The sequence below is a fragment of the Gramella sp. MAR_2010_147 genome, from assembly GCF_900105135.1.
Classification (GTDB): domain Bacteria; phylum Bacteroidota; class Bacteroidia; order Flavobacteriales; family Flavobacteriaceae; genus Christiangramia.
The window spans coordinates 3,050,910-3,108,580 of the sequence record NZ_LT629741.1 but is presented as its reverse complement, the minus strand read 5'-3'; the positions used below and the strand labels follow the sequence as shown (position 1 = coordinate 3,108,580).

Below are 57,671 nucleotides of genomic sequence, written 5' to 3'. Positions count from 1 at the left end.
GACACTCGATAAGCTTCACTTTACCCATATGCCCAAAGATAGCATTTTAGGGAAAATTGAAAAAGAATATCGATTTATTGATAATAATAAATTTCAACCCGGAATTTCAGAAATAATGATACTGAATCTTTAATTTTTAAAGAAGAATTAGAACAGCGATGAGTATAAAGATCACCACCTGCATCCATTTTAAAAATACTCCAGATCCTGGATGGGATTTTATATAAACTGAAATTTTATCAGCAAGTACTGCTACGCTGCTGAAAATGAGTAGTGCCTGTAGCATAAAAACGGCTCCTAAAATATAGAATTGTATGACCGTGTTCCCGTTCGGCTCCCAAAGAAATCCGGGAAAAAATGCCAAAAAGAATATCCCCACTTTTGGGTTCAGTACGTTCATAATAAATCCCTGTTTAAATAAGCTGAACATACTTTTATCGCTAATTCCTTCCGAAGAAAAAGCAATTTCAGGATCGCTTTTATAGACCTGATAGGCCAGGTAAAACAGATATAAAGCTCCAAGTATTTTTATAAAAAGGAAGACATCTTCAGATTGCTTAATGATTGCTGAAACACCAAAAGCCAGCAAACTGGTATGTATCAAAATTCCGCTTACTAAACCTAGTGCCGTAACAATTCCCTGTCTATAACCGTAGGTGATAGATCTCACCAACACATATATAATATCGGGTCCTGGAGAAAAAGTAAGAAGAATAGAGGCCGTTAAAAAAGGAATAAGCTGATCCAGCATAATATTAAAGTCCTTTCTCTAAAATCTTTTGATTGATCGCCTTGACAAGGGCTGGTCCTTCATAAATAAATCCTGTGTAAAGCTGAATTAAGCTCGCTCCTGCTTCAAGTTTCTCAATAGCATCGGCTGCAGTATGAATTCCTCCTACGCCAATAATTGGAAAAGCTTTGTTACTTTTTTGAGACAGGAATCTTATCACTTCAGTAGACCTTCTGGTAAGAGGTTTTCCACTTAGTCCGCCCGTTTCATTTTTATTTTCAGACTTCAGTCCTTCTCTGGAAATTGTGGTATTTGTCGCGATCACTCCGGCAATCCTGGTTTCCTGAATAATCTCGATGATATCCAGCAATTGATCATCAGTAAGATCCGGGGCGATTTTTAATAATATTGGTTTAGGATTTGGCTTTTGCTCGTTCTTTTTCTGAAGCGTATTCAAAAGATCTTTTAAAGGTTCTTTATCCTGAAGCTCCCTGAGGTTTGGCGTATTTGGTGAACTCACATTTACTACGAAATAATTCACATGATTAAATAAAGCTTCAAAACTGAATAAATAATCATCCTTTGCCTTCTCATTTGGGGTTACCTTATTTTTACCAATATTCCCCCCAATAAGTATATTTTCATTTTTTTTTAGGCGCTCCACCATTTCTTCCACACCGTGATTATTAAAACCCATGCGATTGATAATAGCAGAATCTGCCTTTAGTCTGAATAATCGTCTTTTCTCATTCCCGGCTTGTGGCTTTGGGGTTACCGTTCCCACTTCAATAAATCCGAAACCTAAAGAAGATAATTCATGGTATAATCTGGCATCCTTATCAAAACCTGCGGCAAGCCCAACAGGATTTTTAAATTTCAATCCAAAGACTTCCCTTTCCAGCCTTGGATCTTCCACCTGGAATTTAGATCTCAAGAAAGAAGTTGCCCCCGGAATCTTACAAAACTTTCTTAAAAAATTAAATGTGAAATAATGGATCTCTTCAGGATCAAATTTAAAAAGTGCAGGTCTTATAAGTGATTTATACATTACCAGAGGTTTTCTGCAAAAATAGAATGAATAAGTAAAAAACTATATGAAAACTTAAAAGGTTTTGAAGCAGCACTCTATATATGTATTTTTGACCTAAACCTAACCCAATGACTAATAAACAGCATATAATTGATAGATTCATCAGTTATGTAAAGATCGATACACAAAGTGACGCCAATAGTGATTCCACACCGAGCACAGAAAAGCAATGGAACCTGGCTAATAAATTAGTAGAAGAATTAAAGGAAATAGGTCTTCAGGATGTAAGCATTGATGAACATGCCTACGTAATGGCAGCGCTGCCTGCAAATGTCCCGCACAAGGTTCCGGTAATTGGTTTTGTTTCTCATTTTGATACTACTCCAGATTTTTCGGGAACTAATGTAAATCCTCAAATTATTGAAAATTATGATGGAAAGGATATTGTTCTCAATGCCGAAAAAGATATCGTCCTTTCTCCAGACTATTTTGATGATCTTGAACAATATAAGGGGCAGACGATAATTACGACCGACGGGACTACACTTTTAGGAGCAGATGATAAGGCGGGAATTACAGAGATCATGACTGCAATGGAATATCTGGTAGATAATCCCGAAATCCCTCATGGAAAAATAAGGATCTGTTTTACTCCTGATGAAGAAATTGGACGTGGAGCGCATAAATTTGATGTAGAAAAGTTTGGCGCTGAATGGGCCTATACGATGGATGGCAGCCAGATAGGTGAACTGGAGTATGAAAACTTTAACGCAGCAAGCGCAGTTGTCAAGATTTTTGGAAAAAGCGTACATCCGGGATATGCGAAAGATAAAATGATTAATAGCATGTATATCGCCCAGGACTTTATCAATTCCCTGCCAAGACTGGAAACCCCCGAACATACAGAAGATCGCCAGGGATTCTTTCATTTGAGCAGTATTAAAGGGGATGTTGAAGAAACTGTCCTGGAATATATAATCCGTGATCACGACAAAACACATTTTGAGGCTCGAAAAGAAATGATGCAGCACCTGGTTAGCGATATCTGCTCTCAATATGAAAGAGACTGTATCCACATTGAGATCAGGGATCAGTATTTCAATATGCGTGAAAAAGTAGAGCCCGTGATGCATATTGTAGATCTTGCAAAGGAGGCGATGGAGCAGGTAGACGTAAAACCAATCCTTAAACCAATTAGAGGCGGAACGGATGGTGCACAATTAAGCTTTATGGGACTCCCCTGCCCCAATATTTTTGCGGGCGGACATAATTTTCACGGTAAATATGAATACGTTCCTGTAGAGAGTATGCAAAAAGCCGCAGAAGTTATCGTTAAATTAGCAGAACTAACCGCTAAGAAATACGAGGAATAAATTTTAAACCATGGCCGTAAAAAATGCTGAAGAATATATCGCTGTTCATTCTAAATGGGAAAATGAGCTGAGACAGCTTCATGAACTTATTATGACTACAGATTTAAAATCTGAAATCAAATGGGGTGCCCCTGTCTATACTTTAGAAGGTAAAAATGTGGTTGGATTAGGAGCTTTTAAAAATCACTTCGGGATCTGGTTTTTTAATGGCGCTTTATTGAAAGAGAATACCGCAATGTTGGTAAATGCCCAGGAGGGTAAGACCAAAGCACTTCGACAGATTCGGTTTGAAAAGAAAGAAGAAATTAAAAATTCAGTTCTATTGCCCTATATAAAGGAAGCCATTCAGAATCAGCGAGAAGGAAAAGAAATAAAACCGGTTCCTAAAAAGAAACTGGTAATGCCCCAAGAACTAACTGCAGCTTTTAAAAGCGACAATGATCTTGAAAAAAGTTTTAAAAAACTCACTCCGGGAAAACAGCGGGAATATGCCGATTATATTTCACAGGCTAAGAGAGAGGCCACCAAATTAAGCCGTATATCTAAGATCACACCTATGATTAAGAATGGTGTTGGCTTGCATGATAAATACAAGAATTGTTAAAATAAAAAAAGCAGCTATTTCTAGCTGCTTTTTTTCACTATTTAAAGTATTGTATTACTTCTTTTTTTCCTTGGCAGGTTTTGCCGGTTCATTCAATTTCTGACTCATTTCCATAGAAATCGAAGACCTGTCAAATGTTATTTTTCCTGCGCCGGTTTCAATTATCACCGAATTATTTTTTTCGCTGAAATCAACAATTTTACCATGCATACCACTTTTGGTAATAACCCGATCTCCTTTTTTAAGTTCGGCGGCAAAACTTTTTTCCTGTTTAGCTTTTTTCATTTGCGGGCGTATCATAAAAAAATACACCACCACAAACATTAAAATAATTGGTGCAAACTGCGTTAATTGATCCATATATGCTTTTAGCTAGCGTTTTCGTCAGCTTCTACAAAAGCTTTGATTTTAATTTGTTCTTTTCCTGATTCTGTATTTGCAGATACAGTCACTGTTTTAGTAACCTGCCCGTTACCAGACCCGTTAAACTTAACTAACATTTCGCTGGATTCTCCAGGAGAGATCGTTTCGTTTTTAGGATACGTTGGTACAGTACAACCACAAGAACTGGATGCATTGGTAATTACTAAAGGAGCATCTCCTGTATTTGTAAACTTAAACACATGCTCTACATTAGTACCTTTGGCGATATTTCCAAAATCAAATTCTGTTTCTTCAAAAGTGATTTCCGGATATACCGTTTCTTTAGCATCACGTTCAGCAGATGCTTCAACGTTTTCTGCTTTTACCTTCTCTGAGGCATTATCTTTACATCCGGTGAACAGCATCGCCCCTACTGCTGCAAACATTAAAATTGTTTTTTTCATGGTGAAGTTATTTTGTTTAATTTCTAATTGATAAAAATAATAAAAAATCTTTACTACATAAGACCTCTACCAGTTTTATTTAGCTTGTCTTCCGTTTGGTATTCTTTAGAAAGTTTATCTAAAACACCATTGATAAAAATACTGCTTTTGGGAGTACTATATTCCTTTGCAATCTCCAGGTATTCATTAATGGTAACTTTAACAGGGATGCTGGTAAATTTCAAAAATTCGCAAATCGCCATCTTGATAAGTACCATATCTACTTCTGCAATTCTGTCTTTATCCCAGTTGGGTGTTTTTCCAAGCATTTCTTCGGAAAGATCTTCATCATTCAGATAGGTCTTTCTGAAAAGTTTTATAGCAAACTCTTTATCTTCTTCATTTTTAAAAAGCTGAGTGATCTTTTTATCTCTACCGGTTGATTCTTTTATTTTCTGAAGAAATTTCAGGATAGCCGTATTTACTAAAGGAAGATCATCTACCCAGGTTAGTTTTTTGTCTTCCAGGTACTCGTAAAGCTTATCGTTTGGCGCAATGATTTCTTTAAAAATATGAATAATGAAATCTTTATCTTCTTTAAAACTCGTCTCACGTGTTTCCATGTACTCCTGGTATGCAAGACTATTTCTTAGCTCATTCCAAATGATCGCAACATATTCATCATCCTGTTTCCATTGATTGATCTTATGCTTTTCCAGCGCATTCTGAATACTTTCATTCTCATTGAGAATATGGAAGACCTGATTATCTACAAATTTCCTGTTAGGATCTTTTTCTTCGCTGGTCGCTAAATGTTTTTGCTGTGATTTTTCTAAATAGGTTTCTGCATGTTCTCTTATCTCTGTGATCAAACTAATTTGAAGTAAGAATAGATCATACATCTCCTGCATACTTTTCAGGAGGAATTTTTCTTCGGTGGCAAGGTTGTCATTCTGGCTTTGGTTAAAAGCGTATAGTGATTGCATTACTTTAACCCTGATATGTCTTCTTGTCAACATAATTGTAAAAGAACTTTTAGAAATTAGAAAGGGCGAAAGATTTTCTCTTTCGCCCTGCAAAAATATCAATTAATTAGAACTGACTAATTTAAATTTTGATTTTTTCTGTCCTCAATTCTTTGTTTTGCGATTTGCAAAGCAGCGAAGTGAGTGGTAATATCATCTTTGGAAGCTTTTTCAAGGATTCTCAATGTAGTATTATAGATATTTTCTGTCTTACGCATAATTTCCTGCCTGTCGTAATTTTCAAGCTCTGCATAAACATTTATAATTCCGCCGGCATTAATTAGAAAATCCGGGGCGTATACAATACCTTTTTTCTGAAGGATCTCACCATGAGCAACCTCATCTGCCAACTGATTGTTTGCAGCACCAGCAATGATATCTACTTTAAGTCTTTTTATGGTATCGTCATTTATTGTTGCTCCAAGAGCACATGGTGCATAAATATCCATATCTGCACCGTAAATATCTCCATCTCTAAAAATATGAGATCCATATTTTTTGCTTACCTCTTCAAGACGTTCTTCATTGATATCTGTTAGATAAACGATAGCTCCTTCGCCAGAAAGGTATTCTACAAGTGTTTCGCCAACATGACCAATTCCCTGAACGAGGACTTTCTTACCTTCAAGATCATCAGATCCATATTTGAATTTAGCGGAAGCTTTCAATCCCATAAATACTCCGTAGGCGGTAATTGGGGATGGATTTCCTGCTCCACCTTTAGATTCTGAGATCCCGGTAACATAAGGAGTTACCTCGCGTACCGTATCCATATCTGAAGTTTCCATTCCAACATCTTCCGCAGTGATATATTTGCCTCCTAAAGAATGTACAAATTCACCAAATCTCCTCATGAGTGCCGGAGTTTTTTCTGTTTTGGCATCGCCAATGATTACAGCTTTTCCTCCACCAAGATTTAATCCTGTAATGGCACTTTTAAAAGTCATTCCTCGTGATAAGCGCAAAACATCGTTTACAGCTTCCCATTCACTGGTATAATTCCACATTCTGGTACCACCTAAAGCAGGACCTAAAACCGTGTTATGAATACCAATAATTGCCTTTAAACCTGTATCTTTGTCGTTGCAAAAAACGATTTGCTCGTGTTCATCAAACGACACCTGTCCGAATACCGGAGCAGACTTTTTTAGTTCATTTGCATTTAGAACGTCAACTTGCATAATTTGTTGATTTTTAAATTATTCAGATTTTGAATTTGATCAAAAATCTGCTGCAAAAATAATAATATTTTAAAAAGAGGTGATTTAAAACCTGTTAAATTACAGAATCCTCAAACAAAGCTAAATATCCTGAATGAAAAACCTTCAGCATCTCAATAAATATTTTAACAAATACAAATGGAAATTACTTATTGGCTTAGTGATTACGATCGCCGCCAGGATTTTCGCCATTTATTACATTCCACTAATTGGTAAAAGTACCGTGATCATTGAAAAATATATCAGTGGTGAGATTACAGATATTGCAGTAGTAAAAAGTGAACTGGCCTATAATATTGCACTTATTGTGGGGACTACCTTAATAGCTGCATTTTTCACTTTTTTGATGCGACAAACTTTTATTGTGGTGTCAAGACATATGGAATACGACCTTAAAAATGAAGTTTTTGAACATTACCAGGATCTTTCTCTCAACTTCTATAAAAAGAACAGGACCGGCGACCTGATGAACAGGATTAGTGAAGATGTTTCTAAAGTACGATTATATCTTGGTCCTGCTATCATGTATAGTGTCACCACCTTTACTTCTACTGTAGTTGTACTTATATTCATGATCCAGGCCGCTCCAGAACTTACCCTGTACACGGTTATTCCTTTACCCATCCTTGCATTTTCAATTTATAAATTAAGTGTAGCCATACATAAGAGAAGTACGGTGGTTCAGCAATATTTATCAAAACTAAATACGTTTACACAGGAGAGTTTCAGTGGAATCGCAGTAATTAAATCCTATGGAATCGAACCTCAAACCAATCATAACTTTACCCAGTTATCCAACGGAAGCCGGGATAAGAATATTGATCTTGTAAAAGTGCAGGCCTTCTTTTTTCCTTTAATGATATTGTTGATAGGGATTAGTAATATTATCGTGATCTATATTGGCGGAAGACAACTTATTTCAGGGCAAATAGCCAATATAGATGTACTGGTGGAATTCATTTTGTACGTAAACATGCTTACATGGCCTGTTGCATCTATAGGCTGGGTGACATCCCTGGTTCAGCAGGCAGATGCTTCCCAGGAGCGTATCAATGAATTCTTAAGTGAAAAACCTGAAATAACCAATCCAAAGGCAGAGCCAGATACAATAAAAGGAGATATTGCTTTCAAAAATGTCACTTTTACCTATGACGACACCAATATTACCGCTTTAAAGAACATTTCTTTTGATGTGAAAAAGGGACAAACCCTGGCGATCATTGGTAAAACTGGTTCTGGAAAATCTACGATCCTTGAACTTATTGGCAGACTTTACGATATAGATCAGGGAGAAATCCTAATTGACGGTCGTAATAACCAGGAACTTAACCTTGAGAGTCTACGACAAAGTATTGGTTATGTTCCGCAAGATGCATTCCTGTTTAGCGATAGTATTCGCAATAATATCAAATTTGGAAAAACAGAGGCTACTGAAGACGAGATCATCAAAGCCGCAAAAAATGCTTCCGTTCATAAAAACATTATGGGATTCAGCAAAGGATATGATACTGTTTTGGGTGAGCGCGGAATCACTCTTTCGGGTGGACAGAAACAGCGTGTTTCCATTGCAAGAGCAATTATACATGAACCTGAAATTTTGCTTTTTGACGACTGTCTTTCCGCAGTAGATACCGAAACCGAAGAGGAAATTCTCAACAACCTCTTTCAAATATCAAAAGATAAAACCACCATTATAGTAAGTCATAGAATCTCTTCAGCTAAAAATGCTGATAAAATCATTATTCTTGAAGATGGGCAAATTGTACAGGAGGGCACTCATGAAAAGTTGATGAATACCGACGGTTATTACAAAGAACTGTATGCAAAACAGCTAAATGAAAAAGAAATGTGAAAATTTTTTGTTAGATGTTAAAAATTTTTAGATTTTTGAACTCGACAATAACAAACCTATTAAAGAATCTATTTTATGAGCGACAAGGGAATGATGGAGAAAGAAGAAATATTCTCTAAAGTTTTACGAGCGGGAAGAAGAACTTACTTTTTTGATGTAAGATCCACTCGGGCTGATGATTATTATCTTACAATTACAGAAAGTAAGAAGTTCACTAATGACGATGGCTCTTTCTACTACAAAAAACACAAGATCTACCTTTACAAAGAAGATTTTGATGGTTTTAGAGAGATCCTTGAAGAAATGACAAACTATATCATCAACGAAAAAGGTGAAGAAGTAATTAGCGAACGTCATCAAAAAGATTTCAAAAAAGAATATGAAGATGATAACAGTGAGAAGAATTCTACCGCTACATCTTCTGCAGCTGAGAAATTTACCGATGTAAGTTTTGACGATATCTAAAAAAATTACTTTCAGTTTTATAAAACCGTCCCATTTCAGGACGGTTTTTTTTATCTTAGATTTTTCCAAAACCAAATCCATGCGAATCACTACAAGTTTACTCTTCTTATTTTCATTTTTAATTGTTCAGGCTCAGGATGCAGAAGTCACCCTGGACTACTATCTCCCTTCAGATATTTCATATAATTCAGAAATCCCCACTCCGCAGGAAGTCATTGGTTTTATCCCGGGAGAATGGCATGTGAGTCATGATAGACTTTTAATGTACATGAACAAACTGGCAGAGGTCTCTCCAAGAATTCAAATAGAAAATCGCGGTACTACCTACGAAGGAAGGCCGCTGGTCTTACTTACCATCTCTTCCGAAGAGAACCTGGCGAATATTGAAAACATCAGAAAAAAACACGTTTCCCTTGTTGAAAGGGACTCTGAATCTCTAAATACTGGAGAAATGCCCATCGTGATCAACCAGGGTTTTTCCATTCATGGAAATGAAGCCAGTGGCTCTAACGCCGCCTTATTATATGCTTATTACCTGGCTGCTGCTCAGGGAGATAAAATCGAAGAAGTATTGGAAAATACAGTAATCTTACTTGATCCGTCATTTAACCCGGATGGTTTACAGAGATTCGCTTACTGGGCAAATACCAATAAGAGTGAAAACATAAATCCAGATCCTCAGGATCGTGAATACAGCGAAGTATGGCCGGGAGGAAGAACAAATCACTACTGGTTTGATATGAACCGCGACTGGTTGCCTGTACAATTACCAGAATCTCAGGCGAGAATTGCCACATTTCATAAGTGGTATCCAAACATTCTAACAGATCACCATGAAATGGGATCAAATTCCACATTCTTTTTTCAGCCGGGAATTCCATCAAGAACACACCCATTAACGCCAAAAATGAACCAGGATCTCACCAGAGAAATAGGCACATATCACGCCGAAGCACTTGATGAAATTGGTTCACTTTATTACACCGAAGAAAATTATGACGATTTTTATTATGGAAAAGGTTCTACTTTTCCCGATATCAATGGGAGTGTAGGAATTTTGTTTGAGCAGGGAAGTTCCAGAGGACATGCCCAGGAGACTGAAAATGGCATCCTTACTTTTCCATTCACAATCAGAAATCAATTTACCGCAGCGCTTTCAACGCTGGAAGCTTCTCAACATATGAGAACAGAGCTTCTGGACTACCAGCGTAACTTTTTTAAGGAAGCTCGTGATTCTTCTGAATCTGGAGCTTATGCATTCGGGAATTCCATGGACCCAGTGAGCGCTTACAAGTTAGCAGAGATCCTAAAAAGACATAAAATAGAAGTATATGAGCTTGGTAGTGACTTTAGTCAGGATAATGATGATTTTGAAAAAGGTTCAGCTTATATCGTACCTAAAGATCAACGCCAGCATAGGTTACTAAAGGCTATGTTCGAAAAAAGAACTCAGTTTAGAGACAGTCTTTTCTACGATATTTCTGCCTGGACATTTCCATTGGCCTTCAACCTCGATTTCACCGAAGATGCTTCCATGAAAAATGCAGGCAATAAGATTGAAGAGCTCAATATGCCTTCTCCAGAACTACCAGAAGAAAGTGATTATGCCTATTTACTGAACTGGAAGAATTATATGGCTCCAAAAGCTCTAAATAGCATTTTAGAAAAAGATATTCGAGCAAAAGTAGCTATGGAAGATTTCTGGCTGGAAGGAAAAAATTATGGCTATGGTACCATAATGATCCCGGTTCAGAACCAGAAAATGAAAAAAACTGAACTACACGATTTTCTAAAAGAGATCTCGAAAGAAAGCGGCGTTAAAATTTCAGCTATTCCAACCGGGATGACTAAAGGTATTAATTTAGGTAGCAATCAATTTAGAGCAGTAAAACCACAAAAAGTGGCGATGGTTGTGGGAGAGTCCATTACTTCATATGATGCCGGAGAAATATGGCATTTATTCGATCAGCGATACAACATGAAGATCACAAAACTGGATGTTAGTGACCTTTCCAGAGCAGATCTAAGCAGATATACAGATATTATCCTTCCAAACTCCTGGGGTGGCGGAATTGGTGATGAATTTGTTCCTAAATTAAAAGACTGGATCAAAAATGGTGGAACTATTATCGCCTATAGAAATGCCGTAAACTGGATGAAGAAGCATAAGTTTATAGAATTCAAGACTAAGGAAAATAAGATGACCGCTGAGGATATCAGCTTTGGAGAACGAGGTGATTTTCGAGGCGCTCAGGTGATAGGAGGTGCTATTTTTGAAGTAGAACTGGACAGGAGTCATCCAATCGCTTTTGGATATAAAGACAATAAAATAGCGATTTTCAGAAATACTACCATATTTATGGAGGCAGACGAGCAGAGCTACAATAACCCTATCCAATATACCGAAAAGCCTTTACTAAGCGGGTATATTAGTAAACCAAACCTGGATTCTATAGCCAGAACGGTGCCTTTCAAACATAAAAGTCTGGGACGTGGTGAAGTAATGCTGTTCACAGATAATACAAATTTTAGAGCGTTTTGGTATGGAACCAATAAATTACTGATGAACGCTATTTTCTTTGGGGACGAGATGTAGTATCATCTCATTTCCTGTCTTAGGTTTAATCATTTAAGAGATACTGTAGCAGAAATAGGTTCAGCCACGTAGAGAAATCAAGACAGGGAATCGTAAGAATGAATACCGTATTGTATAAACACCAGATTATGGTTTAGTATCGGCACACTAAAATTTTTGAAATTTTTAGTGTGCCTCATACTTTTAAAGTAGAAATATTTTAAGCTATTTTTGATCCGTTTGGCATTTTTTGATCGGGTGAAAGTAATACCACATCCTTATTTTCGCCAAGCACACCAAGAACCAGACATTCACTTTTAAATCCGGCAATTCGTTTTACAGGAAAATTGATCACTGCAATAATTTGTCTACCGGGCAATTCTTCTCTCGTATATCTTCTTGTGATTTGAGCAGAAGATCGCTTCTCGCCGATTTCCTCTCCAAAATCTATAGTCATTTTATAAGCTGGGTCTCTGGCCTCTGGAAACTCTTCCACCTTAGTAATAGTACCTACCCGCATTCCTACTTTTTCAAAGTCGCTCCAATTAATTTCTTCCATCTTGAAATTTTAAGAAGGTCAAAATAGAGAATATTCATCATTAATAATTAATTTTAAGAAAAAAGATGTCACGTACCGCTTCAAATATGATTAGGCTGGGAACCAAAGCTCCCAATTTTAAATTAATGGATACCATTACAGATCATCTTATGACGCTGGATGAAGTAAAAGGTGAACGCGGAACTTTAATCATGTTTATTTGCAATCACTGTCCCTTTGTAAAACATGTGAACGAAGAAATTGTACGTATTGCCAATGAGTACCGGCAATTAGGCTTTGGCTTTGCAGGAATTATGAGTAATGACATTAAAAATTATCCGCAGGATAGCCCCGAAAAGATGAAAGAGCATGCTGCAAAACATCAATACTCTTTCCCATACCTGTTTGATGGTACCCAGGAAATTGCCAAAGCTTACGACGCAGCATGTACGCCCGATTTTTACCTTTTTGATGATGAATTAAAATTAATTTACCGAGGACAGTTGGATGACAGTAGGCCTGGAAACGGAATTCATCCTAATGGCCGTGATCTTAGAGAAGCTATGGATGCTATTTTAAATAACCGAAAGGTGGCTGAAGATCAAAAACCCAGTATCGGGTGTAATATAAAATGGAAGGAATAATTTAACTGTATCTTTCATTTTTGGGAATTTATTTTCTTTGATTTTATAAACCTATAGATTTAATAGGTTATTAATACGAAACAAAAACATATTGATTATGAGTGATTTGAAATTAGGAGACAAAGCCCCGAACTTTGATGCCGAAACTTCGGAAGGAAAAATCAATTTCCATGATTATCTTGGTGGTAGCTGGGGAATTCTTTTCTCCCATCCGGCCGATTATACGCCTGTGTGCACGACCGAATTAGGGACCGTAGCCAATTATAAAGCTAAATTTGATAAACGTGATGTAAAAGTGATGGCGCTAAGTGTGGATGGATTGAAATCTCACGAAGGTTGGATAAAGGACATTAATGAGACTCAAAATACCACGGTTAATTTCCCCATTATTGCAGATGAGGACCGAAAAGTATCTGATCTTTATGGGATGATTCATCCCAATGCAGACGACACCCTTACTGTAAGATCTGTATTTGTCATAGCACCTGATAAAAGCATTAAAATGACCCTTACCTATCCTGCAAGCACAGGTAGAAATTTTGATGAATTATTACGGGTAATAGATTCGCTTCAGCTAACTGCGTATAATAAAGTTGCGACTCCTGCAAACTGGAAACATGGCGAAGATGTGGTTATAAGTCCCTCGGTAAGCAATGAAGAGGCAGATAAGATGTTCCCGAAAGGTTATAAAGTTGTAAAGCCTTATTTAAGAACCACTGCGCAACCTGAACTTAATAAATAATATTTCGGGGAATTGTTTGTGCAGAGCTATATCGATCACAATTAAAAGATCTTTGAATATCTTTTGACTTGCACTCCAAATGACTATATGAATAAAAAAGGCTGGTAGGTTACCAGCCTTTTTTTATTATTAGATTATTTAGATGAGCATAATGGTGTCTGCTATGCCAGGAATAATTTCCCAGACTTTCTTTTAAAGTATATCTATGGCCTGTAGCAGGATGAACAAAAGTCTTTTCAAAATCTGAAACACTCATATTTTCCAGTAAGATCGTCCATTTTCCGTGCAGCGCAGTTATAAAGTCCAGTGAGATTTCCACCGGCGCTAAACGAGAGTCATATAACTGAGCGAAGCCTTTTTCATCATATGCCTTAATCGTGGGTTCATCTTCGGTCATTGCCCATTTAAAGCGAAGCAAAGCGTTCATATGGCTATCGGCAATATGATGCACTAATTGTTTCACCGTCCAGCCTTCTGGCCTATATGGCGTATCTAATTGTTCTTTCGAAAGCGGTCTTACTTTTTTATTCAGTTTTTCCGGCAATTCACTAATATCTGTGATCCATCTTTGAATATCCTCTGAAGAAATACTCTGAGGATTATCAAATTTCCCTATAGGATATTTCAGCAATTCCAGCTCTTCCAAATCTTTTGTAGTCATTCTTAAAAATAAAAAAACGCGGTGAAAGTTCAGCGCGTTTTATCATTATATTATAAATATGTTTAGCTCTTAGACGACAGTCAAATTTACTTCACAGCCATCAATTCCACATCAAAAATAAGTACAGCATTTGGAGGGATCACTCCGCCTGCACCTCTTTCTCCATAAGCGAGATGAGAAGGAATTACCAATCTTGCTTTATCCCCAACATTAAGAAGCTGTATACCTTCATCCCATCCCGGGATCACATGCCCTACTCCTATTGGAAATTCCAGAGGTTTGTTTCTTTTATATGAAGAATCAAAGACAGTCCCGTCAGCCAGCTGACCTTTGTAATGTACAGAAACAGTTTTCCCCTTTTCTGCTTTTATTCCATCCCCTTTTTGGACGATCTGGTAACGCAGCCCACTATCGGTTTTCTGAAAACCAGCGGCTAATTTTTCTACTTCAGCTTCAGCTTTCTTTTTTTCTTCTTCCTCTCTTTTAGTCTTTTCAGCAGTAAAATCCTGAAAGGCTTCCGTAGCTTTAAAGTTTTCAGCATCACTTCCTTCGCGGATGATTTCCACTTTTTCAAGCTTATCACCCTGCTGAATCTTATCAACTATCTCCTGCCCCTCGACCACATTTCCGAAGACCGTATGTTTTCCATCGAGCCACGGCGTCTCCACATGAGTAATAAAAAACTGACTCCCATTGGTTCCAGGTCCTGCATTAGCCATAGAAAGTTTACCCGGGGCATCATGTTTTAGATCTGGATGAATCTCATCATCAAACTGGTAACCAGGACCACCAGCTCCGGTTCCCTGAGGATCTCCACCCTGTACCATAAAATCTGGAATCACACGGTGAAATTTTAATCCGTCATAATAAGGAACTCCATCATCCTTTGGTTCGTTTTCTATTTTCCCTTCTGCAAGACCCACGAAGTTACCTACAGTTCCAGGAGTTTTTTCGTATTCCAACTCTACCAGGATCTCTCCTTTTGAGGTGTGGAATTTAGCATATAATCCGTCGTTCATTTTATTGTTTTTTTTATAAGTTGCAAAGATACCCAGTTTAATTTTTATAGACCTGCTCGCCGTTTACAAAAGTTGAAATCACTTTTGTTTCTGGTACGCTATCAATTTCCACTTCCATAATATCCCTGTCCAGAATTACAAAATCGGCAAATTTACCGGCTTCGATGCTTCCTTTTTCTTCTTCTTCGAAATTTGAATAGGCGGCCCAGATGGTCATTCCCTTTAAAGTTTCTTCCCTGCTTAATGCCTGGTCTTTCATAAAACCACCTTCAGGATAATTTTTGGTATCCTGACGATCTACAGAAGCATAAAAAGTTAAAAACGGATTCACCTGCTCCACCGGAAAATCTGTTCCTAAAGCAACAATTCCAGCCTGATCCAGTAATTTTTTATAAGCATAAGCTCCCTGTATTCTATCCTCTCCAATTCTGTCTTCTGCCCAGTACATATCACTGGTTGCATGAGTTGGCTGAATGGATGGAATTATGTTTTTACTAAAATATTTAAAATCTGCTTCCTCTATCACCTGCGAATGCTCCACTCTCCAACGGCGATCATCTCCATCTCCTAAAAGGGAATCATAGGTTTTTAAGACCACATAATTAGCAGAATCTCCAATGGCATGTGTATTCATTTGAAACTCAGATTTGGCAATACGAGCAGCTGTTTCCTTAAACTCTGAAACCGGAGAAAGTAAAGCTCCAAAATGATCTGGCCTGTCTGAATATTCTTTTTTCATCGCAGCTCCCCTGGAACCTAAGGCGCCATCACCATAAAATTTAACCGATCTTACATTTAATCTATCAGTCTTAAAAGTACCTTTATCCAGAAAATGATCAAGATTTCTCTTGTTATTACTTAACATAGCGTATAATCTTATCTTCAGTTCTCCGGAATTATGAAGACTATCTATTAATTCAATTACCTGCTTATCTATCCCGGCATCATCTACCGTAGTTAAACCATAACTAAAACATATATCCTGAGCATCAAGTAATGATTTTGCCTGAGTTTCTAAGTCAATATCATCGGTGATCTTTTCAATAAGCATCATCGGGTTATCTACTAAAATCCCGGTAAGTTTTCCAGCTTTCTGTTCGATATCCCCACCTTCAAACTTAGTTTCTGTGGTGATATTTGCCTTATCCAGGGCGGCTTGATTCACAAGCATGGCATGCCCATCAATTCTCGTTACAGCAACGGGAGTGTCTGGGAATAATCTATCTAAAGTATCTTTTGCCGGAAATTCCTTTACTTCCCAATCGTTTTGATCCCAGCCTCTCCCTGTTATAAAGTCTACACCGTTCTTCTGCTGAAATTCCACAATTCTTACCACTACCTCTTCGAAACTTTTGGTACCGGTAAGATCTACTCTTTGTTGCTGCATGCCCAGTCCATAAAAATGAGCATGGGCATCGATCAACCCGGGATAAACCGCTTTGCCTTCTGCATCAATTTTTTCAGAAAATTCATATTTATCCTGCAAAGCCTGGGAAGATCCTACTTCCAGGAATTTCCCATCCTTTATAGCAAACGCTTCTGCTTTCCCGAATTGATCATCAACGGTATAAACATTTGCATTAAAAACTAATAGATCGGCTTGCTCATTTTGAGAGCCACAACTAATAAAAAGCATGCTAAACAGCAAAAGGCCGAGTAATTTTTTCATCGTATTTTAAATTTTGCCTAAAAATAATTAAAGAAATTAAAAACTTGCCAGATTCAACCGGAATCCCTTTAATCTGGAATCAATTACTTTTGAATACATTTAAGGAAATTTTGATATTTTCAAACATCTAATTTAAACTGCCAAGCATGAGACGCGCCTCAATTCTAATTCTTATTTCCATTGTTATTTTCAGTTGCAATAAGCAAGAAAAAAAGAACTTTGACCTGCTTATCACTCACGCCAATATTGTGGACATTGAAAATGATTCGGTTCTTGAAAATAAATTCATCGCGATCAATGAGGATACGATTCGATTTGTTGGAGATATGGAGGAAATAGATGAGTTTACCAGCAATGAGATAGTTAATACTAAAAACCAGTATGTAATTCCAGGGCTCTGGGATATGCATGTACATTTTAGAGGTGGTGATAGTCTTATAGAAGAAAATAAACAACTGCTGCAGCTTTTTCTTGCCTATGGTGTCACTACGGTTCGCGATGCCGGGGGAGATATTTCCCAGGCTGTTCTAAAATGGAGAAAACAGATTGCTAACGAGTCGATTAACGGTCCGAGAATATTCACTTCTGGACCAAAACTGGATGGAGCAAAGCCTGCCTGGGCAGGTTCCATTCAAATTGAGGAGCAGACTGATATTAAAAAAGCGCTGGACTCCTTAGAGCAAATGGATGTAGATTTTGTTAAAATGTACGACGGTAGCCTGAGTCCTGAAAAATTCTACGGAATAATTCAAGAAGCTGAAAAGAGGGGATTAAAAACTACAGGACACATGCCTTTAAAAGCTGATTTTATGCAGGCAATTGGTTTTGGCCTGGATGGAGTTGAACATATGTACTATACGGTAAAGGCCAGTTCTCCTTTAGCTGATAGTTTAGCTGAAACTGATATGGGTTACGGGATGATGGAAACACTAATCGATACTTATGATCCCAAATTGGCACAGAAGGTATTTTCTAAAATGAGTTCAGAAAATGTGAGTATTACTCCTACCCTTCATATTGGTAAAACGCTTGCAAATATTCTGGAAACCGATCATTCTAAAGATAGCCTGCTAAATTATATAAGTAACGCAATTGAGCAAACCTATCAGGGAAGGATTGAGGGAGCAAGAAGAGCAAAATCGTCTGGGAGTAAGATGCGTGTAAAAATGGAAGAATTAAGCGTTTCCATGATCAAACCTATGCACGAGAACGGAGTGAATATTCTGGCGGGATCTGACTCCGGAGCTTTTAATTCATTTGTTTATCCAGGAGCATCCTTACACTCAGAATTGGAAGAACTGGTAAATGCCGGGTTAACTCCTGCAGAAGCTTTAGAAACTTCAGTTATTAACGGACCTGAATTCTTTGAAATTGAAAAATACTTCGGAAGCATCGAAAAAGGGAAGGTAGCAGACCTTATTATTCTGGGAAATAATCCGCTGGAAAACATAAAAAATACCCGAACTATAAAATTTGTAATTAAGAACAACAAAATTTATAATCCGGGTAATTTACTGGAAGCTATAGAAGACTAGCTTATTTCTTAATAATCAAATTTATAGGTAACACCACCCAGAACCTGAATTCCCTGAACATCATAATCCAGCCATTTCTGGTAATTATTGTTTAACAGGTTACTTCCTTTAACAAAAGCTGAAAGCTGGTCGTTAAAACGATAACCTAAATGGGCATTTGCATCAAAATAACTATCCAGTGTTACGATTGGATCATCAAAAACAAGACTGATAGATCTATTTTCATCTTTACGCTCTCCTACATAAAATAAGTTTGCTCCCGTATACCATTTTTCAGTGATCTGATAATCAGAATTCAAACCAGCTCTCATGGTTGGTAAATTCCAGGCTTCAGCCTGTACATCTGTACTATAATCAAAAAATTCTGCATTGATCCCTAGACGGAAATTTCTATTTACATCAACATTAAGTTCAGAATAAAAGGAAAGCGTGTTTACATCATCATATACCACTTCAAAACTATTTCCGTAGGTATAGCTTTCACCCTCAAGGGTTGAAGCATCATAATTTCTTTTGAAAAGCGCTTTATTATACTGGGATTGATAGCTCGCACGAACATTATATGAGACAGCATTGCTCAGTTTCCCTTTACCTCCAAGATATCCTTTATACTCATTATCTGTAGGCCTGATATTTAAGGTTGGTGAAACATATGGGTTTTGCTGATAGAAATTGTAATAAGAATTCTGCTGAAGATCACCATCAACACCTGCATAAGCAGTGAAATAATCCCCCGCAAGCCTGTAACTAGCAGATACCGCCGGATAGATATAAAAACTGCCATCGCTATTCTCTACATCTATTCCATAAACAAAATTCACCCCCAGGTTCACACTAAGTTCATCCCTTAAAATTAAAAGGCTTGGAGTAAAATTGAAGTTCATAAAGGTATAATCATAGCCTTCATTAGAATCATACATTCTATCGAACTTTCCATTTACAATATCGGCTCCAACCTTAGTAGAAATAAGTTCTTCAGCAATTTCTACCTCAAAAAGTCCTTCCGCAGTGAAATGATTTTCAGCGGTGCTATAAGAATCTCCTGAATGACGAAAACGTGCGTTTGCACTATCAAAAAAAGAATCATACAATTCTATCTCACTACCTACATAAACTGAATAGTAATTCTGTGCAGGATCAAGACTGTTTAATTCAGGATCAGACTCCGGGTTTGCTGGAATATTATATTCTGGTAAACCATACCAGTTGAATAATTGGTGTTCGGCACCAACTTCTGCCATCCAGGACAGGTCACGATTTCTGGTATTGTAATTCAGGTTTAATTCCGTATCATAAAATTTATCATCAAGATAAACATCTTCAATACCTCCTTGCGAAGAATTATGGGTAAGAAAAATTCCGAAGTTACTGCTACGATCTATTTCCAGACTGGAATAGAATTCAGCCAGCACATTAGAATAATTACCAAAGCCTAAAGTAGCATAATTGTCATAAACCTTTGGGGGTCTTTCACGTTCCACAGTCGTAGCCCTTCCCTTTGCAGGAGTAAATGTTGATGCTACTGGAACCGAAAATATGGAATACTGAACAGGTTTTTTTTGAAGGCTTACAGAATCATTTCTGGTTGGAGTCGCTTTTATCTTGCTCGCATCTCTTACCGATGGAGTATAGGGCTTTACAACGGTTACTGTTTCGCTTCCAATAGGATCCTGGGCATAAAGGATCCCACTAAATATAAAAAGACTAAAAAACAGACTTTTCTTAATTGCTTTAAATCGCATATAGCAGTGAATCTATTAGATTAAGTTTAGTTATTTGTTTCTACAGAAGCATTTGTCTTAGCTTCCTGGGCTTTGATTCTGGACAATTCGGCCCTCGCTTCCTGAACAACTTCAGGATATTTCTGGAAATTCTTGGTTACGTTTTCCAGGATATAAGTGGCCTGGTAGGCGTCTCCAAGCGCATAGAAGTTTTTCGCCATCAGCACTAATCCCTTTGCTCCCCATAGTTTATATCCGGCAAAGTCTTTTGCCAGGATTTGAACCGCAGCGTTAGAAGCTTCATGATTTCCATCTTTATGTTTGAAGTAAGCATCATAATAAAGTGCTTCTGCTCCCAGTTCCCCGGTTGCTGTTTTCTGAACTTCTTTATAAGCTGAACGGGCTTTAGTATCGTTCCCAGATTTAATTGCTGCTCTGGCTACCATAATACGGGCATCGTTTCTCGCTTCAGTTTCAGCAGTAGAATTATTCAATACTTTATCGGCATACTCATTTGCCTTATTAAAATTCCCAGTCTCGTAGTAAGATTTCATCAGGTTTTGCTGAGCAAATACAACATTCTGCTCATTATCTGCCTGCTTTTCCAACTTCTCTAATAATGGAAGAGCCTCAGTATAATTCTTCTTTTCAAGATAGATCTGAGATAATCTTGTAAGCGCCTGTTCAGAAAACTCATTCTTAGGTTTGGAGGTTACATAACGATAATTCGGGATGGATTTTTCAATTTTTCCATCTCTGTAATACAATTGTGCCAGATAGAAATTGGCATTTATGGAATGTATTCCGTTCGGGAAATTCTGAATATATTTTTCAAAATTAGCAATCGCCTTTTCTGTATTGTTGTTCAGATACTGATTTTCAGCAGCTTCAAAAGTGGCATTATCAAGATCTGAATCACTCACTTCCACAAAGTCTATATTCCGTACCCAATTGGCATATTCATCTGTTCTACCAAGATCCACATATACGTTTCGAGCTGTGGAAACTGCCTGTTTTGCTTCAGGAGTATTAGGATAATCGGCAACCACTTTTCTTAATCTTTCCAGCGCCTTATTTCCATCGTTGCTATTGTAATAAATTAATCCCTGTCTCAGCATCGCTTTTGGGACCAATGCGCTTTCCGGCACATCTCTAATCAGTTTATTGTAAGACTGAATTGCCTGCCCTGTATTATTTGTAGAAACATACGTATTTCCAAGTTCGTACATTGCATCATCACGATAAGGGGAACGAGGATATTTGCCTGTAAAACTGTTTAATTCCTCAATTTTTGTATCGTTCCTGTTTACAAATCCGTAGCTGATCGCTTTCTGAAAAGCCGCATAATCTGCATTGCTTACGCCGTTATCGATCGCATTTTGATAAGCTTCCATGGCCGGCCAGTACTGGCTGGTTACATAATACGTATCTCCAAGTCTTAATAAAGCATCATTCTTTTTCGCTCCTTCCGCATTAGTACTGGACGCATAAGATTTAAAATAATTCACCGCCTGTGAATAATCATTCTTTTTGAAATATGCATAGCCAATGTTGTAATCCAGATCTTCATATTCATCTGTATTTCTGGCAGCACTCATTCCTTTAAATTCCCGGTAACCAAGAATTGCATCATCCATTCTGTTCACGTTATATTCACTTTCAGCTTTCCAGAAAGTTGCCCTGGCAGTGATATTCTGATCTCGCGGTTCTTTTAGGGCCTTGTCAAAATTTTTGATCGCTTCGTAGTAATCTCCTTCTTCAAAAAGCTCCAGTCCATAGAAATAGGCAACTTTTTGATATGCCTGTTTATCGCTAAAATTCCTATTGTTCTCGAGCAACCTCATGGCTTCCTCATAATTCTTGGAAGTAATGAAAGAATCGATCAAAAGCGTCTCCATTTCCTGACGCTTTTCAGAATCAGGATACTTATTTAGATAATTGAGTAAAACCTGTGACGGACTCTCATAAGAATTACCAATTTCATAACTAAGCTTGGCATAATTTAAAAGCGCATCCTGCTGGATCTTAGCATCAAATTCCATTTCACTGGCATTCTTGAACGCATTCAAAGCCTGTTGTTTTTGATCTGATTCCAGGTAAGACTGTGCCAGGTGATAATACGCATTTTGAGCAATTGCATTTTTCCCGTCAATAATTTTGTTGAATTCACTAATGGCAGCCTCATAATTACCCTGCTTGTAATAGGCATATCCTAACTGGTAATAATCGGTATTATTCCATTTACCACGCATTCCATTATATCCCTTTAAATATGGAATTGCTTCTTCATATTGTTCAAGATTGAAATAACTCTCGCCTATTATCTTGTTTAGCTGCGGAATTTCCTGTCGGTTAGATTTTGGTAATTGTTCCAATCCCTGTTCAATGGCTTTTTCAAAATTTCCTAATTTGAAATTCATATCGGCCTGGAAATATGAAAGATCTTCGGTATACCGGTCATTCCCTTTTACTTCTTCAAAATATTCATTCGCTTCTTCATAATCATCCCCTTCATAAGCGATATATCCTAGATAATATTTGGCCTGAGAGCCATATTCCTTTGAATCACGAACTCTGTTGAAATATGTTTGTGCCTCTTCAAACTGATTGGATCTGAAATACGCATAACCGTTGTTAAAATAAAAACGCTCACGATCCTTACGGCTCATGGAATTTTCATCTACACGATCATACCATCTTCTGGAAAGTGAATACTTTCCAGTTTGAAAATAATAATCGGCAACGTCTAAATATGCAGAATTGGTTTTGGTACTGGTAGGGTATCTCGTGACGAAATTCTCCATCAACTTGTCGGCACCCGGCTGGTTTAGTCTAACAGCCGCATTTGCGATATAGTAAGCAGCATCACCTTTGATCTTTTCATCATCGGTCTTGTCTTTAACGTCATCAAAAAGATTTTGGGCAGCGAGATATTGCTCATTATTATACAATTCCAACGCACGATTAAAATCAACCAGATCGTGGGTATAAGCAGCAGTTTGCTGACAAATGGCAGAAATTGAGGTTGATATAAAAACGACCAGCAGAATAGCTTTCTTAAATGTCATTTAATGTTTTTTAAATTGGTGATCAAAGATAATTTAAAGCTTGCTTCTATAACGCCGATAAAGTTCTATAATTATGTTAATGGCAAAAAAAGTATTTCAGCAACTTTTGAAAAATGTATATTTGAAGCTCTATACCGGACATTTAAAAATTATATTTTCACAAGCCGAATTATAATAAGGAAGTGTTTTCCCGGTTATATTTGAAAGCTGTAAAGAAAAACATTTAATCAAACTATTAATTTCATGTCTGAAACTGTTCTGGAACTAAACAATGCGGCAATTTACCAACGTGAGAGCCTTATTTTATCTGAAGTCGACGTCAAGGTGAATAAAGGTGATTTTGTCTACCTCATTGGAAAAACCGGGACCGGAAAAAGTAGTTTTATGAAAACCCTGTATGGTGACCTGCCACTTACTGAAGGTGAGGGCCATATTGTAGATTTCAATCTCAGAACTTTAAAGGAAAAAGACATTCCGTATTTGCGCCGTAAACTAGGAGTGGTTTTTCAGGATTTCAAATTACTTACAGACAGAAATATAAAAGACAATCTTCTTTTTGTTTTAAAAGCAACAGGCTGGAAAGATCAGAAAGGAATGGACAGCAAGATTGATGAAGTTCTGGACAAGGTGGGAATGAAAACAAAAGGCTTTAAATATCCTTATCAACTTTCAGGAGGAGAACAGCAACGTGTAGCTATTGCCAGAGCTTTGTTAAACGATCCAGAATTGATCCTGGCAGATGAACCTACCGGAAACCTGGATCCACAAACCTCTGTAGAAGTAATGGAAGTGCTCCAGGAAATCAGCCGAAACGGGAATACTATCCTGATGGCTACTCATGATTATGCATTGCTTCTCAAGTATCCTTCCAAAACTTTGAAATGTGACGGGCAGCGTGTTTTTGAAGTGGTACAGAAATCGGTGTAAAATGAGAAGTAAGAAAGCAGCCTATTTTATACTTTTCTTATCTGTACTACTTATTATCGGAAATTTATGGAATGCTTATCCAACTAATTTTGATACAGGCTTTTTTCTACGCATCACTGCAAATATTCTGATTTTAATTTCAATGGTCGTTTCTATCTGGTACCCTAAAAATAAAGATTGGAATTCTTAAAATAAGACCAAAATTTTACAAGCCTCTTACATTCTAGAATCTTCGGAAAGAGCAAAAACTTCTAAAAGATATTGTAAACATTCTGAAAAACTCACACGGAAGAATTGCATTTTTAATAACTTGTAAGCTCTTCAGATAACAAAATGGACATTTTAGGAATAGACATAGGCGGTTCCAGTCTAAAAGGAGCGATAGTAGATATGAATAGCGGGAAATTAAAAACTGCCGTTCATAAAATTATTACTCCAGAAAATCGGGAACCTGAAGAAATGGCCAGTGCCGTAAATGAAATGGTACAGCATTTTAATTATAAAGGCGTTGTAGGCTGCGGATTTCCCACCATTGTAAAGAAAGGTATCTGTAAGCACGAAGGCAATCTTAGTAAGAAATGGATTGATGTAAATGTAGATGAGCTGTTCGAAAATGCCACCGGGCTAAGTTTTACCGTGATCAATGACGCGGATGCTGCAGGTCTTGCTGAAGTTAAATACGGTGCAGGAAAAGACCTGGATGGTTTTATTTTAATGATCACGATTGGAACCGGACTCGGGAGTGGTGCTTATTTGAGAGGCGAACTCATTCCTAATTTTGAATTGGGACAGATCCCTTATAAGGATTTTGAGAAAATTGAACAATGGGCTGCTTCGTCCATAAAGACAGAACAGAATTTAAGTTATAAAGAATGGGGAAGCAGATTTAATACTTTTCTGAAATACGTTGAAAAGATTCTCAATCCAGATGCAATGTTGATTGGAGGTGGAATTTCCAATGACTGGCATGAATTTGAAGAATACCTAGATACAGAAACACCTGTAATTCCAGCAGAACTTAGAAATGATTCAGGTATCCTGGGAGCAGCCCTGGCAGCCCACTTCAAATACTCTAAGTAGCTAATTAGACAATAATATTTAAGGTTTAATATTATTTAAAAAATTTGAATTCTTAGTTGGCTCGGCCTAAACTTAACAATATAGTGGTATAAATTATTGAACTCTAGAAGACTTCCTTTTCCTTAAATTCATTTGGACTACCGCCAGCAGGATCAAAACTATCCCCAGCCATTGCGCCAGATCAACTTTTTCGTTCAATAAAAAATAGGCCATCAATACAGCTGCAGGCAGTTCTATAGATGATATGATCGCACCGAGTCCCACATCTATTTTAGGCATTCCCGCGGTGTAAAGTAATGGTGGTAGAATGGTGCCAAAAAGAGCTAAGACCAGCCCCCAGTTCAGCAGGATTTCCATTCGGTACTCTACAACCAAATAAGGCAAAGAAATAGCACTCACAATAAGAAATCCCCCTATCATCATCCAGAGGCTGCGTTTTAGGGAATGCATCTCCAGTGAAACGGTATTTGAACAATAAATGGTTCCGGTATAAGACATTGCTGCCAAAAATCCCCAACCAATTCCTCTCCAGTCTATCACAAATGAATCGTTAAGAACATTGGTCGCCATCAATGTACCTAGCAGAATAGCAATAACGGCGATATTCTTTTTCGCTTCGGGCTTCTTGCGCTGTATCAAAGCTTCCAGCACTACTCCCATCCAGACGCTTTGCATCAGCATGACAATACCTATGGAAACAGGGATGTATTTAACTGCCAGATAGTAAAAAGTACTGGTAAGCCCCAAGGTTGTTCCTGCAGCCATCAATTTTAACTTACTCCTGGTTCTGGATACTTCAGCTACATCAGTTTGCTTCCTCCTAACAAATAAATTGATCAGCAAAAGTCCTATGACTCCCAAAGCCATTTGTGAGAAAGTAACTTCGTGGGAGGTATACCCATCAGCATATGCCATTTTCACAAAGGTGGTAAGCATTCCGTAGCTACATGCGCCTAAGCCCACCAGAATAGAGCCTTTCAGTATAGATTTATCCATTTGGATTTGATACAATTTATTGGAGAAATATGATTCAGAAAAATCATTTCTGTTTCTCCTACACCTTATTTTTATAATCTTTTAAGGCGATGTTTATGCATGAAAAAGCCCACCTAACGGCAGGCTCTTTATATTTTCATCTCTCATTTATCCTTCGTCTACGCTCAGGATGAGATGAGATTTTAGATCGCTTTAGATCTTTTTCTTTCGTTTTCAGTAAGCAGCACTTTTCTCAACCTCAAGTGATTTGGAGTTACCTCAACATATTCATCTTTCTGAATATATTCTAAAGCTTCTTCCAAAGAAAACTTAATTGCAGGAACGATCTTCGCTTTATCATCTGCTCCTGAAGAACGTACGTTAGAAAGCTTTTTGGTCTTAGTGATATTCACCGCCATATCATCCTGACGAGAGTTTTCACCAATTACCTGACCTTCATAAATATCTTCTCCCGGATCTACAAAGAACTTACCTCTATCCTGTAGTTTATCAATAGAATAAGGAATCGCTTTTCCTTTTTCCATAGAAACCAAAGAACCATTCTGACGTTCCGGAATTCCACCTTTTACAGGCTGATATTCTTTATAACGGTGCGCCATGATCGCTTCACCTGCAGTAGCTGTAAGCAATTGATTTCTTAAACCAATAATTCCACGAGACGGAACAAGGAACTGAATATTCATTCTATCTCCCTTAGCTTCCATAGAAAGCATCTCCCCTTTTCTCATGGTAACCATTTCCACGGCTTTACCAGAAACATCTTCCGGAAGATCTATCGTTAATTCTTCAACAGGCTCACATTTAACTCCGTCAATTTCCTTGATAATTACCTGTGGCTGTCCAATTTGAAGTTCGTAACCTTCACGTCTCATAGTTTCGATAAGAACAGATAAGTGAAGTACTCCACGACCATACACTAGAAATTTATCAGCACTATCAGTCTCATTAACACGAAGAGCAAGGTTCTTCTCAAGCTCTTTCATCAAACGTTCCTTGATATGTCTTGAAGTAACGAATTTTCCATCTTTTCCGAAGAAAGGTGAATCGTTAATTGTGAAAAGCATACTCATCGTAGGCTCATCAATACGAATTGTTTTAAGTCCTTCAGGATTTTCAAAATCGGCAACCGTATCACCAATTTCAAAACCTTCCAGACCTACGATCGCACAAATATCTCCAGCCTGTACTTCCTCTATCTTTCTACGGCCTAAACCTTCGAAAGTATGTAGTTCTTTAATTCTTGTTTTCTTGATACTTCCATCACGCTTCACCAAAGAAACCTGCTGATTTTCTTTTAAAGTTCCTCTCTGCAATCTACCAATCGCAATACGCCCGGTAAATGAAGAGAAATCCAGAGAAGTAATCAACATTTGTGGAGTTCCCTCAAGATCTACCTTTGGTGCAGGAATATGTTCCATTACCATATCAAGCAGAGGCTCAATAGTATCAGTTTCATTTCTCCAGTCGTCGCTCATCCAGTTGTTCTTCGCCGAACCATAAACGGTTGGGAAATCCAGCTGCCATTCTTCTGCACCCAGTTCAAACATAAGGTCAAATACCTTTTCATGAACCTCATCTGGAGTACAGTTTTCTTTATCAACTTTATTTACCACCACACATGGCTTCAATCCAAGATCTATCGCTTTCTGCAATACGAAACGAGTTTGAGGCATCGGGCCTTCAAAAGCATCTACCAACAGTAATACACCATCGGCCATATTTAATACCCGCTCTACTTCACCACCAAAATCGGCGTGACCAGGAGTATCGATAATATTAATTTTTGTGTCTTTGTAAGTAACCGAAACGTTCTTAGAGGTAATGGTAATTCCACGCTCCCTCTCAAGATCATTATTGTCCAGAATAAGCTCACCCGTAGACTGGTTATCACGGAACAATTCACAGTGATGCATAATTTTATCAACCAGGGTAGTTTTACCGTGGTCAACGTGTGCGATAATCGCGATATTTCTAATAGCTGTCATGTAGCCTTATTTTTAAGGCTGCAAATGTACAGCTATTTTTCGCTAAACCATCGTGGTTTATAAAATATTTAATTCGCTGCTAATCAGTATGTTTTTGGGATTTTTTCAGTTTAATGAAGAAAACTGTAAGATGTCCTAATGCAGCTGCAATAAGAATATAGAGTTTCCAGTCCATTCCTATTCTGGAATAGAAAAAAATTCCGAAGCCTAAAAGCAATAGAAAATTGACTAAATAATTATACATGCTGAGCTAAATTCAGGCAAAAATAAGTAAAATTATTGCTCATCTGCAGATGGCCCATAGGTAGCTGGTACCGAAATATCCAGTAATCTAAAATAAACTCCCAGTTGCGCCCGGTGATGCGGAAATTGGTTCATCACGATAGATTGCAGAACATTGAATCTAGGCATTTCCATCAGAACAGTTTCACCTTCGGTCATTTTCCAGGTTTCACGATATACTTCATCTGGCTTTTGAAGTGCTTTCTCGGCCATGGATGCGTTATTCCTTAGATCTTCCAGAATTTCGTTGACTGAAGTTTTCGCCGGAGCCTGATAATCCTTCAGATCCCAAGCTTCAAAATCCATAGTACCGGCAACCCATTCAGGAATTTCAGCTAAATGATTTGCCAGTTCCTGAATGCTCATGGATTTATCATGGGGCTTCCAATCCATCTTATCTTCAGGGATTCTTTTTAAAAACTTTTCGGTCAAAGCTATTTCCTGCTGAAATTGGGGAACTAAAAACGCATAAATTTTCATACGACTGGATTATTAGCGTTAAACATTCTTCTAATTTACTTAAAAATACTTTTTGGTAAAAGCAATATCAGAACCATGCAATTGCACTGAGGATTTAAAACAATTACCTTTGCGATAAATTGAATAAAATGGAGCTAAGTAAAATTCCGAATATAAAACATACTGAAGCCAATAACTTCTTTCTCCTTTCCGGGCCTTGTGCCATAGAAGGCGAGGATATGGCTTTGAGAATTGCTGAAAAAGTGGTTTCCATTACCGATAAGCTGGAAATCCCTTACGTTTTCAAAGGTTCTTTTAAAAAAGCAAATCGTAGCAGAATTGATAGTTTTACCGGGATTGGTGATGAAAAAGCATTGAAAATTCTAAGAAAAGTTTCTGAAACTTTCAATATTCCTACAGTTACAGATATCCATGAAGTTAGTGACGCCAGATTAGCAGCAGAATATGTAGACGTTTTACAGATTCCCGCATTTTTAGTCAGGCAAACTGATCTTGTTGTCGCTGCCGCTGAAACCGGAAAAGTGGTCAATCTTAAAAAAGGTCAGTTTATGAGTCCGGAGGCTATGAAGCACGCAGTTACCAAAGTGACCGATTGTAATAATGAACAGGTGATGGTGACAGATCGCGGTACTATGTTCGGTTATCAGGATATGATTGTGGATTTTAGAGGCATTCCCACTATGCGTGAATTTGCTCCAACAGTACTGGATGTGACGCATTCTCTTCAGCAACCAAATCAGAGTAGCGGAGTTACAGGAGGAAGACCCGATATGATTGAAACCATAGCACGCGCCGGAGTGGTAAATAAAGTAGACGGCTTGTTTATTGAAACTCATTTTGATCCTGCAAATGCTAAAAGTGATGGTGCAAATATGTTAGATCTTGCATACCTGGAAAAGCTATTAAGTAATCTTGTAGCTATTAGAAAGACTGTAAATTCTTTATAAGAATATTAAAACCTATTCCTGGAAAGCTCCTTTTACGGGAGCTTTTTTTGTCATCAGATCTTAAATTAAAAGAACCTTAAATAGGATTCCATTCTATTTTCCATTAATTTGAAGTTCTATCAACCATTCAATACATGAAGAGAATATCTACCCTACAGAAATTCCTATTCACCTCCATTTTAATTATAGGAGTATTACCGTCTGGAACTCCTTCAGTTTACTCCCAGGAAAAACCTGAGATTTCGGTTGGTGGTGCACTTAGATTCAACTACAATCTTTCTTCCTGGAAAGATGGACAAAAAGAAAGAGGTGGAGACTTTGGCTATGATATGTTCCGGATTAATTTTAATGCTTCATGGAAAGATATTTATCTGGATGCTGAATACCGGCTTTATTCTCAGGCTTTCGGCGGAGGATTCCTGAAGCAGGGCTGGGTAGGTTATCGCTTTAACGAACAGGAAGAAATTCAGGTAGGTTTAAGCCAGGTGCCTTTTGGAATTCAACAATATAATTCACACAACTGGTTCTTTAACCTCACTTATTATTTTGGGTTGGAAGACGATCATGACATGGGCGTAAAATACCTTCATGTGGACGACACTTTTGAATATGACCTCGCTTTCTACAAAAATGCCGAAGAATTGCGTTTTGGTGGTGATACTGAAGCTTCCCCCGATAGATATTCTTATGATGTGGTGGGTAGAAATAAAGAAGTAAATCAAATAAACGGGAAATTGATCTATAAGTTTGGTGATTCCATTAAAAATCGTTTAGGTATCTCTGCTCAGTATGGCGGTTTATATAATCTGGATACCAAAGAAACAGGTTCACATGACGGGCTAGCCATTCATTACGAATTCGATTTTAAGAACTGGAATGTAAAGGCCCAGGCGATGAGAATTAATAATGACCCTAAAAATTTACCGGAAGAATCTAATGAGGTTTTGCAAATGGGAGCCTATGGAGTGCCTTATGAAGTCGCTTCAGATTTCAATATTTATACCCTGGCCTTTTCCAAAAATATTCCTGTGAAACTCGGCCCCATAAGCAACCTTCAATTTTATAATGATTTTGGGTTTATGGATAAGAAAATTGAAAGTTTTGAAGATTCCTTTATGAATGTAACGGGAGTGCTGGTGAGTGCAGGACATGTTTACACCTACATAGATTATGCCGCTGGATACAATCACTCCTGGCTTGGAGGAAATTTTGTGGATGATTTCTCTGTAGGAAATCCTGATGCGAAGTGGGAAGCAAGATTCAATATTAATATTGGATATTATTTTTAAGAATTAACAGAAATTAGATATATGGCTGAAAAAGTTACCAGAAGTGATGAAAAGAAATCCATATTTGGTCTGGAAGTAAACGGACCGGTATTTTTTACTTCGTCCATTTTTATAATTATAAGTATTGCGCTTACGCTCATTTTTGAGAAAGAAGCCGAATCCTTTTTTACCGATCTCCAAACCGGGGTGGCTGAAAATGCCGACTGGTTTTTCATTTTAGCGATTAACCTGTTCCTTATTTTTTTAATTTACCTGGCTTTGGGGAAATTCGGAAAACTAAGAATTGGAGGCCAAAATGCCAAACCTGAATTTAAAACGCTTTCCTGGTTTGCCATGCTTTTTAGTGCCGGCATGGGAATTGGTCTGCTCTTTTTTAGTGTTGGTGAACCTGTAATGCACTTCAACTCACCACCAACTGCGGAAGCCGGCACCGTTGCGGCTGCAAAAGAGGCTATGAATTTCACCTTTCTTCACTGGGGTTTTCATGCCTGGGCAGTTTACGCACTGGTAGGACTTTCTCTAAGTTATTTTACCTACACTCGTGGCTTACCCCTCACCATTCGTTCTATTTTCTATCCATTTTTAGGAGACCGCATCTATGGTAAAATTGGAGATGTGATAGATATATTTGCCGTTCTGGCAACCCTTTTTGGCTTGGCAACGTCCCTTGGTTTTGGAGTGCAACAGATAGCTTCCGGTTTGAATCATGTTTTTGATCTGGCTGATGGAATAACCACCCAGATTATTATCATTGCAATTATCACCATGATCGCCACGGCATCTGTAGTACTAGGAGTCGATAAAGGAGTAAAAGTACTTAGCGAATGGAATATGAGAATCGCTGTGGTTTTATTGATACTGGCACTTATATTAGGTCCAACCATATTCATTTTTCGATCTTTTGTAGAAAACACAGGAAGTTATCTGTATAATTTTCTGGAACTCTCTACCTGGAGTGAAACATTTACAAATACTTCCTGGCAGAATGACTGGACGGTCTTTTACTGGGGCTGGTGGATTGGCTGGTCTCCTTTTGTGGGAATGTTCATTGCCAGAATTTCCAAAGGGAGAACCATTCGAGAATTTATATTAGGGGTTTTACTAGTTCCTTCACTGGTTACATTCTTCTGGATGTCGGCATTTGGAAGTGTGGCCATAGATGAAATTATGGGAGGTAATGATGTTTTAAGCAAAGCTGTAGATGCTGATATAGCCACTGCCCTGTTTGTGTTTTTTCAGGATTATCCACTTTCAATGGTAATTAATATAGTTGCTATTTTACTTATTGCAGGATTTTTTATCACTTCTTCAGATTCAGGATCGCTGGTGATAGACAGCCTTACTTCGGGAGGGAAGATCGATGCTCCGGTAGGCCAACGAATTTTCTGGGCAGTGACCGAGGGTACTGTTGCTGCAGTACTTCTAGTAGGGGGTGGTTTGCAGGCGTTGCAGACAGCAACCATTGTAACCGGTTTACCTTTTGCAGTCATTCTAATGGTTATGTGTTATTCACTCCATAAAGGTCTCAAAGAAGACCTCAACAAACTGGATGAGAAAAAATCTAAAAAGCAGATGGAAAACTATGAAGAGATCGTTTCAGAAATAGTTAATAAAAGGAATTTAAAAACATCAGATAAAAAAGACGAAGCATGAGAACTATAGAAAAAATCCTGGTCGCACTTGATCTCACTTCAACCGATGAAGAACTTATAAGATACGCTTCATTTCTAGCTGATAAACTCCAGCCCAAAAAAGTATATTTTGTTCATAATATTAAAAAATATGAGATATCTGAACTGTTTAAAGAACAGCTTAAAGATCTGGATCTGGAAAAAATGATCAGTGATGAACTGGATGAAAAGGTTGCCAATCATTTTGATGCTAAAACAGACTCTGAAGTACTTATTTCTGAAGATCCATATACCGAATCGCTTATAAACTATGTAGTTCATAAATATAGCATAGACCTGGTGATCGTAGGAAATAAATCCAGGAAAAAAGGAACCGGGGTGATCTCAGAAAAACTAATGCGGTTGCTAAAATGTGATATCTTAAGTGTCCCGAAAAATGCCAGTCAACGTATTGATAAAATTTGGGCAGGAACAGACTTTTCCAGGGAGTCTATCAAATCACTTCAACGGGCATCCTACCTGGCAAACAATACCGGCGCTGAAATTACAGCTATTAATATTTATAATGTTCCTATCCAGTTTACCCCCTATCTTGAAAAGGAAGAAATGCTTCCTAAAATCGAGAAACATACGCGGGAAAAATTTGAAAAATTTCTTCATCGAAATAAAATAACAGATTGTGAGATCAAAATAATTCGTGGAAGGGAAGCCAGTGTAGCTGCAAAGCTATCTACTGAATCTGAAAATGCTGGTGCAGATCTTGTAATTGTAGCAGATAAAGGCGGAAATGTTTTTTCTTCGCTGCTGGTAGGAAGTGTAACTGATGAACTCTTTAGCCGAAGCCTCAAAATCCCTCTGTGGGTTACCAAGTAGGTTTAAATTGAGTTCCAATTTATTTGAAAATCAATTGGTTTTCAGAAATACCTCTTACGCCAACCGTAGTGCTATACATTATCTTTTATCTCATATCGGTAAACTTTTAAGTTTTTACGTCCAAAACATTTAAACTATTGTTAATCAAATTATTATTGATTAACATATCCAGTACCTTAAGGACAACTAACTTAATCAAATTTAATTATGAGAAATGAATTAGAGAATATCGCTAACAGTATTAGCGATTTTCTACCGGACCTTCTAGGTGCACTTTTAGTATTACTTATTGGATGGTTAATTGCAAAGGGAATCAAAGCAGTTATCGTAAGATTGCTTAGAAAGACCCGATGGGATGAAAAGGTTTTTGGTAAAGGAAAGATAGAAGATACCAATGTCTTTTTAGCCAATATTGTTTATTACGTGATCATGATCATTGTGATCCTTATTGTTCTGGAGATTCTTGGAGTAGACCAGGTATTAACTCCGTTGGAAAATATGGTAAGTGAGTTCCTTGGCTTTATTCCTAATCTGGTTGCAGCTATTCTTATTGGATTCATCGGTTATATCCTGGCAAAATTCGTATCGAATTTGATCAACATTGGCGGTACGTTCCTGGATAACATGATAGATAAAACGGGCTTTAAGGACACAGATAAATTGATCAATATCCTTAAAAAAGTGGTCTTTATTCTAATATTCATCCCCTTCCTTATTCAGGCTTTCAATGCTCTGGAACTGGATGCGATTTCAGGACCGGCTAACGATATTCTGGCAGATTTCACTGCATTAATAGGTGAGATCATCATTGCCGGTATTATCCTGGCCATCTTTATTTGGGGTGGAAAGTACCTGGCCAATTTCCTGGAAGATCTCTTTAAAAGTATGGGACTGGATAGAGCTGCGCAAAAAATCCAGATTCATAATATGATTGGGGCGAATCAATCGCTTTCAAAAATCGTAGCCAATTTAATTTACTTCTTCCTGGTATTCTTCGGGATTATTACTGCCGTGGATATTCTGGGACTTACCCAGCTTTCAGAAACGCTAGATGAAATTCTGGAAGTAACCGGACAGATCATTTTCGGATTGATCATCCTGGCAGTAGGTAATTATATTTCACTACTTATCTACAATACAATGAGTAAAACGAGAAGTAATAATTTTATTGCAAGTGTGGTAAGATGGTCTTCATTAGCGCTTTTTCTTGCAATCGCCCTTAGAACGATGGGTATTGCTAACGAGATCGTAGAATTGGCCTTTGGGTTGATTTTAGGAGCTATTGCAGTTGCGGTAGCGCTTAGTTACGGACTCGGTGGTCGTGATGCTGCCGGTGAACATTTTAGAGAAATTATCCAGAAATTTAAGGATGATAAATCTGTAAAAGATTCGGACGCAAATTCGGGGCCGGCTTCAAATCCTCGAAGAGATATAAACGACCCGGCAAATCCAAACAATCCTGATGGTCCTATGGATCCCAGAGACCCACGAAACCCTGGGAACTCTAATAATCCAGGAGATTCAAATGATCCTAGATTAGATATCTAAGATTGATTAAACGAAAAAAAAAAGCCTGTAATTTAATTACGGGCTTTTCATTTTTAACTTGTTTTATTCAATTTTTTAGTATTACTTTGTTTTTCAAAGTACTTTATAATGGAAAACGAAAAGTATCTTAAAGATCTCAGCGAGATCAAAAATATGATGAATCGCTCCTCCAGGTTTATCTCATTAAGTGGTCTTGCAGGAGTATTTGCTGGTGGCTATGCCATCATAGGAGCCATCATCGCAAAAATGCTTTTATCAGGAAATGATTCCGTCTATGGAGAAACCTATGATGCTTTTTCTGTAGAAAACCTGGATTCCAGCCTCACACTCAAATTGTTTCTTATTGCAATAGCAGTTTTGATTTTAGCAATTGGAACAGCTATATTCCTTACGACCAGAAAAGCAAATAAAAACGAGCAGAAGATCTGGGACAGTACGAGCAGAAGATTGGTGATAAACTTTTTTGCTCCTTTGGCCGCTGGTGGGGTATTTTGTTTGGTCCTGCTTCAGTATGAAATTATAGGTCTAATCGCACCAGCAATGCTTTTATTTTATGGACTTTCCCTTATTCATGCCAGTAAATATACTTTTGGTGATCTAAAGGGTTTAGGGTATTCTAATGTAGTCCTGGGACTTATTGCTACCCAGTTCATTGGCTACGGATTGTATTTCTGGGCGGCAGGCTTCGGAGTCTTTCATATTATTTATGGCATCTGGATGTATAATAAGTACGACCGAAAAAATGCCTAATGAAGAACATTATAAGCAATATAAATAAAGCATTTGATCATCGCATTCGCCTGGGAATTATGAGTGTCCTGATGGTGAATGAATATGCAGATTTCAGGACATTAAAGGAATTACTGGGCGCTACCGATGGTAATGTTGCAAGCCACACCAAAGCCCTGGAGAAAAAGAATTATATAAAAGTTGAAAAATCATTCATAGACCGAAAACCCAATACAAGATATCTGGCAACACCTCAAGGGAAAGTGGCCTTCCAGGACCATCTGGATGCTCTGGAGAAATTGCTCAACGCAGGAAACAAAATTGCTAAAAACAAGTCTTAAAAAAATTTGCGCACAAACTTTGAAATTCAAAGTACTTTATTTTAATCTAAACTTAAAAATCATGAAGATCAAACGAATTTTAAACATTATCCTAGTTGTAGGACTACTATTACTTATTCCACTTATCGGAATGCAACTAAGTGACGAAGTTGTATGGACTGCATCAGATTTTATCATTATGGGTGTCCTGCTTTTAGTTACCGGCTTAGGAATAGACTTTGTTTTAAGAAAATTTTCGTCCACCAAAAGCCGCATCATTGCAGGTGGAATAGTTCTGATTATTTTCTTCCTTATCTGGGCTGAGCTTGCAGTTGGAATATTTGGAACTCCATTCGCTGGATCATAGCAAAACCTTCTAACATGGAATATTTTGTAAAAAAACAATCTATCGTTCGGGAAGTATGGGGTAAAAGCGATACCATCCTTCTCATTTTTGCTGGTGCAGCCGCAGAATTCGCTCTTAACAGGGCTGTAGACTGGTTGTATTTCACCGGAAAATTACCAAAAGATCCGCTTGGCCGACTATTTTCAACCGTGGGATATGCCAGACAGATCGTTTTTTCTGAAAAGGAATTTGCTTTACAAACCATTGATAAAATTAATGCTGCACATGCCAGGGTAGAATACAAACGCGAAGCTAAGATCCCTGATTGGGCGTATCGAAACGTTCTATTTATGCTTATAGATTATTCAATAAGATCTTATGAAATTCTGGAACGCCCCCTCACTTTTTCTGAAAAGAAAGAAATCTACCAGGTTTTCCGGGAGCTAGGAATTCACATGAAGATTTCCAATTTACCGGCAAGTTATGAACTCTTCAAAAAAATGCGATCCATTGAGCTAAAGCAACATCTCTTTAACGGTGCCTACACTAAAGATTTATATCACCAATATCGAAAAAAACTGGGAGCTTCCAGGTTCCAGCTCTTACTAGAAACTCAAATTTTGATAGTACCGAGACCTGTGAGAAAAATGTTAGGTCTAAGAAAATTTTCATTTTTAAGTCCGTTCATTGGTTTATACAAACTAAGCAGAAGTTTACAACTCGATCAACTTTTAAAATCATTCATTCTTCCATCAGAATATAAAGCGGAGATCAAATCTCTGGATCACGTAGCTTTATAATTCATCAAACCATCTAATTATGGAAAATTCATCTCAAAAATCGGATAACAATAGAATTATTCACTGGCTAAAAAATTCTATTACAGCGCGAATGTTCACTATTGGAGTTCTCACGTTGATCTTGCTTATTCCTTTGTTCATGGTTCAGGAACTTATAAAAGAAAGATCTGAGCGCCAGAAGAGCGTCGTGACAGAAATCAATGATAAATGGGGAGATGCAGTTATCATCAATGGCCCTATTCTAAAACTTCCTTACCGGAGCTATCGAGAGAAACAAATTACCAATGCTCAAAAAGAGGTAACCACTGAAACTATTGAAGAATTAAAGTTTCTTTATTTTTTTCCTGAACAGCTGGACATTGCATCGGTAATTGACCCTATGATAAAGAAACGCGGATTATATCAAACCACAGTTTATAAAAGTGAAATTAAGGTTTCAGGTAATTTTTCTCCTGTTAATATTCAGGAGACAGAAATAGCTGAAGACAATATCCTGTGGGAAAAAGCAAAGATCATATTTAATATCTCCAACCTTAAAGGAGTAAACGACCAAATGAATATAAGCATGGCCGGTTCTTCCTATAATTTCACTTCGAGGTTTGAGGAGGTGCAACCACCACTTCAGAAACAGCAAGGCTTATTTCTTATGGAAAGTAAAACTATTAGATCCCGTGATCTACCTTTAAATAAAGATATCCCTTTTAAAATGGATCTATCGGTTAATGGAAGCTCAGAGATCTCCTTCATTCCCATAGGAAAAACGACAGTTGCTACCTTAAAATCTGACTGGAAAACCAATAGCTTTACAGGGAGTTTCCTGCCCTATAATGAACATAAAATAACCGAAACAGGATTTAATGCGAAGTGGAAGATTCTGGATATAAACAGGCCTTTTCCTCAAAGTTTCATCAACCATCTCCCAGACCTAACTCCATATGCCTTCGGAGTTAATTTTATGATCCCGGTTGATGAATATCAACAAAGTGAACGTGCTACAAAATATGGTATTCTGGTGATTGGGCTTACCTTCCTTCTGTTTTTCCTGATCCAGACCTTAAGTAAGATCCCAATTCATCCTTTTCAGTATCTTATGATCGGGCTCGGGCTCATTATGTTCTACACTTTACTGATCTCAATATCCGAACATAGCTCTTTCTTAAAAGCCTATTTAATAGCAGGAATTTCAGTAATTCTGATGATCAGTCTGTACTCAAAAAGCATTCTGAATAGATGGAAGTTTCCAATGTTTATTGGCCTTTCGCTATTTGCTCTCTATTCTTTCGTGTATGTGATTATTCAACTGGAAAGTTATGCGCTATTAACAGGAAGCATAGGTCTTTTCTTTATCCTGGCCATAGTGATGTTTATTTCCAGAAAAATAGATTGGAATAATTATTAAATATGTTTTCAAACATTAATATTCACCGGCCAATTTATGATTCCTTAGCTAAATACATTCATCAAATTTGGACATATCGCTTAGTTTGCCTCCTAATATTAACGCAGAATGATTAACCTAAATAGAAACAAAAGAATTTATTATTTTCTGGGATTTCTTTTCCTTTTAATAATTGAGGTAATCATCGCCAAATATGTAAATGATAGTTTTATTCGTCCATATCTTGGAGATTTCCTGGTCGTAATTCTTATCTACTGCTTCCTCATGTTATTTTTCAGGATTTCAGTTTTTAAAGGACTTATCACGGTATGGTTATTTTCATTTACAGTAGAATTCTTGCAGCTACTTGATATTGTAAAATTGATGCAATATCAGCCACCAAAGATCGTACTGATCGTTTTGGGTAGTAGTTTTTCGGTTTGGGATCTTTTAGCCTACAGCCTTGGAATTTTATTTACGGGATTTGCAGAATTTTGCAGGACAAATTATTCTGAAAATTTCACCACAATGGACACGGGAAAATGATCTGAAGGATATTTCATTTCTTTTGAATCACTTAACACCGCGTATTTTTCTACGATCACTTTTTCATTACTGAATATATAGTCGATCCTCCGGGTAACTGGTTGATCAAATTTGTAGGCATTAAAAGTTCCATCTGGACCAAAGACCAGTTTTGCCATCATCCTGGAATCTTTCAAATGTTCCGAAATTAGCTGAATTCCTTCTGTTTCTGGTTCAAGGTTGAAATCTCCCATTAAAAGTACAGGAAGATTTTCTGTATTCAATTCCTTAATTTTCTTTATAATGAGTTTTGAACTTTCCAATCTCGCCTGATCGCCAACATGATCAAAATGGGTGTTAAAAACCCAGAATTTTTCAGCAGTCTTTTTATTCTGGAATAAACCATAGGTATAAACCCGGTTATAATCGGCGTCCCAACCTTTACTTATCTTATCTGGAGTTTCAGACAACCATAAAGTGTTCATCTTCAGCACCTTAAATTTCTTCTTTTTATACAGTATTGCACTAAACTCACCAGCATCCTCCCCTTCTCTACCTACTCCTATAAACTGGTATGCACCTATTTTTTCAGTTAAATAATCCAGTTGCGAGATCACGGCCTCCTGAACTCCTAAAATATCAGGTTCATAAAAGGCAATTTGCCGGGTGATCCAGTCTTTGCGAACAGACCAGCTATTCTCCCCGTCATTTTCATTGGCATATTTGATGTTATAGGTCATTACATCCATCTCCTGGCTTTGCAGAGCTCCGCAGAAAATAACAGCTACAATAAGAATAAATCTTCTAAGCTTCATTTTTCAATTCTTTTTCATCCACAAAGTCCTGTAAATATGAATAAAGTGGAGTTAATTTTCCATTAGCTGTCATCCTGGCTCTACCCAGGATGCCGTCTTTATCATCATTAAAAAATGCAGGAATCACGCTTTTCAGGAACATTTCTCCAAATCCTTCGCTGGCATCTTTGGGCAATTCACATGGTAAATTATCTACTGCCATGATGGTGATAGCCCTGGGATCGTGAAAATCTATTTCATTTCCGGTTTCGGGATCATAGCCATAAAAGGGCTCTGCGATTGTGGAAGGGCGAATCGTACTTGCTACCGGCCCTGCAATGTCACAGGAAACATCAGCCACATATTTTATTCGGAAATCCCTGTCTTTTATATCTTCTTCGGAATAAAAGACCGGAGCGCCCTGACCGTAAAAATGACCCGCAATAAAGACATCACTGGTTTTAGCAAATTTTATAAAATCTGAATCATAGTTTTCAGGAACTTTATAAAATTCCTTTCTGCTCCCCTGTGCCCCATCCTTACGTTTCGCGTAATCCAGTACATCGATATGGCAAAAAACCGGTTCATTGAATTCATTCACCAAATAAGTTTCCGGATCAACCTGTTTAATTTTAAGATGATCTAAAATTTCTTTAGCTCCACGGGCAACTTTTCCGCTTCCAGTTAAAACGAATTTATAATCTGGTAAATCTATATCATCCAGTTCAGCCAGCATGGTGCTCAGATCTGGTAAATTTTCTGCTTTTGGAAGTTCAAATCTTTTTTCCTTGATCCCTATGGAACGAATTCCATTATAAGCACCTACCAGTCCGGCATATCGACCAAAACCTATAAGACGGGCATTATTTTTATTAGTGATCACCTCATGATCATATAATTCAACATTTCTTTCCAATATCTCACGAAGCAGATCACGGTTATAGGGCTGCTTTTTAATAGTATGGGAAAAGAAAAAGTACTTTTTGTCAGGTATCAAATTTGGAATCGGGACTTCTTTTACTCCTAATAATACATCACAATCACTGATATCTGTGGAAACTTCAAAACCTGCATCGCGATATTCCTGATCGCTAAATATCCTGATATTAGAGCTTTCCACTTTAAAAGAAGCTTCCGGAAATTGAGCAACCACTTTTTTCAGCATTTGTGGAGAGAATACGACTCTCCTGTCTGGCGGAGTTTTTCGTTCTTTGATCAGGGCAAATTTTATCATAAACGGTATAGATTTTGCTTAATTTGAAGTGTTTCAAAGATATAAATAAAAAAATGTCAGAAAATTTTTTATGATCACTTTCCTTGAGTTTTCATATTAAATGAAAAGCTTATGAATTTAGCTGATTCTTTTGAAAAATCTATATCTTTGCTGACCCGATTGGAATATGCAATCGGATTTCTTTGAAATTTTGAGTTTTAAATTTAAAAGATGCGTCATGCTGAACTTATTTCAGCATCTAATGGGAACCTGAATCAAGTTCAGGTTGACGGCTTAAGGAATTTAAAGTTCTCATTTGCGTTAGGGATAGTAGCGGAAATCCTTTTTTGGCTGTGCTGAGCTTGTCGAAGTACAATAAAAAAGATTGAAGCGAATAGCCCGACCGCCGAGTCTCCTGAGCCCTGAGCTTGTCGAAGGGACGAAGGAGCGAGGTGGAAACGCCATTATCACAAAGAAAATGTTCATTATTTTATGGGGTCGACTTGGTTTTGACAGCGAGTCTAATTGAGTTGTAAGCACGTAGAGCGCTGGGATATAGCTCTTAAATATCATATTTCACACTTTTTTAAACGGCGAGAATAACTACGCCTTGGCTGCGTAACCGAATCATAGTAGGTTATACTTAGTCCCTGCAAGGCAGGGAGCCGAGATGTCTCGTGGAGGCCTTGATTTACGGCATCCACACCAGAGGCACCGATAAAGTAAATATAGGGAGCTCAGGGCCTTGATGAGTTTCTGAAACTTAATTGAGGATACGTGTAAAGTTGGTGGTTTTCGGCCGGCTTTGCATCGACAATCAAGTGAAAACTAAACGTGTAGAAAGCATCTGAATTGCTTGTTTGGACGAGGGTTCGAACCCCTCCGACTCCACTTTTTGAGTAGTAAACTCAATCAAAAACCCCGGAATCCTAGGATTTACGGGGTTTTTTGTTTTTTAGAATATCATATAAAAGCAAATAAATGCCTATTTCTGGTGACCAATCTGGTTACCAATTATTTACGTGAAAATTGGTAACCAGAAACGGCTAAAAACCCTAATTATCAAATCTTTACAAAATATTAAAGTTTTATTTCGTATCTCAATTTTTGCTACTTTAAGTGTCCATTTTAAGACCAAAATATGAGCACTTCTTATCAACTTAGTTTTTACCTCAGAAAAAGCAGAAACGAAAAAACCTCTGAGAGTGATATTTATTTACGCATTTCAGTGAATAACAAGAGATCTGCATTAAGTATAAATCGCAAAGTAGATCCCAGAAAATGGCATTCTAAATCAGAAAAAATGCTGGGAAAAAGTCCTGAGGCAGTAGAATTAAATAATTATATCAACGTACTCAGGAACAGGATTAAGAATATACATCAGAGTCTGATTGAAGAGGATAAAACCGTTACTTCAAAAAACATTCTTGATGAATTTAAGGGAGTAAATAAAAAGAAGCCTAAAATGACCCTGGAGGTCTTTAAGGAGCATAACGAACAAATGGATCGTCTTTCGGGTAAAAGTATCTCAAAAAGCACCGCTAAACGTTACTGGACATGTTATAATCATGTTGAACAGTTTCTAAAAGAAGAATATAAAGCCGAAGATTACCCGATGAATGATATCAATCACCAGTTCATCACCAAATTCGAGTATTTTCTGAAGACCAAGCGGGAGTGTAATCATAACTCTGCCTTGAAGTATGTAAACAATTTTAAAAAGATCATTCGCATTGCCCTTGCCAACCAATGGATGGACCGGGATCCCTTCTATAATTACAAGGTGCAGTTTGAAACGGTGGAGCGGGAATACTTAAATGAAGAAGAAGTGCAAAAACTCATTAATAAAGATCTTCACCTGGATCGTCTGAAACTGGTTAGAGATATGTTTGTATTTAGTTGCTATACCGGACTAGCATATTCTGACGTAAAAAAACTGAGCAGTGCAGATATCACCAAAGGTATTGACGGCGGGAAATGGATTCGCATCAAGAGAACTAAAACCAAATCCCTGAGTAGTATCCCTCTCCTACCCGTCGCAGAAGAAATTTTAGACCGTTATAAGGACCATCCGGAAGTAAAAAACGGAGATTATGTATTACCTGTTCTAAGCAACCAGAAGTCTAACGCTTTTTTAAAAGAAATCGCGGCATTGTGCGGCATAAATAAACCACTTACAACTCACCTAGCCCGGCATACTTTTGCAACTACTATTACTCTAACTAATGGTGTTCCTATAGAGTCTGTAAGTAAAATGCTCGGACATAAAGATCTTAGAACAACTCAGCATTATGCTAAAATAGTAGACCGGAAGATTAGCGATGATATGAACGCGTTAAAAATGAAGCTAGCAGAAAAAGAAGCGAAGAAAATTACAGATAAAAGGAAGACTAATGAATAAAGTAATTGTCTAATAGTTTTTACCCTTTATTAGTAAATTTGTTATAAATAGTTAATTTATTAAATTTTTAATTTCAACTGGGCTTTCTTATTTCCAACAGAAAGATATAGACAGTAGATTTATTATCACGAACACCCTCATAGATCACCTTAAAATAAAAAGGTAGGTGATTAATATTCATCTATATAAAAAGCTTAAGTAGAATTTAGAAATAGCCAATTGAGCAATCATTTTTTAATTGCTATTCATTAAAAATCAGATTAATTTGATGGTTGTATGTTCTGGTTAATTCTAAAGAAATTTTCAGGATCATATTGTTTTTTTATTTTGGCTAAGCGCTCATAATTATATTTATAACTGGTTTTTACCCGCTCCTGTCCTTCATCCATCATAAAATTTGAATACGCCCCTCCTGCAGAATAATCATGAAGCGCGTTCCAGTAATCTTTACACCACTGAGTAATTTTATCATTATTTGCAGGATCTTTATCTACACCTACAATCACCCCGGCATATTTAGCATCACGATAAGCCCATGGAGTTTCTTCTTTTCCCACTCTACTGGCTGCACCACTGATGGGATATAGATGCATCTGCGAAAGTGGAGTGGGTATTCTGGAGCCAAATTTTAAATGCTGTGCACTTATTTCAGGGTGGAGGTTATTAAAGAAATCTGCACGCCAGTACCATTGAAGGCCGGGAGGAAACAAACCATCAAACAAGGTTTGAATAGCAGGATAAGGCATTTCTCCTACATGATCGAATATTGGTTCTTTAGCCATGATAGGTTGAAAAACTTCTTTGGCTTTGTCCATAGGTCCTGTGTAGCACCAAACGATGGCGCAAAATTGTTTGTTGTGTAAAAAATCCGGAAAGGGAGGCCCCGGAATGACAAGAGTCGCTATAAATCCATTGAGATCATCAGGAGCCGTGTGGATAAAACCATCAAACCACTCCATGATTTCTTCAGTTTTTTCAATAGGCCATAAGGTCGGACCACCAAAAACAGTTTTTAAAGGATGCGCCTGAAATTTAAAAGAGGTAATGATCCCAAAATTTCCTCCGCCTCCACGTATGGCCCAAAATAAATCCTTGTGTTGATCTTTATTTACAGTTACAAAAGAGCCATCTGCCAAAACCATATCGGCTTCGAGAAGGTTATCTATAGTAAGGCCAAATTTTCTGGACAAATAACCTACACCTCCTCCCAGGGTTAAACCGCCTACCCCTGTAGTAGAAATAATTCCTGCAGGAATGACCAGTCCAAAGATATGTGTGGCGTGATCTACTTCCCCCCAGAGATTACCTCCACCAACCCTTACTGTATTATCAGAGGTATTTACACGAACAAATTTGATCCCCGATAAATCTATAACCATACCGTCTTCGCATAAACCTAAGCCGCCGCCATTATGGCCACCGCCCCTTATGGCTACCGCCAAATCATTTTCTTTTGCAAACTTTACTGAAGCTATTACATCAGCAACGTCTATACATATAACAAACAGTTCAGGTCGTTTATCTATCATTGCGTTAAATACTTTCCTGGTTTCATCATAATTTTTATCTGAAGCCAATACTATTTTTCCTCGCAATTGAGTAGCAAATTTTTCAATTTTTGAAGAGTCGATATTTTGTTGAGAAGTTGTTTCTGTTGCCATGATTTTATATTTTAAATTTAAGAGGAATGAGGATTTAACTTTGACAAAAGAATCCCCCAAAAGTCAATTTTATAAGGAGTTAATTAATATAGTTTTTGAACTAATCCTTAGTTTTCTCAATCATGTGATTGATTACTTTTGTATGTTCATGTTGTGGGCTGAACATAATGATTTCAGCATCCTCAATTACCTTTACATTATGCCCGGCTGGCCAGAAAAACAAGTCGTTAGTATTTACACTTTCCTGAGTACCTTTGGAATCAGTGGTTTCTATTTGTCCGCTCAGTACATAACCCCAGTGGGGACACTGGCATAAGTTTCCTTCAAGCCCTATAAAGAGTGGAGTAGTATCTACTCCTGCTGAAAGGCTGAAAAATTCACCGCTAATTTTACCTAATCCCGATGCATCTCCAAATTCTGTTCGTTGACGAATAATTGCACCGGGAATTTCCATTTTTACTTCGATATTTTCTTTTGCTACTCTCATTTTGCTACACTTTAAAAATTATTAATTCCTTAAAGGTAACTAGCAATTAAAACCTGGATAGCTACTTTTGGTTCAACAAATATCAAATTTGGATCAATTGAGTAATAAAGAGAGAAAGTGGCAGATTTTAGATTTGATAAAAACCATCAAATATCATAAACATTTCGATTTCAGATATTGGGAAGGAAGGATCCCGAAGCTTTCTTGAAAACACTTTGAGAAGTACCCGAGGCTGTTAAATCCTGTTTCAAATGCAACTTCTGAGACATTCAGGTCTTCTTTATTTAGAAACTGTAATGCTTTAGTAAGTCGGTAATCTTTCAGAAAAATATTTGGGGATTTACCTGTTAAGGTGATAATTTTTCGATACAGCTTAGATTTACTATATCCAAAGTATTGGGTAAAATCACGAATATTCAGAGTGGGATTACACCATTCTTTCTCGGTAAAAAATACAAGATCCTTTAAAAATTTTTCTTCAGATGGCTTCAGTGTAACAAAAGAGTCAGATGCAATAGAATTATTCGAATTCTCACTCTCGTACAATTCCTTGACTTCAGTAGATAAAACCATTTCACCTACTACCAGATCATAATAAGATTGTGCTGCTTTTATAGTATTTTCAAAAAACCCTTCCTTTTCATCTACAGGGACACCTCCATTCAAGCTAATTTTTAGTTTAACAGGAGAGCCGTATTTCGTATTGAAATTCTTTTTAAAATTAATCTGGATTTCAAGAGCGCATTTAATAGCATTTGTTACAGAATCATAAGAAATCAAAAAACGATCCTGATTTCTTTTTACAAGTCTTCCATTATAGTTACTTAAGGATTTTATAATTTCACTATGCTGTTCCTTTATTAGTAAGTTTACCTTCTCATCCAGAATTTTTCTGAAAAAAGAAGGTTTTACTCCCACCACCATTATTACTCTGAAGGCGGGATCATTAATTATATTAAGTTCTGTTTTTTGGGATTTTTCAGGATCCTCTATACGGCCTAAAAAAGATTCTACTATAGCATTATCTACCTCAATTATCCTGTGAGGGACTTCCCCGTGCGCCTGGTCGTGCATTTCTTTGATAGCATCTTTATTAGGAGCCTCGACTAAACAAAAAGCAGTTTTTCTTTTATCGTCGAACCAATAGGTTAATCCTTTACAGTTAAACTTGTGTTGTATTTTTAAATCTTTTTGATGCAGTTCTGCAACAATTTCAGCAGTTACTTCTTTTGAAACATCGTGACGGTCCATGTAAATCGGCATGATTTATCTTTTAAGAATTATCATTATTTAAAAACATAATTTCTATTCACCGAGCATAAAAAATCAAAGCTCTGTAAATAATATATCCGTCTATTTTGCTACAAGAGTATGTGATACTCTGCACCAAGTATTTTTTAAAAGTTGAAGTTCATTACTAAAAATACATATAATATTTAACATACCTGATTATTAGTTAGTTAAGGTTTAAGTTAGAAGAATATCAAATTGCTTTTAGGAAAAATATTTACTTGAGGTTAGTTTAATAAAAACTCAGAAAAGGCTTGTAGAAAAGAAAAGGGAAAATTTTCACAAATATCCTTCATGAATATCGTTCAGCCCATTCCCACTGCATTTCGCAAAAGCTACATTCTTGGAAAAAAGCTTCCCTAAAAAAGATCTTGAATCACTTCAAAAATTTCGATTTCCATTTTGCTAACCCGATGAAAAAACCGGAACGCTTCATTCCAGGTGGAAATTTTTGAATGAAGTCCGCCTGACCTGATTCCGAACTATATTTATCTTATAAAAGCAGAATGATGGTACTTCGCCAACTCCTTTAATTGTTCGAGTTCCTCATCCCTCCCTTTTTTCTGTTATAAAAGAATAACATTTAGAAATTAGCCGGGTTGTATAAGCTGGTCGGCTACGCTCTCCCTTTTATAATCCCTCTATAATTGTATATCCTGAATCTATATTTGCATCAAAAAAGGAAATAGGTTTTTAGCTATTGCTAAATAGATATATTATTTCGAAATTAAAGATATAAAGAGTTATCGTGAAGAAGACTTTTAATTTATATTCTAATCTTTCGTCATCTCACCAATAAACCTCTCTGCTATGGCAACCATTTCTGAGTTTCCGCAGATAAAAGGTGCTCTTTCATGAAGTTCAGAAGGTATGATTTCCATGATCCGATTTTCCCCGTCACTGGCTTTTCCACCCGCCTGTTCAGCTAAAAATGCCATGGGGTTACATTCGTATAACAATCTAAGCTTTCCTTTTGGTGATGTAGTACCCTGGGGATAAAGATAAAGACCCCCAAGAAGCATATTCCGATGAAAATCGGCCACCAGGGATCCGGTATATCTGGCGGTATATGGTCTTTTACTTGCATTATCCAATTCCTGCATCCACTTAATAAGCTTTTTAATTCCTTTGGGGAAATGAATATAATTACCCTCATTTACAGAATAAATACAGCCTTCTTTCGGAAATTTAATAGAAGGATGTGAAAGAAAAAAAGAACCAATGCCGGGATCAAACGTAAAACCGTTTACCCCATTTCCAGTAGTATAAACCAGGATCGTTGATGTTCCATATATTATATAACCCGCAGCCACCTGATTTTTTCCCGGTTGTAGAAAATCTTCTTTAGTGACCTTAGTTCCAACAGGAGAAATTCTTCGATAAATACTAAAGATCGTACCCACCGTAATGTCGACATCAATATTTGAAGAGCCATCCAGCGGATCCATTAATACTATGTATTTGGCTTCTTTATGAATTTCATCTTCAAATGCAATAAAATCTTCAAGTTCTTCTGAGGCAATCCCACAAATCTCTCCCCTGTTTTTGAGCGTACTAACAAATACATCATTAGCCAGTAGGTCAAGCTTTGCCTGGCTTTCTCCCTGCACATTTTCCCGGCCAATCTTTCCCAGTATCTGGGCCAGCCCAGCTTTATTAATAGATTCATTGACCATTTTACCTGCCAGTTTTATAGAGCTAAGCAATGCGCTCAATTCGCCTTTAGCATAAGGAAAATCCTTTTGGTTTTCTATAATGAACTCTCCCAGGGTCTGGTGTCTTTCCATCTCTCTTCTATTTTAGGAATAATGGCTTTAAATGCCTCTCATACAGGTTATAGGTAACATTATCTTCAATTTTAATACGATGCTTTTCAAGTAATCGAAAATAGGCTTCCCTGTCTTCTGCGGCTATCTTGTATGCACAATGCAATAATTGACGAAAATGAGGATTATAATGTTTTGAGTCCTCTTCATGCCTTAACATATTGGCGTATTGAAAACCAGATTTAAGAGTTTCGGGCTGTGGCAACATCTTCTTATTAATTGAAAGTACTGCAGTATAATCACGAGTTAGTTCATCATATCTTTCTAAAGCCTCTGTATATATGAGCATAGCAAATTCAAAGCCTTCTCCTTCACTTTCAGCCAGGCCAATTAATTCTTCCAGCCAGGTGGTACCAGCCGTCTTTAGGTGCAGTCCCGTATTGTGCTTTTTAATCAGCTTTTGCATCACGGGGTAAATGGAAAATTTATCACTGCCGCTGTGTACACTCAGCTTAAGATTCTGCGGAAGGCCAAACTCTTTTATGGCAAATTTCAATACCAGCAGGTCTTCTTCGAATTCCTTTTCAAACCGGTCCAGATCTCCTCTGTAATCCACACCTTTGTTAAATTCTCCTGTAAATTTTGGCGCGATGGTATTTACCGGAACCTTATAATAAGCAAGTGCTGCCAGGATGAAAAAAAGTTCTACCGGAGATTGTGGGTTTTCGACCTCGTCTATGGAAACTTCAGTGGAAAACTCCTCTGATTTTTCCGAAGCAATATGCCGATAAACTTCTCCTGCTTTTTTCATCGCCAGCAGGAAATTATCCAGCATTTCCTGAAGCTGATCTTTTGATATTTCTATTTCGTGTTCAATACCGGAAATCTGAAAATCCTCCAGGTATTTTTCAAAGAACTCTAAAAACTCCCGCTGCTCATTTTCCGCAGATTTTTTACCGATAAAATCAGCAACATCAATGGTAAAAAAATCACTTTGCTTGAGATAAGGATCTACAGTATCTAACCCAATATGATCTGCATCTACCAGATAATCCCCTTTATACCCCAGTTCTTTAACAGCAGCATCGGCCTCTTTCCTTACGCTTTCCGGCTTTGTACCTACCGTCTCATGCTCCCGGTTGGATTTGTTCCATACGGGAATCACCTCTACCCCGTTCTCCTGCATTTTAAGCACCGCTTTTAACTGTGCTTTCCCTTCCTTTCCAAACCTGTCTCCTACACCAAAGGAAAATTTTCCTAATCTGCTCATAATTTTATTTTTAAACTCCGCTAAATGCTCCGAACCCACCGTCCACAGGTACCACAATACCGGTAACAAAAGAGGATTCCTCTCCGGCCAGCCAGTTGGCGACTCCCTGCAATTCTTCGGGTTCTCCAAAACGTTTCATGGGAGTCTGATTTACTATTGTTTGCCCTCTATCTGTTAAATTCCCAGCTTTATCTAATAAAAGATCCCGATTTTGCTCTCCTATAAAAAAGCCTGGTGCAATGGCGTTCACACGAATCCCATCACCATATTTTTGGGCCATTTCCACAGCCAGCCATTTGGTGAAGTTATCTACCGCGGCTTTGGCGGCAGCATAACCCATTACGCGGGTAAGTGCCCGTTGCGCAGCCAGGGAGGAAATATTGATAATACTTCCTTTCTTATTTTCTACCATTCCTTTGGCGAAAACTAGCGTGGGAAGTACGGTCCCTTTAAAGTTCAACTGGCTTACTTTATCAAAATCATCTAATTCAAGGTCAAAAATGCTTTGTTCAGGTGTGATTGTGGCGCCTTTCATATTGCCACCTGCAGCATTTACCAGGATATCCACCTGCCCAAATTTTGCTTCAATTTTTTCTTTTGCTGAAATTAATTTCTCCTTATCCAGTACATCGGCAACCAGCGAAATTGCTTCCCCGCCAAACTTTTTAATCTCCTCTACTCTTTCCTGCACTGTATCTTCACTTCTTCCCAGGATGCCAACTTTCGCTCCTTGTTTTGCCAAACCTATAGCAATTGCTCCCCCTAAAACTCCATTTCCACCGGTAACTACGGCAACTTTATTCTCTAATCTCTTCATTTTATCTCTTTTACTGATTTTCCAGTGTTTTTATAATTCCGAATTCCAGTCCACGTAATTCTGCAAGACCTCTCAACCTGCCTACTGCAGAATACCCGGGATAAAAAGATTTCTCCTGATCGTCCAGCATCTCATGCCCATGATCTGGTCTCATTGGAATTGGTTGTCTATTATTTTTCTTCTGAAGCTCATAAAATGTTCTCACCAGCTTATACATTTCTGCGCTGCCTTCAAGGTGATTAGCCTCATAAAATCTCGCATTTTCATCCCGCTGAACAGATCGTAAATGCACGAAATGAATCCTGTCATAATAAGCTTCAATCATTTCCGATAAATCATTATTTTCTGAAGCGCCCAGACTTCCGCTGCAAAAAGTAAGACCGTTGGCTTTCTGTGGCACTTTATTAAAGATATAATCCAAGTCTGAAGCTTTGCTAACCACCCGTGGCAGTCCAAGTACGGGCCATGGCGGATCATCTGGATGAATGGCCAATACCACCCCGACTTCTTCAGCTACCGGAATTACTTCCGCTAAAAATTCAACCAGGTGCTCCCTTAACTGTGCTGCTGAAATTCCTTTATAATCCTTCAGGCCATTCCTTAACTTTTCAAGAGTAAAACCTTCTTTATCACCAGGTAATGCCATCAGCAGGCTTTGTTTCAGAACTTCCAGTTCCTCCTGCGTCATTTCAGCATATTTTGTCCTGGCTTTTTTTACCATTTCAACATCATAATCTGCTTCAGCATTATCCCTTTTCAGAATAAATAAATTGAAAATTATAAGGTCTTCCAGATTATGAAGAAGTGCGGTACTGCCGTCTTCCAGCTGATATCTAACATTGGTTCTCAACCAGTCCAGCACGGGCATAAAATTGTAACATATGCGAGAAATCCCGCATTTGCCAAGGTTTATAAGGCTTTGCTTATAGTTTTCAATATATTTTCCCCTGTCGCTCCTGGCTTGCTTAATATGTTCATGTACAGGAAGGCTCTCCACTACGTTCCAGTGTAGTGGGAACGGGTGTTCTTTATTGCTTTCCTCGAGCCGTTTCTTTCGTTTTTCAATCTCTTCCTCCGTCCAGACTTCCCCTACAGGAATATGATGTAAAGCAGTAACCACTCCATTTGCTCCAGCCTGCTTTATAGTCCCAAGTTTCACGGGATCCTGAGGGCCGTACCACCTCCAGCTTTGTTCAAAAACCATAGAATTTGTTTAATTATATAATAAGTTACATCATTTTCTTCTCTGTCAAAACCGAAGAAAGAGAAATTTAGAAAAGCTGCTATTCCTTCCCGGAAACTGAAGTAGGAACAGTAGCTTCTTCTCCAATAATTACCTCTTCAAAAATGACATTTTTGGTGTTGGTTATAGAAGTGGCATTCTTCGTCCTGTTCACTTTAATGTTGGTGAGTTTCACATTCTCCACCTTGCTCTGCTCAAAGCCCTGAATTACCACAGCCGTACCTGTAGCCTCTTCACAAGTGACATTGCTGATAAAAACATCTGAGATTTTTGAATTAAAACCTTCTCCTTCCCCATGATAGTTGGCGGTAATGTAGAAGCAATCTTCAACTTTTTGAAGCTCAATATTATTAATATATATATTCCTTATAAAACCTCCTCTATCTGGGTTGGTCTTGAAGTAGATCCCTCTTTTGAGATAACCAGAAGCTTTGTTGTTTTCCACATAAATATTCTGAACCCCGGCAGACATTTCACTGCCAATCACGACTCCGTGGAGTCCTTTTAGCAGGTTGTTCCTTATAACAATATTTTCTGAAGGCGTAGCCGAATTGGCACGACCCTCATGATCTCGTCCGGCTTTAATGGCGATGTTGTCATCTCCATTATCAAACTCGACTTCTTCAATAAGAATATCGCTGGCATATTCTGCGTCTATCCCATCATTATTAAAGTTATGAGCATCAAATTTCAATCTTCTAACAGTTGCACTTTTGGACTTAAGCAGATGGACGCACCAAAAAGGAGCATCCTCTATGGTAACGTCTTCTAATAGAATATTTTGAGAATTCACAAACTGGATCAATTGCGGGCGAAGGTAATGCCCTTCACCGAAGATTCTTTTCTCTATTGAAACTCCGGAATGGTTCATTTCCCTGCTCAGCTGCTTATCCTTATCTTCAAGCTGCTTCCAGGCTGCCCAGGCTCCTCCACCTTCTCCATCTATAGTACCCTTTCCGGTAATGGCGTTATTTTCAAGTTCATTCCCGTAGATAAGCGGACTGTAATTGTACAGCATAGTTCCCTCCCAACTGGTAAGGACCAGAGGATAATTTTTAGGATCATCTCCAAACCTGATCTTCGCTCCTTCTTCCAGATGAAGATTTACATTACTCACAAAATGAATTGGACCATTAACTGTATATACTCCTTTTGGGACTATGAGTGTTCCTCCTTTTCGTTTCTGAAGGTGATTCATAGCCCGGTCAAAAGCTTTTTTATTATCTGAAACAGAATCTCCTTTAGCTCCGAATTTTGTTATAGAAACAGTATAATCGGGAATCTTTGGAAGCTGGATCCTATCCACGATCTCCTTAATGGCTGCCTTTCTTTGAGGTTGAGATAACTGGGCATGGGTATTCACTCCCAATAAGACGAAGCATAGTAGTAGTATAAACTTTTTCATAATTTCTTTTATTTCAGAAAATCCTCCCGCACGGGATTAAAAACATCAATCAGCATTCCCGCGTCCAGGCATTCAGCGCCGTGTTTGGCATTGGGAGGCACGAAAAATCCATCGCCTGTTTCGAGGATTTCAGATTTTCCGTCAATCGTAATTTTGAACTTCCCTGATGCCACCACAGTTCCCTGGGAGTGAAAATGGTCGTGCTCATAACCAACCGCGCCTGTTTCAAATTTAACCTTGACCACCATCAACTGTGTATTGTAACCGGTAATTTGTCGTGAGATACCCTCTCCGGCAAGTTCCCACTTAGCTTCAGCTTCTTTAAAAAAATTGTCTCCTTTTATCATTTTTGAGAGATATATTTAGCTTCCCATTTGGGATATTCTTCCTTTAAAAGATCTTCAGCGTAATTGTCAATATAGTTGTAGTTGGTGCGCCGTTCGTGTTCTATTTCATCAATATTATATTTTATCACTCCGTCCCGGCCTATAAACATAATTTTGTTAGTACCAATTTCGGTAAAACGGCCCCATAGAGGACCACCCTCAGGATCTTCGACCACAATACGATCACGACCTTCGGGCAGGTGCTCCCCCTTGATCCACTCCACTCTTTTTCCCATTACCTTCGCATCATCAAACCACTGCATGGCACTTTGAATCGCCCCTTTAATTCCTTCGGAAGGATCTTCGATATCCATTAGAAAACGAACAATTTCAGCACTTTCCTTTCCGCTTAAAGAAGCTAGTTCATAAGATCTTGCCTTTGCCGGTTTGAGTGTTTTCCTGTCGTGCTGTGCGCCCCAGGCTGTCAACTTTCCGTCCACCTCTACCTGGGTAGCAAGAATTATTTCTAATCCTTTGTCTACAGCTTTAGCAGCTTTTTCCTTTCTGGTAGAATCCACAAAAGAGTAAGACTCATCATTAATTGCAATATTTCTTAACAACCTCATCACCCCTATCATTGCACCATCGTTATAAGTAATGTGCTCGTAATAACCTTTCTTTATAGGATAGAACTGAGGCCAGCCTCCATTGCTGTATTGTGCCTCAAGAAGAAAGTCTATACCTTTTAAAAACGCCCTTTTATACTCCTCTTTTTTAGTAGCCTTGTAAACTTTTGCCAGGTACCTCAACTGAGTATGGGTTGCGCCGTTGTCTATGGTGGTGCCCATTTCTTTTACCTGCAACGCCCTTAGGCTATCCTTTTCCTTTTCGCTCAATTCATTGGACATGTCGATATTCTTATACCAGCCTCCATTGTCATGCTGATAAAGCAGAACATTATCTGCTATCCTCTTTGCTTCCTTACTTCCGTACCAATTCTCATCCTGTTGCAGAGCTTTGCGCCACGGAACATTTTCCGAATATTCCACCGAACCAACCGAAACTTCTTTCAGGATTTTTTGAAATAAAACAGCTTTCTTTATATACTTTTTTAAATCCAGATCCTGTCTCGCAACCTCCTGAAGTGCCAGTCTTGCAACCAGGTCTGCACCCATTTTGGAGAGGTGAGTATCATCAGTTACTCCTCTGGGCTCATACGGGTCCTCTCCCGGCTCCAGGTGTAAATGCAACTGTTTTGAGTCCTGCGGACCGTAAGACATTTCCAGCTGTTCGGTCAATAACTGCATATCTATAAAAGGCACATCCAGGTCTTTTGAGACCATTCTCACTACCAGCGGATACTGCCCGTGAGTATCTACCAGCACCCCATTTTCATTGAAATTGCGCCGCACAATGGAACTAAAAAGAATTGGAGTAGCTCCCTTTTCACGGGTTTCCCTTACAAATTTCTCAAGGTTGCTTCTGTATTGTGTAAAAGGATTGGTGTATCTGGCAGGATCATTTACTTTCTGGTCATTATGTCCAAACTGAATGAACACAAAATCCCCCGACTTCAGTTTTTCCTTTACTTTTTCCCAGCGACCTTCAGAAATAAAACTTCTGGTACTTCGACCGTTTACAGCGTGATTATCAATTTTAATTTCAGATGACATCAGCTCAGGAAGCATTTGTCCCCACCCGTGCTCCGGATTCTTTTCAGGATCTTTTTTATCGGACATTGTTGAATCTCCAATAAGAAATAAGGTGGGTTTTTCCTGTGCGAAAAGTGTTATTGAAGAAAAAAACACTATGTAAAAAAACAACTTTTTCATTTTTATTATTTTTAATCCAAAGCCTTTGAAGCCCAGTACCAGTCATTAGAGTTACTGAAAATATTTTCAAGGGTATATTGTCTCACTTCCTCCTCGTTCAACTGATGTGACCATTCCACTCTTGTTGGAGAAGAAGCTCCGGCTCCATTGCTGTTGTATTCGGCGTAAAAAGTAGTTTCTTCTTTATTAGGAAACATTTCGTCTCCTTTCCATGGATTCCAGCCTTTAGGAACAATATGTGATCCCATTTCTGTATTAAGAAAAACCGTTTTGGCGTAAGGTCTCCAGGGACGTCCCAGGTAAACTTCATAAACATTTTCAGCAGCAGTAAGTTTACAATTGATAAAGACATACCCGAATTCCTGATCCTGAGGTGTAGCGGCAGCCGTCACATAGGAGTTTTTCAAACTCTTAATAATACAGTTCTTAAAAACTGCGGTAGCCTCGCCAAAAATAAAATCGGTGGTTCCTTCGATATAGCAATCAAGGTATAATTGTCGGCTTCCGGCTGTTGCCGTATAGAGAGTATCCTGGCAACCCAGAATATTAGAATTTTTGATCACGAAACGATCTCCTTCAACATGCAGTGCCACAGCCTGCCCCTGGTCACAGGAGAAGTTTTTAATCGTTAGGTTTTCAATTTTTATATCATCCCCCCGAACCAAAACCGTATAGGAAGTGAAAGTGGAAAATTCCTTACCGGTTCGTGGGTTCAATTTCCCCGAATAATCATCATTGGTAATGATCGTATTTTCTTTACTTTCTCCTAATAGAGTTAGTTGATGCTTCCAGGAAGGAATTTCAAGCTTTTCATTATAGGTCCCATTCTTTATATAGATCTTAACTTCCCCCGGACCCAGATCACGGGTAGAATTAATCGCCTCCTGGATAGTTGAAAAATCTCCCGAACCATCCTGAGCTACTGTAATTTCCCGATAAGCCTCCTTTGCGGAAGAAGCATTTTTAAAAACTTTATTCAGAAAATTAAGGCTTAGGCCCAATGTTCGCTCGAACCAGGGATGCATTAACCAGAAAGAATGTGGAGAATTTTCTAAAGTATGGATCTCGTAATAAATATTATTTTTGGATAATATTTTGGTCATATCATCCCTGCCCGCATGGAACCTGGGATACGAGCTATTTATAAACAAGGTTGGTGGTGTTTGAGAATCTACATATTCCAGCGGAGAAGCCTCTTTCCAACTTTCCAGTTTCTCGGCTTTTGAACCTCCAAACCAGGTCGCGGCCATCCAGCCTTCTTCAGCTTCAGGGTGAATAAAAGAGACTATTCCATCAACATTGATGATCGCCTGTACCTCATCTGAAATTTCATTATTGCCGGTGTCATATATTTCTGAATCTGGGGTAACTCCCAAAAGAGTTGCCAGTTGTGCTCCGGCTGAAGCACCCAGAACGGCAATTTTATTTTTATCTATCTTGAATTCTTTTGCGTTCTCACGTATCCATTTTATTGCATCTTTCAAATCTAAAACTCCAGCAGGATACTCAGCCTCGGTCCCGAGACGATAAGCAGCTGTTACAGCGGTATAACCGTTCATCGCAAGATGTTGCGCCATCACGCGTTGGTTTTCCTTGCTCCCTGTAAGCCATCCACCGCCATGTATCATGAGAACCGCAGGATACTCTCTACTTTCCCCGTTATTTGGGATATAAATATCTGCTTTTAACTCTCGTTCTTCGATTGTTTTATAAACCAGGTTCTCCTGAGCATTTATTTTATTAGAAGCAAGAG

At 38.0% G+C, this 57,671-nt stretch carries 53 protein-coding genes and 1 other RNA gene (2 of these 54 cut by a window edge); 24 read left to right on the top strand and 30 right to left on the bottom strand.

What is annotated here, in order from left to right:
• From BLT95_RS14005 to BLT95_RS13995, 3 genes are all read right to left on the bottom strand, one after another.
• Window positions 1-28, bottom strand: partial view of a hydroxymethylglutaryl-CoA lyase gene (locus tag BLT95_RS14005; RefSeq protein ID WP_089666758.1) — the start only. The gene continues 836 nt to the left of window position 1, outside the view; only the first 28 of its 864 coding nucleotides appear in the window; its start codon is at window positions 26-28; its stop codon lies beyond the left edge, outside the window.
• Window positions 29-136: 108 nt separating this feature from the next.
• Window positions 137-751, bottom strand: coding sequence for a LysE family translocator (locus BLT95_RS14000; protein WP_089666757.1), 615 nt, complete (start codon window positions 749-751; stop codon window positions 137-139).
• Window positions 752-755: 4 nt separating this feature from the next.
• Window positions 756-1,778 (bottom strand): quinone-dependent dihydroorotate dehydrogenase, encoded by a 1,023-nt coding sequence (locus BLT95_RS13995; RefSeq protein WP_089666756.1) that lies wholly within the window; start codon window positions 1,776-1,778, stop codon window positions 756-758.
• Window positions 1,779-1,888: 110 nt separating this feature from the next.
• On the opposite strand from BLT95_RS13995, the gene pepT reads away from it, so the two are divergent.
• Both pepT and BLT95_RS13985 read left to right on the top strand, forming a co-directional pair.
• Window positions 1,889-3,133, top strand: a complete 1,245-nt coding sequence (pepT, locus tag BLT95_RS13990) for a peptidase T (RefSeq protein WP_089666755.1) — start codon at window positions 1,889-1,891, stop codon at window positions 3,131-3,133.
• A gap of 10 nt (window positions 3,134-3,143) precedes the next feature.
• Window positions 3,144-3,737 carry a DUF1801 domain-containing protein gene (locus BLT95_RS13985; RefSeq protein WP_089666754.1) on the top strand — a complete coding sequence of 198 codons (594 nt, stop codon included), beginning with the start codon at window positions 3,144-3,146 and terminating at the stop codon, window positions 3,735-3,737.
• Between the two features lie 54 nt (window positions 3,738-3,791).
• Here the strand turns inward: BLT95_RS13985 and yajC are convergent, their stop codons facing one another.
• The 4 genes from yajC to BLT95_RS13965 all read right to left on the bottom strand — a co-directional run bounded on the left by yajC (window position 3,792) and on the right by BLT95_RS13965 (window position 6,749).
• The gene (gene yajC / locus BLT95_RS13980; protein WP_089666753.1) at window positions 3,792-4,097 is read right to left on the bottom strand and encodes a preprotein translocase subunit YajC; all 306 of its coding nucleotides are present in this window, start codon (window positions 4,095-4,097) and stop codon (window positions 3,792-3,794) included.
• Between the two features lie 8 nt (window positions 4,098-4,105).
• Window positions 4,106-4,564 (bottom strand): DUF1573 domain-containing protein, encoded by a 459-nt coding sequence (locus BLT95_RS13975; protein ID WP_089666752.1) that lies wholly within the window; start codon window positions 4,562-4,564, stop codon window positions 4,106-4,108.
• Window positions 4,565-4,617: 53 nt separating this feature from the next.
• A complete protein-coding gene (nusB, locus tag BLT95_RS13970) occupies window positions 4,618-5,562 on the bottom strand; it encodes a transcription antitermination factor NusB (protein WP_089666939.1) in 945 nt (314 codons plus the stop codon).
• Between the two features lie 83 nt (window positions 5,563-5,645).
• Window positions 5,646-6,749 carry a Glu/Leu/Phe/Val dehydrogenase gene (locus BLT95_RS13965; RefSeq protein WP_089666751.1) on the bottom strand — a complete coding sequence of 368 codons (1,104 nt, stop codon included), beginning with the start codon at window positions 6,747-6,749 and terminating at the stop codon, window positions 5,646-5,648.
• Between the two features lie 133 nt (window positions 6,750-6,882).
• Here BLT95_RS13965 and BLT95_RS13960 point away from each other — a divergent pair, with 133 nt between their 5' ends.
• From BLT95_RS13960 to BLT95_RS13950, 3 genes are all read left to right on the top strand, one after another.
• A complete protein-coding gene (locus BLT95_RS13960; protein WP_089666750.1) occupies window positions 6,883-8,640 on the top strand; it encodes an ABC transporter ATP-binding protein in 1,758 nt (585 codons plus the stop codon).
• 75 nt (window positions 8,641-8,715) lie between these two features.
• Complete coding sequence (locus tag BLT95_RS13955) at window positions 8,716-9,105, top strand: PUR family DNA/RNA-binding protein (RefSeq protein ID WP_089666749.1); 390 nt, start codon at window positions 8,716-8,718, stop codon at window positions 9,103-9,105.
• A 79-nt stretch (window positions 9,106-9,184) separates the two neighbouring features.
• Window positions 9,185-11,701, top strand: coding sequence for a M14 family metallopeptidase (locus tag BLT95_RS13950; RefSeq protein ID WP_089666748.1), 2,517 nt, complete (start codon window positions 9,185-9,187; stop codon window positions 11,699-11,701).
• Between the two features lie 199 nt (window positions 11,702-11,900).
• On the opposite strand, the gene BLT95_RS13945 is transcribed toward BLT95_RS13950, so the two are convergent.
• Window positions 11,901-12,239 (bottom strand): tRNA-binding protein, encoded by a 339-nt coding sequence (locus tag BLT95_RS13945; protein ID WP_089666747.1) that lies wholly within the window; start codon window positions 12,237-12,239, stop codon window positions 11,901-11,903.
• Between the two features lie 65 nt (window positions 12,240-12,304).
• Here BLT95_RS13945 and BLT95_RS13940 point away from each other — a divergent pair, with 65 nt between their 5' ends.
• Window positions 12,305-12,862, top strand: a complete 558-nt coding sequence (locus BLT95_RS13940) for a thioredoxin family protein (protein WP_089666746.1) — start codon at window positions 12,305-12,307, stop codon at window positions 12,860-12,862.
• Window positions 12,863-12,959: 97 nt separating this feature from the next.
• Window positions 12,960-13,604, top strand: a complete 645-nt coding sequence (locus tag BLT95_RS13935; protein ID WP_089666745.1) for a peroxiredoxin — start codon at window positions 12,960-12,962, stop codon at window positions 13,602-13,604.
• Between the two features lie 109 nt (window positions 13,605-13,713).
• Here the strand turns inward: BLT95_RS13935 and BLT95_RS13930 are convergent, their stop codons facing one another.
• The 3 genes from BLT95_RS13930 to BLT95_RS13920 form a co-directional block, all read right to left on the bottom strand.
• Window positions 13,714-14,265, bottom strand: coding sequence for a YfiT family bacillithiol transferase (locus tag BLT95_RS13930; protein ID WP_089666744.1), 552 nt, complete (start codon window positions 14,263-14,265; stop codon window positions 13,714-13,716).
• 86 nt (window positions 14,266-14,351) lie between these two features.
• Window positions 14,352-15,284, bottom strand: coding sequence for a peptidylprolyl isomerase (locus BLT95_RS13925; protein ID WP_089666743.1), 933 nt, complete (start codon window positions 15,282-15,284; stop codon window positions 14,352-14,354).
• A gap of 37 nt (window positions 15,285-15,321) precedes the next feature.
• Window positions 15,322-16,953 carry an amidohydrolase gene (locus tag BLT95_RS13920; RefSeq protein WP_089666742.1) on the bottom strand — a complete coding sequence of 544 codons (1,632 nt, stop codon included), beginning with the start codon at window positions 16,951-16,953 and terminating at the stop codon, window positions 15,322-15,324.
• A 146-nt stretch (window positions 16,954-17,099) separates the two neighbouring features.
• Between BLT95_RS13920 and BLT95_RS13915 the strand changes: the two genes are divergently transcribed.
• Window positions 17,100-18,488 (top strand): amidohydrolase family protein, encoded by a 1,389-nt coding sequence (locus BLT95_RS13915; RefSeq protein ID WP_089666741.1) that lies wholly within the window; start codon window positions 17,100-17,102, stop codon window positions 18,486-18,488.
• Between the two features lie 8 nt (window positions 18,489-18,496).
• Here the strand turns inward: BLT95_RS13915 and BLT95_RS13910 are convergent, their stop codons facing one another.
• On the bottom strand, window positions 18,497-20,230 hold the full coding sequence (locus BLT95_RS13910; RefSeq protein ID WP_089666740.1) for a TonB-dependent receptor: 1,734 nt from the start codon (window positions 20,228-20,230) through the stop codon (window positions 18,497-18,499).
• Between the two features lie 26 nt (window positions 20,231-20,256).
• Window positions 20,257-23,277 carry a tetratricopeptide repeat protein gene (locus BLT95_RS13905; RefSeq protein ID WP_089666739.1) on the bottom strand — a complete coding sequence of 1,007 codons (3,021 nt, stop codon included), beginning with the start codon at window positions 23,275-23,277 and terminating at the stop codon, window positions 20,257-20,259.
• Between the two features lie 243 nt (window positions 23,278-23,520).
• On the opposite strand from BLT95_RS13905, the gene BLT95_RS13900 reads away from it, so the two are divergent.
• The 3 genes from BLT95_RS13900 to ppgK all read left to right on the top strand — a co-directional run bounded on the left by BLT95_RS13900 (window position 23,521) and on the right by ppgK (window position 25,284).
• Window positions 23,521-24,204 (top strand): ATP-binding cassette domain-containing protein, encoded by a 684-nt coding sequence (locus BLT95_RS13900; RefSeq protein ID WP_089666738.1) that lies wholly within the window; start codon window positions 23,521-23,523, stop codon window positions 24,202-24,204.
• Window position 24,205: 1 nt separating this feature from the next.
• The gene (locus tag BLT95_RS13895; protein WP_089666737.1) at window positions 24,206-24,394 is read left to right on the top strand and encodes a hypothetical protein; all 189 of its coding nucleotides are present in this window, start codon (window positions 24,206-24,208) and stop codon (window positions 24,392-24,394) included.
• 143 nt (window positions 24,395-24,537) lie between these two features.
• Window positions 24,538-25,284 carry a polyphosphate--glucose phosphotransferase gene (gene ppgK, locus BLT95_RS13890; RefSeq protein WP_089666736.1) on the top strand — a complete coding sequence of 249 codons (747 nt, stop codon included), beginning with the start codon at window positions 24,538-24,540 and terminating at the stop codon, window positions 25,282-25,284.
• Window positions 25,285-25,377: 93 nt separating this feature from the next.
• Here the strand turns inward: ppgK and BLT95_RS13885 are convergent, their stop codons facing one another.
• From BLT95_RS13885 to BLT95_RS13875, 4 genes are all read right to left on the bottom strand, one after another.
• Window positions 25,378-26,280: a DMT family transporter gene (locus tag BLT95_RS13885; protein ID WP_089666735.1), complete on the bottom strand. Its 903-nt coding sequence runs from the start codon at window positions 26,278-26,280 to the stop codon at window positions 25,378-25,380.
• A 182-nt stretch (window positions 26,281-26,462) separates the two neighbouring features.
• Window positions 26,463-28,265 (bottom strand): translational GTPase TypA, encoded by a 1,803-nt coding sequence (gene typA, locus BLT95_RS13880; RefSeq protein WP_089666734.1) that lies wholly within the window; start codon window positions 28,263-28,265, stop codon window positions 26,463-26,465.
• 79 nt (window positions 28,266-28,344) lie between these two features.
• Complete coding sequence (locus BLT95_RS14370) at window positions 28,345-28,509, bottom strand: hypothetical protein (RefSeq protein WP_157718071.1); 165 nt, start codon at window positions 28,507-28,509, stop codon at window positions 28,345-28,347.
• A 32-nt stretch (window positions 28,510-28,541) separates the two neighbouring features.
• Window positions 28,542-29,027: a DinB family protein gene (locus tag BLT95_RS13875; protein ID WP_089666733.1), complete on the bottom strand. Its 486-nt coding sequence runs from the start codon at window positions 29,025-29,027 to the stop codon at window positions 28,542-28,544.
• A 128-nt stretch (window positions 29,028-29,155) separates the two neighbouring features.
• On the opposite strand from BLT95_RS13875, the gene kdsA reads away from it, so the two are divergent.
• The 11 genes from kdsA to BLT95_RS13820 all read left to right on the top strand — a co-directional run bounded on the left by kdsA (window position 29,156) and on the right by BLT95_RS13820 (window position 39,434).
• On the top strand, window positions 29,156-29,974 hold the full coding sequence (gene kdsA / locus BLT95_RS13870) for a 3-deoxy-8-phosphooctulonate synthase (protein ID WP_089666732.1): 819 nt from the start codon (window positions 29,156-29,158) through the stop codon (window positions 29,972-29,974).
• 134 nt (window positions 29,975-30,108) lie between these two features.
• Window positions 30,109-31,263 (top strand): hypothetical protein, encoded by a 1,155-nt coding sequence (locus BLT95_RS13865; RefSeq protein ID WP_089666731.1) that lies wholly within the window; start codon window positions 30,109-30,111, stop codon window positions 31,261-31,263.
• A gap of 21 nt (window positions 31,264-31,284) precedes the next feature.
• Window positions 31,285-32,916, top strand: coding sequence for a BCCT family transporter (locus tag BLT95_RS13860; RefSeq protein WP_089666730.1), 1,632 nt, complete (start codon window positions 31,285-31,287; stop codon window positions 32,914-32,916).
• Complete coding sequence (locus tag BLT95_RS13855; protein WP_089666729.1) at window positions 32,913-33,767, top strand: universal stress protein; 855 nt, start codon at window positions 32,913-32,915, stop codon at window positions 33,765-33,767. The genes BLT95_RS13860 and BLT95_RS13855 overlap by 4 nt, the downstream gene beginning before the upstream one ends.
• Window positions 33,768-33,974: 207 nt before the next feature.
• Window positions 33,975-35,315 (top strand): mechanosensitive ion channel, encoded by a 1,341-nt coding sequence (locus tag BLT95_RS13850; protein WP_089666728.1) that lies wholly within the window; start codon window positions 33,975-33,977, stop codon window positions 35,313-35,315.
• Window positions 35,316-35,423: 108 nt separating this feature from the next.
• Entirely contained in the window at window positions 35,424-36,065 is a 642-nt protein-coding gene (locus tag BLT95_RS13845) for a hypothetical protein (RefSeq protein WP_089666727.1), read from the top strand.
• Window positions 36,065-36,385 (top strand): transcriptional regulator, encoded by a 321-nt coding sequence (locus tag BLT95_RS13840; RefSeq protein WP_089666726.1) that lies wholly within the window; start codon window positions 36,065-36,067, stop codon window positions 36,383-36,385. The genes BLT95_RS13845 and BLT95_RS13840 overlap by 1 nt, the downstream gene beginning before the upstream one ends.
• A 61-nt stretch (window positions 36,386-36,446) precedes the next feature.
• Window positions 36,447-36,731, top strand: coding sequence for a hypothetical protein (locus tag BLT95_RS13835; protein ID WP_089666938.1), 285 nt, complete (start codon window positions 36,447-36,449; stop codon window positions 36,729-36,731).
• 14 nt (window positions 36,732-36,745) lie between these two features.
• A complete protein-coding gene (locus tag BLT95_RS13830; RefSeq protein ID WP_089666725.1) occupies window positions 36,746-37,510 on the top strand; it encodes an oxygenase MpaB family protein in 765 nt (254 codons plus the stop codon).
• 19 nt (window positions 37,511-37,529) lie between these two features.
• Window positions 37,530-38,909: a cell envelope integrity protein CreD gene (gene creD / locus BLT95_RS13825; protein WP_089666724.1), complete on the top strand. Its 1,380-nt coding sequence runs from the start codon at window positions 37,530-37,532 to the stop codon at window positions 38,907-38,909.
• A gap of 108 nt (window positions 38,910-39,017) precedes the next feature.
• Window positions 39,018-39,434: a DUF2809 domain-containing protein gene (locus tag BLT95_RS13820; protein ID WP_231896376.1), complete on the top strand. Its 417-nt coding sequence runs from the start codon at window positions 39,018-39,020 to the stop codon at window positions 39,432-39,434.
• Here the strand turns inward: BLT95_RS13820 and BLT95_RS13815 are convergent.
• Both BLT95_RS13815 and BLT95_RS13810 read right to left on the bottom strand, forming a co-directional pair.
• Window positions 39,395-40,228, bottom strand: a complete 834-nt coding sequence (locus tag BLT95_RS13815; protein WP_089666723.1) for an endonuclease/exonuclease/phosphatase family protein — start codon at window positions 40,226-40,228, stop codon at window positions 39,395-39,397. The two genes, BLT95_RS13820 and BLT95_RS13815, sit on opposite strands and share 40 nt — an antisense overlap.
• A complete protein-coding gene (locus tag BLT95_RS13810; RefSeq protein ID WP_089666722.1) occupies window positions 40,218-41,441 on the bottom strand; it encodes an NAD(P)-dependent oxidoreductase in 1,224 nt (407 codons plus the stop codon). Before BLT95_RS13810 ends, BLT95_RS13815 begins: the two co-directional genes overlap by 11 nt.
• A 473-nt stretch (window positions 41,442-41,914) precedes the next feature.
• Between BLT95_RS13810 and ssrA the strand changes: the two genes are divergently transcribed.
• Window positions 41,915-42,314, top strand: a transfer-messenger RNA (tmRNA) gene (ssrA, locus tag BLT95_RS13805).
• 247 nt (window positions 42,315-42,561) lie between these two features.
• Window positions 42,562-43,821 carry a site-specific integrase gene (locus BLT95_RS13800; RefSeq protein ID WP_089666721.1) on the top strand — a complete coding sequence of 420 codons (1,260 nt, stop codon included), beginning with the start codon at window positions 42,562-42,564 and terminating at the stop codon, window positions 43,819-43,821.
• A gap of 260 nt (window positions 43,822-44,081) precedes the next feature.
• Here BLT95_RS13800 and BLT95_RS13795 read toward each other — a convergent pair whose 3' ends face one another.
• From BLT95_RS13795 to BLT95_RS14520, 11 genes are all read right to left on the bottom strand, one after another.
• Window positions 44,082-45,482, bottom strand: a complete 1,401-nt coding sequence (locus BLT95_RS13795) for an FAD-binding oxidoreductase (RefSeq protein WP_089666720.1) — start codon at window positions 45,480-45,482, stop codon at window positions 44,082-44,084.
• Window positions 45,483-45,582: 100 nt separating this feature from the next.
• A complete protein-coding gene (locus BLT95_RS13790) occupies window positions 45,583-45,969 on the bottom strand; it encodes a hypothetical protein (protein WP_089666719.1) in 387 nt (128 codons plus the stop codon).
• A gap of 153 nt (window positions 45,970-46,122) precedes the next feature.
• Window positions 46,123-47,232: a nickel-binding protein gene (locus BLT95_RS13785; RefSeq protein ID WP_089666718.1), complete on the bottom strand. Its 1,110-nt coding sequence runs from the start codon at window positions 47,230-47,232 to the stop codon at window positions 46,123-46,125.
• An 800-nt stretch (window positions 47,233-48,032) separates the two neighbouring features.
• The gene (gene fbp / locus BLT95_RS13780) at window positions 48,033-49,046 is read right to left on the bottom strand and encodes a class 1 fructose-bisphosphatase (protein ID WP_089666717.1); all 1,014 of its coding nucleotides are present in this window, start codon (window positions 49,044-49,046) and stop codon (window positions 48,033-48,035) included.
• Window positions 49,047-49,053: 7 nt separating this feature from the next.
• Window positions 49,054-50,295 (bottom strand): tagaturonate epimerase family protein, encoded by a 1,242-nt coding sequence (locus tag BLT95_RS13775; RefSeq protein WP_089666716.1) that lies wholly within the window; start codon window positions 50,293-50,295, stop codon window positions 49,054-49,056.
• Between the two features lie 10 nt (window positions 50,296-50,305).
• Window positions 50,306-51,112 (bottom strand): SDR family oxidoreductase, encoded by an 807-nt coding sequence (locus tag BLT95_RS13770; RefSeq protein ID WP_089666715.1) that lies wholly within the window; start codon window positions 51,110-51,112, stop codon window positions 50,306-50,308.
• Window positions 51,113-51,122: 10 nt separating this feature from the next.
• On the bottom strand, window positions 51,123-52,316 hold the full coding sequence (uxuA, locus tag BLT95_RS13765; RefSeq protein ID WP_089666714.1) for a mannonate dehydratase: 1,194 nt from the start codon (window positions 52,314-52,316) through the stop codon (window positions 51,123-51,125).
• 79 nt (window positions 52,317-52,395) lie between these two features.
• Window positions 52,396-53,760, bottom strand: coding sequence for a glycoside hydrolase family 28 protein (locus tag BLT95_RS13760; protein WP_089666713.1), 1,365 nt, complete (start codon window positions 53,758-53,760; stop codon window positions 52,396-52,398).
• An 8-nt stretch (window positions 53,761-53,768) separates the two neighbouring features.
• Window positions 53,769-54,107, bottom strand: a complete 339-nt coding sequence (locus tag BLT95_RS13755; protein ID WP_089666712.1) for a cupin domain-containing protein — start codon at window positions 54,105-54,107, stop codon at window positions 53,769-53,771.
• Entirely contained in the window at window positions 54,104-55,918 is a 1,815-nt protein-coding gene (pelA, locus tag BLT95_RS14580; RefSeq protein WP_157718070.1) for a pectate lyase, read from the bottom strand. The genes BLT95_RS13755 and pelA overlap by 4 nt, the downstream gene beginning before the upstream one ends.
• A gap of 11 nt (window positions 55,919-55,929) precedes the next feature.
• Window positions 55,930-57,671 carry the 3' portion of a pectinesterase family protein gene (locus BLT95_RS14520; RefSeq protein ID WP_231896375.1) on the bottom strand. 148 nt of this gene lie beyond the right edge of the window, so only the last 1,742 of its 1,890 coding nucleotides appear in the window; its start codon lies beyond the right edge, outside the window; it ends in the stop codon at window positions 55,930-55,932.

Coding starts and splice junctions, on each gene's coding strand:
- BLT95_RS13955 (WP_089666749.1), top strand. CDS start 8,716: ATGAGCGACAAGGGAATGATGGAGAAAGAAGAAATATTCTCTAAAGTT.
- BLT95_RS13960 (WP_089666750.1), top strand. CDS start 6,883: ATGAAAAACCTTCAGCATCTCAATAAATATTTTAACAAATACAAATGG.
- nusB (WP_089666939.1), bottom strand. CDS start 5,562: ATGTTGACAAGAAGACATATCAGGGTTAAAGTAATGCAATCACTATAC.
- BLT95_RS13810 (WP_089666722.1), bottom strand. CDS start 41,441: ATGATAAAATTTGCCCTGATCAAAGAACGAAAAACTCCGCCAGACAGG.
- BLT95_RS14000 (WP_089666757.1), bottom strand. CDS start 751: ATGCTGGATCAGCTTATTCCTTTTTTAACGGCCTCTATTCTTCTTACT.
- BLT95_RS13925 (WP_089666743.1), bottom strand. CDS start 15,284: ATGAACGACGGATTATATGCTAAATTCCACACCTCAAAAGGAGAGATC.
- BLT95_RS13815 (WP_089666723.1), bottom strand. CDS start 40,228: ATGAAGCTTAGAAGATTTATTCTTATTGTAGCTGTTATTTTCTGCGGA.
- BLT95_RS13820 (WP_231896376.1), top strand. CDS start 39,018: ATGATTAACCTAAATAGAAACAAAAGAATTTATTATTTTCTGGGATTT.
- BLT95_RS13855 (WP_089666729.1), top strand. CDS start 32,913: ATGAGAACTATAGAAAAAATCCTGGTCGCACTTGATCTCACTTCAACC.
- BLT95_RS13885 (WP_089666735.1), bottom strand. CDS start 26,280: ATGGATAAATCTATACTGAAAGGCTCTATTCTGGTGGGCTTAGGCGCA.
- BLT95_RS13950 (WP_089666748.1), top strand. CDS start 9,185: ATGCGAATCACTACAAGTTTACTCTTCTTATTTTCATTTTTAATTGTT.
- BLT95_RS13760 (WP_089666713.1), bottom strand. CDS start 53,760: ATGAAAAAGTTTATACTACTACTATGCTTCGTCTTATTGGGAGTGAAT.
- BLT95_RS13915 (WP_089666741.1), top strand. CDS start 17,100: ATGAGACGCGCCTCAATTCTAATTCTTATTTCCATTGTTATTTTCAGT.
- pelA (WP_157718070.1), bottom strand. CDS start 55,918: ATGAAAAAGTTGTTTTTTTACATAGTGTTTTTTTCTTCAATAACACTT.
- BLT95_RS13875 (WP_089666733.1), bottom strand. CDS start 29,027: ATGAAAATTTATGCGTTTTTAGTTCCCCAATTTCAGCAGGAAATAGCT.
- BLT95_RS13920 (WP_089666742.1), bottom strand. CDS start 16,953: ATGAAAAAATTACTCGGCCTTTTGCTGTTTAGCATGCTTTTTATTAGT.
- BLT95_RS13985 (WP_089666754.1), top strand. CDS start 3,144: ATGGCCGTAAAAAATGCTGAAGAATATATCGCTGTTCATTCTAAATGG.
- BLT95_RS13790 (WP_089666719.1), bottom strand. CDS start 45,969: ATGAGAGTAGCAAAAGAAAATATCGAAGTAAAAATGGAAATTCCCGGT.
- BLT95_RS13995 (WP_089666756.1), bottom strand. CDS start 1,778: ATGTATAAATCACTTATAAGACCTGCACTTTTTAAATTTGATCCTGAA.
- BLT95_RS13940 (WP_089666746.1), top strand. CDS start 12,305: ATGTCACGTACCGCTTCAAATATGATTAGGCTGGGAACCAAAGCTCCC.
- creD (WP_089666724.1), top strand. CDS start 37,530: ATGGAAAATTCATCTCAAAAATCGGATAACAATAGAATTATTCACTGG.
- ppgK (WP_089666736.1), top strand. CDS start 24,538: ATGGACATTTTAGGAATAGACATAGGCGGTTCCAGTCTAAAAGGAGCG.
- uxuA (WP_089666714.1), bottom strand. CDS start 52,316: ATGGTTTTTGAACAAAGCTGGAGGTGGTACGGCCCTCAGGATCCCGTG.
- BLT95_RS13800 (WP_089666721.1), top strand. CDS start 42,562: ATGAGCACTTCTTATCAACTTAGTTTTTACCTCAGAAAAAGCAGAAAC.
- BLT95_RS13795 (WP_089666720.1), bottom strand. CDS start 45,482: ATGGCAACAGAAACAACTTCTCAACAAAATATCGACTCTTCAAAAATT.
- BLT95_RS13770 (WP_089666715.1), bottom strand. CDS start 51,112: ATGAAGAGATTAGAGAATAAAGTTGCCGTAGTTACCGGTGGAAATGGA.
- BLT95_RS13905 (WP_089666739.1), bottom strand. CDS start 23,277: ATGACATTTAAGAAAGCTATTCTGCTGGTCGTTTTTATATCAACCTCA.
- fbp (WP_089666717.1), bottom strand. CDS start 49,046: ATGGAAAGACACCAGACCCTGGGAGAGTTCATTATAGAAAACCAAAAG.
- BLT95_RS13910 (WP_089666740.1), bottom strand. CDS start 20,230: ATGCGATTTAAAGCAATTAAGAAAAGTCTGTTTTTTAGTCTTTTTATA.
- BLT95_RS14370 (WP_157718071.1), bottom strand. CDS start 28,509: ATGTATAATTATTTAGTCAATTTTCTATTGCTTTTAGGCTTCGGAATT.
- BLT95_RS13775 (WP_089666716.1), bottom strand. CDS start 50,295: ATGAGCAGATTAGGAAAATTTTCCTTTGGTGTAGGAGACAGGTTTGGA.
- BLT95_RS13930 (WP_089666744.1), bottom strand. CDS start 14,265: ATGACTACAAAAGATTTGGAAGAGCTGGAATTGCTGAAATATCCTATA.
- BLT95_RS13975 (WP_089666752.1), bottom strand. CDS start 4,564: ATGAAAAAAACAATTTTAATGTTTGCAGCAGTAGGGGCGATGCTGTTC.
- BLT95_RS13935 (WP_089666745.1), top strand. CDS start 12,960: ATGAGTGATTTGAAATTAGGAGACAAAGCCCCGAACTTTGATGCCGAA.
- kdsA (WP_089666732.1), top strand. CDS start 29,156: ATGGAGCTAAGTAAAATTCCGAATATAAAACATACTGAAGCCAATAAC.
- BLT95_RS13865 (WP_089666731.1), top strand. CDS start 30,109: ATGAAGAGAATATCTACCCTACAGAAATTCCTATTCACCTCCATTTTA.
- BLT95_RS13785 (WP_089666718.1), bottom strand. CDS start 47,232: ATGCCGATTTACATGGACCGTCACGATGTTTCAAAAGAAGTAACTGCT.
- BLT95_RS13840 (WP_089666726.1), top strand. CDS start 36,065: ATGAAGAACATTATAAGCAATATAAATAAAGCATTTGATCATCGCATT.
- BLT95_RS13755 (WP_089666712.1), bottom strand. CDS start 54,107: ATGATAAAAGGAGACAATTTTTTTAAAGAAGCTGAAGCTAAGTGGGAA.
- typA (WP_089666734.1), bottom strand. CDS start 28,265: ATGACAGCTATTAGAAATATCGCGATTATCGCACACGTTGACCACGGT.
- BLT95_RS13850 (WP_089666728.1), top strand. CDS start 33,975: ATGAGAAATGAATTAGAGAATATCGCTAACAGTATTAGCGATTTTCTA.
- BLT95_RS13945 (WP_089666747.1), bottom strand. CDS start 12,239: ATGGAAGAAATTAATTGGAGCGACTTTGAAAAAGTAGGAATGCGGGTA.
- yajC (WP_089666753.1), bottom strand. CDS start 4,097: ATGGATCAATTAACGCAGTTTGCACCAATTATTTTAATGTTTGTGGTG.
- BLT95_RS13830 (WP_089666725.1), top strand. CDS start 36,746: ATGGAATATTTTGTAAAAAAACAATCTATCGTTCGGGAAGTATGGGGT.
- BLT95_RS13900 (WP_089666738.1), top strand. CDS start 23,521: ATGTCTGAAACTGTTCTGGAACTAAACAATGCGGCAATTTACCAACGT.
- BLT95_RS13860 (WP_089666730.1), top strand. CDS start 31,285: ATGGCTGAAAAAGTTACCAGAAGTGATGAAAAGAAATCCATATTTGGT.
- BLT95_RS13845 (WP_089666727.1), top strand. CDS start 35,424: ATGGAAAACGAAAAGTATCTTAAAGATCTCAGCGAGATCAAAAATATG.
- BLT95_RS13895 (WP_089666737.1), top strand. CDS start 24,206: ATGAGAAGTAAGAAAGCAGCCTATTTTATACTTTTCTTATCTGTACTA.
- BLT95_RS13965 (WP_089666751.1), bottom strand. CDS start 6,749: ATGCAAGTTGACGTTCTAAATGCAAATGAACTAAAAAAGTCTGCTCCG.
- BLT95_RS13835 (WP_089666938.1), top strand. CDS start 36,447: ATGAAGATCAAACGAATTTTAAACATTATCCTAGTTGTAGGACTACTA.
- pepT (WP_089666755.1), top strand. CDS start 1,889: ATGACTAATAAACAGCATATAATTGATAGATTCATCAGTTATGTAAAG.